General features: G+C 60.3%; 48 protein-coding genes (2 of these 48 only partly in view). 27 read left to right on the plus strand and 21 right to left on the minus strand.

What is annotated here, in order from left to right; translation table 11 throughout:
• Window positions 1-649 carry the 5' portion of a helix-turn-helix transcriptional regulator gene (locus ACSPX5_RS06445; RefSeq protein ID WP_439822006.1) on the minus strand. 152 nt of this gene lie to the left of the window's left edge, so only the first 649 of its 801 coding nucleotides appear in the window; its start codon is at window positions 647-649; the stop codon falls past the left edge of the window.
• 96 nt (window positions 650-745) lie between these two features.
• Between ACSPX5_RS06445 and ACSPX5_RS06450 the strand changes: the two genes are divergently transcribed.
• The 3 genes from ACSPX5_RS06450 (at window position 746) to ACSPX5_RS06460 (ending at window position 5,083) form a co-directional block, all read left to right on the plus strand.
• The gene (locus tag ACSPX5_RS06450; RefSeq protein ID WP_439821208.1) at window positions 746-1,702 is read left to right on the plus strand and encodes a threonine dehydratase; all 957 of its coding nucleotides are present in this window, start codon (window positions 746-748) and stop codon (window positions 1,700-1,702) included.
• 103 nt (window positions 1,703-1,805) lie between these two features.
• Window positions 1,806-3,350 carry a class I SAM-dependent methyltransferase gene (locus ACSPX5_RS06455; RefSeq protein WP_439821209.1) on the plus strand — a complete coding sequence of 515 codons (1,545 nt, stop codon included), beginning with the start codon at window positions 1,806-1,808 and terminating at the stop codon, window positions 3,348-3,350.
• 197 nt (window positions 3,351-3,547) lie between these two features.
• Complete coding sequence (locus ACSPX5_RS06460) at window positions 3,548-5,083, plus strand: sensor domain-containing diguanylate cyclase (RefSeq protein ID WP_439821210.1); 1,536 nt, start codon at window positions 3,548-3,550, stop codon at window positions 5,081-5,083.
• Between the two features lie 48 nt (window positions 5,084-5,131).
• Here ACSPX5_RS06460 and ACSPX5_RS06465 read toward each other — a convergent pair whose 3' ends face one another.
• Window positions 5,132-6,253, minus strand: a complete 1,122-nt coding sequence (locus tag ACSPX5_RS06465; RefSeq protein WP_439821211.1) for an alkene reductase — start codon at window positions 6,251-6,253, stop codon at window positions 5,132-5,134.
• A 106-nt stretch (window positions 6,254-6,359) separates the two neighbouring features.
• The gene (locus tag ACSPX5_RS06470) at window positions 6,360-7,037 is read right to left on the minus strand and encodes a type 1 glutamine amidotransferase domain-containing protein (protein WP_169429940.1); all 678 of its coding nucleotides are present in this window, start codon (window positions 7,035-7,037) and stop codon (window positions 6,360-6,362) included.
• A gap of 211 nt (window positions 7,038-7,248) precedes the next feature.
• Between ACSPX5_RS06470 and ACSPX5_RS06475 the strand changes: the two genes are divergently transcribed.
• Entirely contained in the window at window positions 7,249-7,833 is a 585-nt protein-coding gene (locus tag ACSPX5_RS06475; protein ID WP_439821212.1) for a TetR/AcrR family transcriptional regulator, read from the plus strand.
• A gap of 123 nt (window positions 7,834-7,956) precedes the next feature.
• Here the strand turns inward: ACSPX5_RS06475 and ACSPX5_RS06480 are convergent, their stop codons facing one another.
• Window positions 7,957-8,895: an AraC family transcriptional regulator N-terminal domain-containing protein gene (locus ACSPX5_RS06480; protein WP_439821213.1), complete on the minus strand. Its 939-nt coding sequence runs from the start codon at window positions 8,893-8,895 to the stop codon at window positions 7,957-7,959.
• Window positions 8,896-8,916: 21 nt separating this feature from the next.
• A complete protein-coding gene (locus ACSPX5_RS06485) occupies window positions 8,917-9,750 on the minus strand; it encodes an oxidoreductase (RefSeq protein WP_439821214.1) in 834 nt (277 codons plus the stop codon).
• 188 nt (window positions 9,751-9,938) lie between these two features.
• Here ACSPX5_RS06485 and tspO point away from each other — a divergent pair, with 188 nt between their 5' ends.
• The 3 genes from tspO (at window position 9,939) to ACSPX5_RS06500 (ending at window position 11,984) form a co-directional block, all read left to right on the plus strand.
• Window positions 9,939-10,382: a tryptophan-rich sensory protein TspO gene (gene tspO / locus ACSPX5_RS06490; RefSeq protein WP_169429944.1), complete on the plus strand. Its 444-nt coding sequence runs from the start codon at window positions 9,939-9,941 to the stop codon at window positions 10,380-10,382.
• A gap of 10 nt (window positions 10,383-10,392) precedes the next feature.
• Window positions 10,393-11,361 (plus strand): alpha/beta hydrolase, encoded by a 969-nt coding sequence (locus tag ACSPX5_RS06495; RefSeq protein WP_439821215.1) that lies wholly within the window; start codon window positions 10,393-10,395, stop codon window positions 11,359-11,361.
• Window positions 11,362-11,540: 179 nt separating this feature from the next.
• Entirely contained in the window at window positions 11,541-11,984 is a 444-nt protein-coding gene (locus tag ACSPX5_RS06500; protein WP_439821216.1) for a hypothetical protein, read from the plus strand.
• 125 nt (window positions 11,985-12,109) lie between these two features.
• Here the strand turns inward: ACSPX5_RS06500 and ACSPX5_RS06505 are convergent, their stop codons facing one another.
• Window positions 12,110-12,445: an FCD domain-containing protein gene (locus tag ACSPX5_RS06505; RefSeq protein ID WP_439821217.1), complete on the minus strand. Its 336-nt coding sequence runs from the start codon at window positions 12,443-12,445 to the stop codon at window positions 12,110-12,112.
• 52 nt (window positions 12,446-12,497) lie between these two features.
• Entirely contained in the window at window positions 12,498-15,329 is a 2,832-nt protein-coding gene (locus tag ACSPX5_RS06510; protein ID WP_323162216.1) for a TrlF family AAA-like ATPase, read from the minus strand.
• A gap of 496 nt (window positions 15,330-15,825) precedes the next feature.
• Between ACSPX5_RS06510 and ACSPX5_RS06515 the strand changes: the two genes are divergently transcribed.
• From ACSPX5_RS06515 to ACSPX5_RS06525, 3 genes are read left to right on the plus strand one after another with little or no spacing between them, the layout of a single operon-like run.
• Complete coding sequence (locus ACSPX5_RS06515; RefSeq protein ID WP_169429947.1) at window positions 15,826-16,419, plus strand: fasciclin domain-containing protein; 594 nt, start codon at window positions 15,826-15,828, stop codon at window positions 16,417-16,419.
• A gap of 55 nt (window positions 16,420-16,474) precedes the next feature.
• Window positions 16,475-17,110, plus strand: a complete 636-nt coding sequence (locus tag ACSPX5_RS06520) for a sigma-70 family RNA polymerase sigma factor (RefSeq protein WP_169429948.1) — start codon at window positions 16,475-16,477, stop codon at window positions 17,108-17,110.
• Window positions 17,107-17,781 carry an anti-sigma factor gene (locus ACSPX5_RS06525; RefSeq protein ID WP_169429949.1) on the plus strand — a complete coding sequence of 225 codons (675 nt, stop codon included), beginning with the start codon at window positions 17,107-17,109 and terminating at the stop codon, window positions 17,779-17,781. Before ACSPX5_RS06520 ends, ACSPX5_RS06525 begins: the two co-directional genes overlap by 4 nt.
• Window positions 17,782-17,916: 135 nt before the next feature.
• Here the strand turns inward: ACSPX5_RS06525 and ACSPX5_RS06530 are convergent, their stop codons facing one another.
• Window positions 17,917-18,555, minus strand: a complete 639-nt coding sequence (locus ACSPX5_RS06530) for a hypothetical protein (RefSeq protein WP_439821218.1) — start codon at window positions 18,553-18,555, stop codon at window positions 17,917-17,919.
• A 247-nt stretch (window positions 18,556-18,802) separates the two neighbouring features.
• On the opposite strand from ACSPX5_RS06530, the gene ACSPX5_RS06535 reads away from it, so the two are divergent.
• The 4 genes from ACSPX5_RS06535 to ACSPX5_RS06550 all read left to right on the plus strand — a co-directional run bounded on the left by ACSPX5_RS06535 (window position 18,803) and on the right by ACSPX5_RS06550 (window position 21,558).
• Window positions 18,803-19,156, plus strand: a complete 354-nt coding sequence (locus ACSPX5_RS06535) for a hypothetical protein (RefSeq protein WP_439821219.1) — start codon at window positions 18,803-18,805, stop codon at window positions 19,154-19,156.
• A gap of 260 nt (window positions 19,157-19,416) precedes the next feature.
• Window positions 19,417-19,626 carry a hypothetical protein gene (locus ACSPX5_RS06540; protein ID WP_439821220.1) on the plus strand — a complete coding sequence of 70 codons (210 nt, stop codon included), beginning with the start codon at window positions 19,417-19,419 and terminating at the stop codon, window positions 19,624-19,626.
• 151 nt (window positions 19,627-19,777) lie between these two features.
• Complete coding sequence (locus tag ACSPX5_RS06545) at window positions 19,778-20,344, plus strand: hypothetical protein (protein WP_439821221.1); 567 nt, start codon at window positions 19,778-19,780, stop codon at window positions 20,342-20,344.
• A 2-nt stretch (window positions 20,345-20,346) separates the two neighbouring features.
• The gene (locus ACSPX5_RS06550) at window positions 20,347-21,558 is read left to right on the plus strand and encodes a PD-(D/E)XK nuclease family protein (RefSeq protein ID WP_439821222.1); all 1,212 of its coding nucleotides are present in this window, start codon (window positions 20,347-20,349) and stop codon (window positions 21,556-21,558) included.
• Between the two features lie 18 nt (window positions 21,559-21,576).
• Here ACSPX5_RS06550 and ACSPX5_RS06555 read toward each other — a convergent pair whose 3' ends face one another.
• The gene (locus ACSPX5_RS06555; protein ID WP_323162123.1) at window positions 21,577-22,098 is read right to left on the minus strand and encodes a hypothetical protein; all 522 of its coding nucleotides are present in this window, start codon (window positions 22,096-22,098) and stop codon (window positions 21,577-21,579) included.
• Window positions 22,099-22,658: 560 nt separating this feature from the next.
• On the opposite strand from ACSPX5_RS06555, the gene ACSPX5_RS06560 reads away from it, so the two are divergent.
• Window positions 22,659-23,021: a DUF6124 family protein gene (locus ACSPX5_RS06560; protein ID WP_102621811.1), complete on the plus strand. Its 363-nt coding sequence runs from the start codon at window positions 22,659-22,661 to the stop codon at window positions 23,019-23,021.
• Window positions 23,022-23,216: 195 nt separating this feature from the next.
• Here ACSPX5_RS06560 and ACSPX5_RS06565 read toward each other — a convergent pair whose 3' ends face one another.
• The 4 genes from ACSPX5_RS06565 to ACSPX5_RS06580 all read right to left on the minus strand — a co-directional run bounded on the left by ACSPX5_RS06565 (window position 23,217) and on the right by ACSPX5_RS06580 (window position 28,447).
• Window positions 23,217-24,329 (minus strand): alkene reductase, encoded by a 1,113-nt coding sequence (locus tag ACSPX5_RS06565; protein ID WP_439821223.1) that lies wholly within the window; start codon window positions 24,327-24,329, stop codon window positions 23,217-23,219.
• A 148-nt stretch (window positions 24,330-24,477) separates the two neighbouring features.
• A complete protein-coding gene (locus ACSPX5_RS06570) occupies window positions 24,478-26,715 on the minus strand; it encodes a molybdopterin cofactor-binding domain-containing protein (protein WP_439821224.1) in 2,238 nt (745 codons plus the stop codon).
• Complete coding sequence (locus ACSPX5_RS06575) at window positions 26,712-27,185, minus strand: (2Fe-2S)-binding protein (RefSeq protein WP_169429958.1); 474 nt, start codon at window positions 27,183-27,185, stop codon at window positions 26,712-26,714. Before ACSPX5_RS06575 ends, ACSPX5_RS06570 begins: the two co-directional genes overlap by 4 nt.
• The gene (locus ACSPX5_RS06580) at window positions 27,182-28,447 is read right to left on the minus strand and encodes a cytochrome c (protein WP_439821225.1); all 1,266 of its coding nucleotides are present in this window, start codon (window positions 28,445-28,447) and stop codon (window positions 27,182-27,184) included. The genes ACSPX5_RS06575 and ACSPX5_RS06580 overlap by 4 nt, the downstream gene beginning before the upstream one ends.
• Window positions 28,448-28,757: 310 nt before the next feature.
• Between ACSPX5_RS06580 and ACSPX5_RS06585 the strand changes: the two genes are divergently transcribed.
• From ACSPX5_RS06585 to ACSPX5_RS06595, 3 genes are all read left to right on the plus strand, one after another.
• A complete protein-coding gene (locus ACSPX5_RS06585; RefSeq protein ID WP_439821226.1) occupies window positions 28,758-29,957 on the plus strand; it encodes an MFS transporter in 1,200 nt (399 codons plus the stop codon).
• Window positions 29,958-30,057: 100 nt separating this feature from the next.
• Window positions 30,058-30,981, plus strand: a complete 924-nt coding sequence (locus ACSPX5_RS06590; protein WP_207867532.1) for a LysR family transcriptional regulator — start codon at window positions 30,058-30,060, stop codon at window positions 30,979-30,981.
• Window positions 30,982-31,168: 187 nt separating this feature from the next.
• Complete coding sequence (locus ACSPX5_RS06595) at window positions 31,169-34,051, plus strand: winged helix-turn-helix domain-containing protein (RefSeq protein ID WP_207867535.1); 2,883 nt, start codon at window positions 31,169-31,171, stop codon at window positions 34,049-34,051.
• On the opposite strand, the gene ACSPX5_RS06600 is transcribed toward ACSPX5_RS06595, so the two are convergent.
• The 3 genes from ACSPX5_RS06600 to ACSPX5_RS06610 all read right to left on the minus strand — a co-directional run bounded on the left by ACSPX5_RS06600 (window position 34,038) and on the right by ACSPX5_RS06610 (window position 37,062).
• Window positions 34,038-34,652 carry a response regulator transcription factor gene (locus ACSPX5_RS06600; RefSeq protein WP_207867537.1) on the minus strand — a complete coding sequence of 205 codons (615 nt, stop codon included), beginning with the start codon at window positions 34,650-34,652 and terminating at the stop codon, window positions 34,038-34,040. The two genes, ACSPX5_RS06595 and ACSPX5_RS06600, sit on opposite strands and share 14 nt — an antisense overlap.
• Before the next feature lie 77 nt (window positions 34,653-34,729).
• A complete protein-coding gene (locus ACSPX5_RS06605) occupies window positions 34,730-35,101 on the minus strand; it encodes a response regulator (RefSeq protein ID WP_207867539.1) in 372 nt (123 codons plus the stop codon).
• Window positions 35,101-37,062, minus strand: coding sequence for a PAS domain-containing sensor histidine kinase (locus ACSPX5_RS06610; protein ID WP_243433480.1), 1,962 nt, complete (start codon window positions 37,060-37,062; stop codon window positions 35,101-35,103). Before ACSPX5_RS06610 ends, ACSPX5_RS06605 begins: the two co-directional genes overlap by 1 nt.
• A gap of 338 nt (window positions 37,063-37,400) precedes the next feature.
• Between ACSPX5_RS06610 and ACSPX5_RS06615 the strand changes: the two genes are divergently transcribed.
• The gene (locus tag ACSPX5_RS06615) at window positions 37,401-38,366 is read left to right on the plus strand and encodes a quinone oxidoreductase family protein (protein ID WP_207867542.1); all 966 of its coding nucleotides are present in this window, start codon (window positions 37,401-37,403) and stop codon (window positions 38,364-38,366) included.
• Here the strand turns inward: ACSPX5_RS06615 and ACSPX5_RS06620 are convergent.
• Window positions 38,353-39,582, minus strand: coding sequence for an MFS transporter (locus ACSPX5_RS06620; protein ID WP_439821227.1), 1,230 nt, complete (start codon window positions 39,580-39,582; stop codon window positions 38,353-38,355). The genes ACSPX5_RS06615 and ACSPX5_RS06620 overlap by 14 nt on opposite strands.
• A gap of 217 nt (window positions 39,583-39,799) precedes the next feature.
• Here ACSPX5_RS06620 and ACSPX5_RS06625 point away from each other — a divergent pair, with 217 nt between their 5' ends.
• From ACSPX5_RS06625 to ACSPX5_RS06640, 4 genes are all read left to right on the plus strand, one after another.
• Window positions 39,800-41,146, plus strand: a complete 1,347-nt coding sequence (locus tag ACSPX5_RS06625) for an epoxide hydrolase family protein (protein WP_207867546.1) — start codon at window positions 39,800-39,802, stop codon at window positions 41,144-41,146.
• A 71-nt stretch (window positions 41,147-41,217) separates the two neighbouring features.
• Complete coding sequence (locus ACSPX5_RS06630; protein WP_439821228.1) at window positions 41,218-42,261, plus strand: alpha/beta fold hydrolase; 1,044 nt, start codon at window positions 41,218-41,220, stop codon at window positions 42,259-42,261.
• Between the two features lie 24 nt (window positions 42,262-42,285).
• The gene (locus ACSPX5_RS06635; protein ID WP_207867550.1) at window positions 42,286-42,795 is read left to right on the plus strand and encodes a cytochrome P460 family protein; all 510 of its coding nucleotides are present in this window, start codon (window positions 42,286-42,288) and stop codon (window positions 42,793-42,795) included.
• A gap of 24 nt (window positions 42,796-42,819) precedes the next feature.
• Window positions 42,820-43,596, plus strand: a complete 777-nt coding sequence (locus ACSPX5_RS06640) for an alpha/beta fold hydrolase (protein WP_064382021.1) — start codon at window positions 42,820-42,822, stop codon at window positions 43,594-43,596.
• 46 nt (window positions 43,597-43,642) lie between these two features.
• Here the strand turns inward: ACSPX5_RS06640 and ACSPX5_RS06645 are convergent, their stop codons facing one another.
• Window positions 43,643-44,857: an MFS transporter gene (locus ACSPX5_RS06645; protein WP_207867553.1), complete on the minus strand. Its 1,215-nt coding sequence runs from the start codon at window positions 44,855-44,857 to the stop codon at window positions 43,643-43,645.
• Between the two features lie 134 nt (window positions 44,858-44,991).
• On the opposite strand from ACSPX5_RS06645, the gene ACSPX5_RS06650 reads away from it, so the two are divergent.
• From ACSPX5_RS06650 to ACSPX5_RS06660, 3 genes are all read left to right on the plus strand, one after another.
• The gene (locus ACSPX5_RS06650) at window positions 44,992-45,807 is read left to right on the plus strand and encodes an AraC family transcriptional regulator (protein WP_207867555.1); all 816 of its coding nucleotides are present in this window, start codon (window positions 44,992-44,994) and stop codon (window positions 45,805-45,807) included.
• A gap of 134 nt (window positions 45,808-45,941) precedes the next feature.
• Window positions 45,942-46,691, plus strand: a complete 750-nt coding sequence (locus ACSPX5_RS06655) for a creatininase family protein (protein WP_064595644.1) — start codon at window positions 45,942-45,944, stop codon at window positions 46,689-46,691.
• 66 nt (window positions 46,692-46,757) lie between these two features.
• Window positions 46,758-48,176, plus strand: coding sequence for an aldehyde dehydrogenase family protein (locus ACSPX5_RS06660; RefSeq protein ID WP_439821229.1), 1,419 nt, complete (start codon window positions 46,758-46,760; stop codon window positions 48,174-48,176).
• A gap of 57 nt (window positions 48,177-48,233) precedes the next feature.
• Here ACSPX5_RS06660 and ACSPX5_RS06665 read toward each other — a convergent pair whose 3' ends face one another.
• The 3 genes from ACSPX5_RS06665 to ACSPX5_RS06675 form a co-directional block, all read right to left on the minus strand.
• A complete protein-coding gene (locus ACSPX5_RS06665; RefSeq protein WP_207867561.1) occupies window positions 48,234-49,667 on the minus strand; it encodes a catalase in 1,434 nt (477 codons plus the stop codon).
• Window positions 49,668-49,803: 136 nt separating this feature from the next.
• On the minus strand, window positions 49,804-50,220 hold the full coding sequence (locus tag ACSPX5_RS06670) for an organic hydroperoxide resistance protein (protein ID WP_207867563.1): 417 nt from the start codon (window positions 50,218-50,220) through the stop codon (window positions 49,804-49,806).
• Between the two features lie 40 nt (window positions 50,221-50,260).
• On the minus strand, window positions 50,261-50,665 hold the full coding sequence (locus ACSPX5_RS06675; protein ID WP_439821230.1) for a hypothetical protein: 405 nt from the start codon (window positions 50,663-50,665) through the stop codon (window positions 50,261-50,263).
• 813 nt (window positions 50,666-51,478) lie between these two features.
• Here ACSPX5_RS06675 and ACSPX5_RS06680 point away from each other — a divergent pair.
• A protein-coding gene (locus tag ACSPX5_RS06680; protein WP_439821231.1) for an amino acid adenylation domain-containing protein crosses the window boundary here: on the plus strand, window positions 51,479-57,671 show its 5' portion. The gene runs 2,816 nt beyond the window's last position; only the first 6,193 of its 9,009 coding nucleotides appear in the window; the start codon lies at window positions 51,479-51,481; its stop codon lies off the right edge, out of view.

Consider the following 57,671-nt stretch of genomic DNA (forward strand, 5'->3'; position numbering starts at 1 on the left):
CAATCAGATAGCTATGAGGACTTTTACCAGTGGCCTGCTTGAAGGCGCGCATGAAATAGCCTTCGGACAGTTCAAGCATTTGCGCCATGGTGTGAATGCCGAGCGGACCGTCGAGGCCGGCGTCGATGAACTCGTCGAGCAGGCGCATTCGGCTGCCGGTCATCGAGCCTTGGGGCGACGGCGTGTCTTTGCCTTCGGCGCGCTCGGCCAAGGCGAGCGCCCAGGTTTCCCAGTCATCGTCCACTGAGGCCTTCAAAAAGGCGCGGCGCATTCGTGAGGCGAGGTGAATGGCCTGCGGGTCGATGCGATTGTTGAACGCCTGCTCGCCCGACAGCGTGGTGCCGTCGGTGCGGATGACCCGCAGGTATTCACCGCCCATGGGTGACTCGGACATCACATCACAGTCGACGGGGACGAACGCCAGACTATTGGGCATGGCATCGAAGGGGCGCACCCGGTCGCTGCCGATGGCGTGCACGCCGCGTTGGCTGTCGAAGGCAAAACCGATTGCCGACTGTGCCGCCACATAGCGGGTTGCGTAGGCGGCGCCGGGCAGCAATTCGATCGCCCACGGGCCAGCCTCGATACGACGGACCGGTTCCGGGGCGACGGGTGATGGTGGGCGGTTGCGAGGGCTCATGAACGCCATAGTAGTGAAGAGCCGACGCAAAAGTCAGGTCAGTTTTTTGAAAGCCGACTGGCAGGACACGTGCCTAGACTGGAGCAAAGCCCAAGGAGACGTTCCATGCACACCCTTACTCGCGAAGACATCGAACAGGCTGCCCGCCAGGTTTACCAGGTGATGCCGGCCACCGCCCAGTATCGCTGGCCGCTGCTGACCGAACGGCTGGGCTGCACGGTGTGGGTCAAGCACGAAAACCACACACCCACCGGCGCGTTCAAGGTGCGCGGCGGCATTACCTTCATGCACTGGCTGCGCCGCGAACACCCGAACGTCAAGGGCATCGTCTCGGCCACGCGCGGCAATCACGGGCAGAGCCTGGCACTGGCGGCCAGTGCCGTCGGATTGAGGGCGTTGATCGTGGTGCCGGAGGGCAATTCGCTGGAGAAGAACAACGCCATGCGCGGATTCGGTGGCGAGGTGGTCGAGTTCGGGCGCGATTTCGATGAGGCCCGTGAGGAAGCGGCGCGCCTGGCGCTGGAACATGGGCTCTACCTGGTACCGCCCTTTCACACCGAGCTGGTCAAAGGGGTAGCGACCTATGCGCTGGAACTGCTTAACGCGGCGCCGGATCTGCACACCCTCTACGTGCCGATCGGTTGCGGCTCGGGCATTTGTGGCGTGATCGCCGCTCGTGATGCACTGGGTCTGGATACCCAGGTCGTGGGGGTGGTCTCCACGGAAGCGGCAGCTGCCAAGTTGTCCTTCGAGGCGAAAACGATCTGCGAGACCGCCTCCGCCAATACCTTTGCCGACGGGCTGGCCGTGCGCAAGCCGATTGCCGAGGCGTTCGATGTCTACGGCGCCGGCGCAACAAGGATCGTCGCGGTCAGCGAGGACGAAATCGCCGAAGCCATGCGCGTGTATTACACCGACACCCACAACCTCGCAGAAGGCGCCGGCGCCGCGGCACTGGCGGCGTTGATGCAGGAGCGGGACAGGATGCAGGGCAAAAGGGTGGGGGTGATTTTGTCCGGGGGCAACATCGACCGTGCGGTGTATGCACGAGTGATCGGTTGATAGACGACGCTTGGCTGCGGGGTGTCGCTTTTCCGCTTGTGATTGGTCCTGGCTACCCCTTATAAGATCGACTTTCACTTTCGATATAAAAAGGGTGTCACGCATGAGCAATGCCTGGAACGAAGGTTATTTCACGGACGAAGGCTACACCTACGGCTATAGCCGCGAGATCAATCCGGTTTTCCAGCGCTATTGTTTGTTGCTGCGGGGTTTTGCCACGCTGGAGAATACCGACGGTTATCACTGCGAACTGGGTTTCGGTCAGGGTGTGTCGATCAACATTCACGCGGCGGGCAATCCGGGGAGCTACGTCGGCACCGATTTCCATCCGGGCCAGGCGGCCCATGCCATCGGGCTTGCGAAAGACTGGGGCAGCGATGCGCGGCTATATGACGACAGTTTCGAGCAACTGTTGGCCCGCCATGACCTGCCGCAGTTCGACAGCATCAGCCTGCACGGCATCTGGACCTGGGTCAGCCGTGACAATCACAAGCTGATCGTCGAGTTTGTCCGTCGTCACCTCAAGCCGGGCGGTCATGCGTACATCAGCTACAACTGCTTCCCGGGCTGGTCGCCGCTGGCGCCACTGCGTCAGTTGTTCAGTCTGCATGACCGTTTTGCTTCGCAAGCCTCGGCCCGGCCGGACCAGCGCATCGACGCCGCGCTGCAGTTCTCCGAAGCCTTGCTGGCCGCCAACCCCAACTACGCCAATTCGGCACCGAATCTGGATGCCAAGCTCCAGAGCATCAAGGGCCAGAATCGCCAGTACGTCGCCCATGAATACTTCAACCGCGACTGGAATTGCATGTACTTCACCGACGTGGTCGATGCCCTGGCTCCTGCCAAACTCGACTACGCCACGACGGCTGTGCCGCTGGACTCGGTAGACCTGCTTAACCTGAGCGCCGAAGGCATGGAATTTCTGGAAGGCATCGAGCATCCGGTCATGCGCGAGCAGGCGCGTGATTACTTCGTCAATCAGAACTTCCGTCGGGACCTTTACGTGCGCGGCGCCAACCGGTTGTCCGCCTTCGAACACCGCGAGCGCATGCTCAGTACCCGTTTCGTACTGTTGCAAATGGCAGACAGCGTCGCGGTCAGCGTCACCGGTCCGGCGGGCTCGGCCACGTTGCAGGCCGAGATTTACGGTCCGGTGCTGGACGCGCTCGCGGACGATGCCTATGTGCCGAAAACCCTGCGCCATTTGCTGGAGGCCTCGCCGTCGTTGAGTTATGGCGATGTGGAGCAGGCTCTTAACGTGTTGATCGGTATGGGCGCCGTGGCACCGTGCCAGAGCGAAGCGGCCGAGCAACAGGTGCAGGCACGCTGCACCACCCTCAATCTGCAACTGTGCAGACGCTCGCTGTTCGACCACAAGATTCAGGTGCTGGCCAGCCCGGTCACCGGCGGTGGCGTGACGGTCAGCCGTTTCCAGCAGTTGTTCCTGATTTCGATCAAGCAAGGCAAGACCCGTCCGGCCGACTGGGCACTGCTGGCGTGGGGCATCATCGGCGGTCAGGGAGAGGGCTTGCTCAAGGACGGCAAGGCGCTGACCACCGCTGAAGAAAACATTGCCGAACTGACCGAACAGGCCGAGGCGTTTGCCGAGCGTTCGCTGATCGTTCTCAAGGCGTTGAAAATCGTCTAGCGGCAAAAAAGTCTTGTTGGGTCCGGTTTTTCATCGAACCGGCCGATCAGCGAACAGTTCATCGAGGGCCTGACACGCCGTTGCTGCGCCTTCGATGGACTGCTTGTATCCTGCGCGGCCCTGTACATACGGTCGCTGTTGTTGCCGCGGTCCGACAACGGCCGTGACGGAAAACGGACTTTCCAAAAGGTAATGATGTGAAGCGTGATACCCACCTCGTGATGCTGTTGCTGTTTATCATCGGCTGCTCTCTGGCGTCGCTGACCATCTGGAAGGTGCTGGGCTCTCGGGAGCGCGCCCTGGACGAGGTGAACGTCCACGGGTTGAACCTGACTCAGGCGCTGGCAACCTATGCCGAAGGCATCGTCCGGCAAAGCTCGCTGCTCTTGCTCGGGCTCGTCGAGCGTCTGGAAACCGAGGGCAGCGGCCCTGCGCAGATCGAACGATTGAATGCGCTGGTCAACCGTCAGCTGCCGCTGATGCCGCAGCTCAGTGGCATCACCATCTACGATAGTCGCGGCCGCTGGCTGATGTCCTCCAACCGACCGATTCCGGCCGGGGTCAACAGCCGTGACCGGGGCTATTTCATTCATCACCGTGACGATCCCTCTCGCGAGCCCTTCATCGGCCCGCCCATCCGTAGCCGCTCGAATCAGGAGTGGGTGATTACCGTCAGCCGCCGCTTCAATGACGCGAGCGGAGAATTCGCCGGTGTGGTAGCGGTCACCCTGGGGGTCGAAAACTTTCTGCGACTGTTCGGCAAGCTCGACGTGGGGCAGGAAGGCGCCATCGGTCTGTCCTATACCGACGGAACGCTGCTGGTGCGCTATCCCTTCCGCGAACAGGACATGGGGCGCAATTTCTCCAAGTCGCCCATTTATGCGAAGTACCTGGTGGACCAATCGGTGGGCACCGCGTCCTACACTTCCAGCCTAGACGGGGTGGAGCGGCTCTACGCGTTTCGCAAGAGTGAGAAGCTGCCGCTGATCACCACGGTCGCGCTCGGCAAGCGCGAAGCATTGGCGGCGTGGCGACTGGAGGCGCTTCTGTCGATGGTGGTGGTCGCGTCGTTGCTGGGGCTCACTGGCGTGATCGGCTGGTTTCTCATTCTCGATATACGTCGGCGTACCCAAGTGGAAGGGGAGTTGCGGCTCACTCAACAGCAGTTGCTCGGTTCAAACCGGCAGCTGGAATTGTTGGCGATGAAGGATGCGCTGACGGGCCTGGCCAATCGCCGCTGTTTCGATGAAACATTGGCCATGGAAGCGCGCCGGGCGCAACGGGACGGGGCTTCGCTGGCCTTGCTGATGATCGATATCGACTACTTCAAGTTGTTCAACGATTCCCAGGGGCATGTTGCCGGCGACGCCTGCCTGCACCAGGTGGGGAAAGTACTTGAGGCATGTGTGCGGCGACCGTCGGATCTGGTGGCACGTTATGGCGGAGAAGAGTTGGCGATCATCCTGCCCGACACCGATGGCGAGGGAGCGACGGTCGTGGCGCAACTGATTCTGGAGCGACTGACGCAAGCGCACATTGCTCATCCGGCGAGCCCGTTCGGTCGGGTGACGGTCAGTATCGGCGTCACCGCGGCGACCGGTCCGCAACTGGGCGTGGCGCAAGCTCTGATCGAGATGGCAGATCAGGCGCTGTACCAGGCGAAGAGCATAGGGCGGAACCGGATGGCAAGGATAGTTCCCGGCGACAGCGCCCGTTCACCACAGCCAGTTTGAGCGGTGCTGAACGGGCGGGTGTTGCGTCTTACCGGTCGTGGCCAATCATCACGCGTACTCGGGGTAGTCCACATACCCTTCGGCATTGCCACCGTAGACCGTGGCCGGATTCAGTGAATTCAGCGGCCAGTCATTGGCGATGCGCGCAGGCAGGTCCGGGTTGGCCATGAACGCGCGACCGAAAGCCACGAAATCCGCCAGCCCGGAATCGAGCAACTGCGCACCGGATTCTGCGGTGTAGCGCCCGGCGTAAATGATCGCGCCGCTGAAGGTGTCGCGCACTGCCTGGCGGAACGTGAGTGGCATCGCCGGCGCATCGTCCCAGTCGGCTTCGGCGATGGACAGATAGGCAATGCCCACGTCCTGCAGCACCTTGATCGCTTCGATGTAAGTAGTGTGCGGATCTTCCTCGACCATGCCCAGGTAGGTGCGTGCTTCATCGGTGGTGGTGAACAGTGGGGCGAAACGCACACCGACTTTTTCTCGGCCGATGCACTCGGCAACCCCGGCCACCACTTCACGCAAAAAGCGCAGGCGATTGTGCAGCGAGCCGCCGTACTGGTCGGTGCGCAGATTACTGTGAGCCGAGATGAACTGGTTCACCAGATAGCCGTTGGCGCAGTGCAGTTCGATCCCGTCAAAACCTGCCTCCATGGCATTGCGCGCGGCCTGGATGTACAGCTGAACCAGTTCCTGCACTTCATCGGTGGTCAGTGCGCGAGGGGCGGACGGTGGCACCAGGGCGCCGGCGCCGGGCGCGGTTTCGATGAACACGCTGACCCGGTCAGTGGCCACCGCAGAGGCTGAAACCGGTGCGGCACCGTCGGGTTGCAGGGCTGTATGGGACACGCGCCCCACATGCCAGAGCTGGGCGAAGATCACGCCCTCTCTGGCATGGACGGCCTCGGTGACCTTGCGCCATCCGGCGATCTGCTCAGGGGTATGAATGCCCGGCGTCCAGGCGTAACCCTGGCCTCGCGGCTCGATCTGCGTACCTTCCGTCACCAGCAGACCGGCGCCCGCGCGTTGCTGGTAATACTCGGCCATCAACGCGTTGGCGATGTTGCCCGGTTGGGTGCTGCGCTGGCGGGTCAGGGGCGGCAGCACGATGCGGTTTTTCAGGGTGTGACGACCCAAAGTGCCGGGTTTGAAGAAACTGCTGTGATTCATGGATGTACCTTGATTGGGGGTTTATTAGACCAGTCGACTAGTTTTCGGGCCAAAAAAGACGCCGTGCAATACGCGCACGGCGTCCGGATTGATGACGGCTGAAAAGTCAGCCGAGCAGCTTCAACAGTTTTTCGGCGACAGCGGCGGAACTGGCCGGGTTCTGGCCGGTGACCAGTTTCCCGTCAGTCACTACGTGCACCTGCCAGTCGGCGACTTTGGAATAACGGGCGCCGAGGCGCTGGAACTCGTTTTCGACCAGGAACGGCACCACATCCGTCAGACCGACCGCTGCTTCTTCGGAATTGGTGAAACCGGTGACGTCACGGTCCTTGACCAAGGGTTTGCCCTCGGCGCCGAGCACATGCCGCAGTACACCCGGGGCGTGGCAGACGAAACCATGAGGTTTGTTGCTGCGGGCGAAGGCTTCGATCAGGGCGATGGAATGCTTGTCTTCGGCCAGATCCCAGAGCGGGCCATGGCCGCCTGGATAAAACACCGCATCGAAATCTTCGGCGCTGACATCGGCCAGGCGCCCGGTGTTCGCCAGCGCGTGTTGCGCCGCCGGATCCTTGCGGAATCGATCGGTTTCGGCGGTCTGGGCGTCGGGTTCGTCGCTTTTCGGATCAAGCGGTGGCTGGCCGCCAGCGGGCGAGACCAGCGTGATATCGGCGCCGGCGTCCTTGAAGGCGTAGTAGGGGGCGGCGAACTCTTCGAGCCAGAAGCCGGTTTTCTTGCCGGTGTTGCCGAGTTGATCGTGGGAAGTCAGAACCATCAAGATTTTCATAGAGCACCTTGGGTGGGACGGGTGTCGTGGCTGTGCGAGGGATTCGCACACGATCGACACCGGGGAAAAGGTTTGTCGGGGCGCAGCATAGTTTCCAATTAGACCAGTCGTCTAGTAATTTTTTATCCGCATGTTTTTCATGGACCGGTGTGGCAAACTCCCGTTCCTTCGAGTTAAACGACTGGTCTATTGCCTGGTAATCTGCGCCCCGATGAAACCGACCTACGATGACACCCGCCAACACCTGCTCGACACCGGCCACCGGATGATGGCCGAGAAGGGCTTCACCAGTGTCGGCCTGAACGAGATCCTGCAAACCGCCGGTGTGCCCAAGGGCTCGTTCTATCACTACTTCAAATCCAAAGAGCTGTACGGACAGGCGTTGCTCGAGGATTACTTCGTCTGTTACCTGGCCGACATGGAGCGACGCCTGACACTGCCCGGCCTGAGTGCCCGCGAGCGACTGATGGATTACTGGCAGGGCTGGCAGGATCGCTGCACGCTGGAAGGGCACGGTGACGAGTGTCTGGTGGTGAAGCTCAGTGCCGAGGTGGCCGATCTGTCCGAGGCCATGCGCCTGACCTTGCGCGATGGCGCCGAGCGCGTGGTGGCGCGCATCACCGTTTGCATCGAACAGGGCCAGGCCGATCTAAGCCTGCCCGACGGCGATGCCCGGCAACTGGCGGAAACCCTGTATCAGCTTTGGCTGGGGGCCAGCCTGTTGAACAAGTTGCAACGGACGGGGCAGTCGCTGGACACGGCGATGACGACCACCCGGCGATTGCTGGGCGTCTGAACGTTTTGCGTCGTGCCCCTTGCCGTGTCGAGCCGGTTGACCCATTTGCGGTTGCGAGCTGGAATCTGGAACGCTTGCGAAAGTATGCCGGCGCAAGGCTGGCGAGCGTGAAAAGCCTGCCAGCTAATGCGACGAAACATACTCCGAGGGCGCAGTCGGCGCAGGCAAGGCGTACGTCGCCTTCATCCACTCAATCTCCGCTTGCGGCGTTCTGCCAAAGAAGCGTTTGAACTCGCGACTGAATTGCGAGGCGCTTTCATAACCCACGTTGAACGCCGCTGCCGAAGCGGTCATGGCGTTGCGCAGCATCAGCAGTCGCGCCTGATGCAGACGTGTCGACTTCAGATATTGCATCGGAGAGGTATCCGTCACGCTGCGAAAGTGCAGGTGAAAGTTGGGCACGCTCATCCGCGCTTCGTGCGCAAGTTGCTCCACGTCCAGGCGCTCCTGGTAGCTGCTGTGGATCTTGCGGATCGCCCGAGTCACCTTGCCGAAATGACCCTGTCGATTGAGCGCGGCACGCATCGAGCCGCCTTGTTCGCCCGTCAGAATGCGGTAGTAGATTTCCCGCAGCAGCGATGGCCCCAGTATCTGCGCGTCCCTCGGAATACTCATCGCTTCGAGAAAACGCAACGTCGAAGCGCGGAGCTTGTCGTCCATCGGTGAGGCGTACATGCCTTTGGGCTGCGCGTCGTTGGGGCCGTGAAGGTCATCCACTTGCTGCATCAACTCGCTGGCCAAACGGAAGTCGAGGTGCATGTAGATCGCGAGCATCGGCTCGGCCTCGGTGGCATCGGTTTCCATGGTGAAGGGGATGGGCACGGACACCACCAGATAATGTTGGGCGTCGTAAACGTAGACGTCATCGCCCCGATAACCGCGTTTCTGGCCCTGACAGAGGATCACGATGCCCGGGTCGTACAGCACCGGTGTGCGGGTCAGTGGCCGGTTCGAACGCAGGAAACGCACGCCCTCAAGCGCACTGAGGTTATAACCCTCGACTGGTGCGAGGGTTTCCATGAGCTGCACCATGCGCGAGGTGTCTGCGTCGGCCTGCTTCATTGCGTTCTCTCTATTGGCCGCTCAGTGGTCGGTGGAGCGGGTCAAGGCTTCCCACTGATCGATCTCGTCGCTTGCGTGTTTGAGCTTTTCACGCACCAGGCGCAACGCGTCACTGCCCAGGAGCACGTGTGTCGGTGGGGTCGGACTGGCAATGATCTGCAACATCGCCTGGGCCGCTTTTTGCGGATCGCCGAGTTGCTTGCCGCTCTTTTCTTCACGCGCCTTGCGCACCGGATCGAAACTGGCGTCGTAGTCGGCAATGCTGCGCGGCGTGCGCTGCATCGAGCGACCGGCCCAGTCGGTTCGAAATGAACCCGGTGCGACGGCAGTCACGAAGATATTGAAGGGCTCCAGTTCTTTGCTCAGCGTATCGGAGATGCCTTCAAGCGCAAACTTGCTGCCGCAGTAGTAAGCGATTCCCGGCATCGTGATCGTGCCGCCCATCGAGGTGATATTGATGATGTGGCCCGCCCGCCGCTTGCGAAAGAAGGGCAGGAACGCCTTGATCACGGCAACGGCGCCGAACACGTTCACGTCGAACTGGCGGCGCATGTCTTCCAGCGGCGACTCTTCGAAGAGGCCTTCGTGACCGTAACCGGCATTGTTGATCAACACATCGACCGGGCCATGCGTCGCTTCAACCTGCGCGATGACTTCATCGATCCGGTCGAAGTCCGTGACATCCAGCATCACCCCGTAAGCGTTATCCACGGACAGCGCTTGAAAAGCGTGCAAGTCGGCTTCCTTGCGCACGGTGCCAATGACGCGGTGGCCGGCCGCGAGTGCTGCCTTGGCCAGCGCATGGCCGAAGCCGCTGCTGACGCCGGTAATGAAAAGGGTCTTGGTGGTGGTCATGACGGGCTCCGGTGAATGGGTTTCAGCCCATGGTATCCATCGAACAAGCGCCCACCTATGTCGGTTAGTCTTTGAGCATTGCCTATTCCTATCAGCGATGCGCGATAACGGCCGATGAACTTTTTACGTGGCTCCGGGCATCCAAGCAGGAACAGACCCAATGCGCTGATATCAGCCAAGGACAGACGATGACCTTTCTAATTTTCCTGTTGGCCTGCGGTGCGGCAGCGAGCACCGGGATGATTTTCCAACCGGGCCCATGGTACGAATCGCTGATCAAACCACGCTTCACACCGCCCAACTGGGTATTTCCCGTTGCCTGGACAACGATCTACCTTTTGCTCGCGTGGGTCGGCTATCGTCTGACCCTGACGCCCGGCAGCGAAACGGTACTCGCCTTGTGGGCAGCGCAAATTGCATTGAACACCCTGTGGACGCCGGTGTTCTTCGGCGCACATCGACTCTTCGCCGGCATGCTGATTATCACGCTGCTGTGGCTGGTGGTCGCCGCGATGGTGGTGTTGGCATTGCGCCTGGATGTGATTACCGGATTGATTCTGTTCCCTTATCTGGCATGGCTGTGTGTCGCGGCGGCGTTGAATTTTTCCATTCTGCGCAACAACCGCGAATAAAAAGGACGAAATGAAGACCTCAATGGACTGGCCCGCAGACGAAAACGAGCTGGCGCAATTGCGCGCATTCAACAGGAAACTCGCCCGTCTGCCGCGCTTTCGCATCCGCAATCGCATCACGCCGCGAGTGATTCAGTTGCTGTTGCGCCTCAGCCAATTGGGCGGCGCAAGAAAGTTGCTCAAGCACGGGCTCGAGGCCGAACGCAAAGTGGTGGGCGTCGACGGTGCATCAGTGCCGGTGCGGATCATTCGGCCAAAGACAAAGGCCAAAGGCGTAGTGCTGGATTTTCATGGCGGCGGCTGGGTCATCGGCAATGCGCAGATGAACGACCCTCTCAACATCGCCATGGTGAAAGCCTGCGACGTGGCCGTGGTCTCCGTCGATTATCGGCTTGTGGTCTCGACGCCGATCGAAGGCGTCATGCAGGACTGCCTCACGGCGGCTCGCTGGCTGCTGAGCGATGACTGCCGCGAGTTTGCGAACCTCCCCGTCATCGTCGTAGGCGAGTCGGCCGGCGGCCACCTCGCCGCCGCGACCCTGCTGCAACTCAAACAATGGCCGGACTTGTTCAAACGGGTGAGCGGGGCGCTGCTGTATTACGGCGTCTACGACCTGACCGGAACCCCCAGCGTACGCAACGCCGGGCCCGAGACCTTGCTGTTGGATGGGCCTGGCATGGTTGAAGCGCTGCAAATGCTTACGCCGGGATTGAGCGATGAAGAACGCCGGCAGGCGCCGTTGTCTCCGCTGTACGGCGACTTCACCGGGTTCCCGCCGGCGTTGATGTTTGCGGCGGAGCTGGATCCGCTCAGGGATGACACGCTTGAACTGGCTGAGCGTTGGGGCAGGGCGGCTGAGGTTGAAGTGCATTTGTTGCCGGAGACTGCGCATGGGGTGATTCATTTTCCGCTGGGGTTGGCGGGGAGGGTGCTTGGGTTTAGTCGGGAGTGGGTTGCGGGGCGGGTTGTTGAGGGGTGAGGCCGATTTCGGGCGCTCATAAATGTCCGCTATCGGCCAAAAGCGGACGTAACGGCATTTATGTAGTATCTGCTTCTCTTTCGAACTGTATGAGGTACCCGATGTCGAGCCGACACTCCCCATCCCCTGCAAGAGCTGTCCTAGACCTGCAAAACGCACGTTCACTTTTGGGAAAGCGGTTGGGTGCGCTGCTGCACGACCAGTACTATTTCAACGACGAGAAGGTTCTGGGAGACATAGGTTCTCTAGAGTGGCGTTTTGGCGAGCGAGAACTTCTATCCATGTATCTCTTGAGTGATGGCGCAAGAGTAGGCGCGGATTTTTTGCCTTCTGATACGCCGGTTTCCTTCGAAATAGAGCCGAACGTGACATGCTCCTGGAAAAGGGAAAACCTGCTTGCAGGTCTATCAGCAACCCACCTCGAGAACACAAAAACTTGCGAAGTTGAGGGAATTCTTGACTCTTTCAACGGGCAAGAGCCTTGGCTTGCTGGATTCAGAGTTACATTCGAGACCGGTGACTCATTGATCTTCCTTAACCAGGGCGACGATGCCGTAGTCTTGATTAATGCGCTACCGCCAGTAAACGTAGGCCTCAAAACTCGCTTCGTTACCTCAATTTAATCACAGCTATGAGTCGGATGCGGCCCTTCACGACAGGCAGAAATCGGCCAAAAGCGGACATCGGCAAGCTACCGCTGTCGGCCAGAACCAGCCATTCACCCGCTGCGCTCAAACTGAATGTCGCTCTACTTGCCGGACAATTGGCGGCGAGCCCGAATGCTGAGCCGACTTTCTTCAAGCACCTTCCGCAGCCGATCACGGCTTTTTGATAGGTGCAGCTGAATTAGCTGAACTAGCTGAACTAGCTGAACGGCGGTATCTACCTCTCCCAACTGAATAGCTGAAAGAATCTCTAGATGCTCTCGCCATCCCTGGCTACCGCCCTCGGTATCGAGCCACCGAACGCAGGCTAGCCGCTGTAACGCATCAGCCAAGTCGGCCCGTATGAAATCATTGCCAGCAAGCTCTGCCATACGTAAATGAAACGCTGTCGCGACATTTTGGTTATGCAAGTAGCGCAATTCTGCGTCTAACTAGCCAGGCCACACTTTACGTAGGCGCCCAAGACCCTAATCAGAACTCCCCTCCCAAACGCTGGTAGCGGCGCTCAAACGCCTCCGAGCCTCCTTCCATAACCTGGCAAACCTCTTGCCGCATGTCCTGCTCCTGTAGTGAGCCAGTCTGCTTCACATGACACTGGTTATTAAAATCCAGCACATGAATCAGCTCAGCATCTCCATTTACTACGATGTTGGGGTTATGAGTGACGATGATTAGCTGGCGGCGCTGCTTGTTAGAGCGAATCTGCTGAACGACCAGTCCATAGATAAGATGATTGTCCAGGTCATCCTCAGGCTGGTCGAGCACCAAAGGTTCACCTCCATGCGCTAGCAGAAAAGCCAGCATGGCAGCTGCACGCTGACCCGCAGAGGCCTGACTGATAGATTGGAAGTCCCGTCCGTTGCCTTTGCGACTATATTCAACCTGTAGCCCATCCTCAGGGAACCAGCACAGCAGGTGGTCCATGTATTCAGGTCGTCTGTCCGTTTCACTTTTCAAAAATTTATTGAACCAGCTCCCAAATTCTGGTTTTCCACGGCAGGCCTGGGATAATCGCGTCCTCAAAATTTTCAGCAACTCCTCGAAACTGGGCGTGTCGCCGAGCAACTCGTCTGCCACCATGAGATCTGCTATGAGCCCCTTAGGAGTCGAACCCTCCTGCTCCTGATACAAGTCATCCGCGTATTTGCCGTCTCCCACACCCAGCGCTTCGCGCAATGATCGCTCGATCCCCCGCGTATCGCGGCTATAGGGAACGAGCTCAATCCTTACGTAGAGGTTGTCATGTAGAGTGGCCTGGAGGAATTCGCTGCGTCGATGACTGATTGCCCGGCGTGCCACCTGGATTTGCTCCAGCTGTGACATTGCAGTGTTGCGCAGCGCAGCATGTTGCGACTTCAACGCGTTCAAGTTCCTCAACTCGGTATCCAGTCGCTGAGCTTCTTGAACCAAGCGGCCGTACTCGCTGGGATCGTTGACCCCCTGCTGCTGAAGACTCTCCTTTAGCTGGTGGTAGGCTTCTCTAGCAGTTGCGATTCGGGTAAACCAAGGCGATGACTCAAGGTCTGTTTTCAGCGCTTGCCCAAACATTGCCAACTCGGTAGCGGAAGCCTCGATGTCCTGTCTTACTTTTCCGATAACCGCGTTCAAGGCCTGAATGGAGGCCAGAGCCGGACTGTCATCATCGGCATCAAATAGTCCTCCTTGCAGGTCGTCAGGCTGCAAAGTGGCAGCGACATTTTTCAGTTCTGTAACAAGCTTGGTCACCGCCTGAAATTGGCGTTCAAGCTCCCGATTCTGTTGGCTGGTGCGTTGGTAGTTTTTCAACACAACCGTGTGATCGAGGCCTTCGAACCGTTCAAGTTTTCGCTTTATGTCTTGCTGTGCGAGCGTTAAGGATTCGAGAGCTGATAACTTCCCTTCCATTTCGCGCATTCTTGCCCGGGAAGCCAGAAATGCGCTTTTTGCGTCTTCAAATGCGTTTCTTTGCGGTCGCGTGTCAGCGGCATCATCGATCACTTTCAGCAAGGCCTGCTGACTATCGCCGGCCAAGGCAGCAATTTGCCCCTGACTAAATAGCCTCACAGGAAAGCGCTGCTCATTTATGACCTGGCTGTCAGAGGGCATGAAATCAGTAGATAGGATGTCCCATTCTTCCACAATGTTTTCGGTGTCATCCTTTCGCCAAGTAAGGCGATAGGGCGAGCCATTGCGAAGAACCTGCACACGGACCTCTGTGTCGTCGAGTAAGCCACCGTTGTCGTTTTTAGTCTTCGCGACAGCGTTGAATTTATTGAAGGTCTGTCCAGCCTCGGAAGCCTGCGACAGTTCCCTTTCCCTCCGATAAGCCAAGCGAAGGGCGTGCACGATGGTTGACTTTCCTGTTCCTCGACCTCCGATCAGCGCATTGAAATATGGATTGAGGGGGAGACATGCACTATTTTTTCCACGTCCCATGTAGCGTGCATTTCGAATTTCAATCGATTCGATGAAGTGATCGGGGGTAGTGAATGGTGCAAAGCCATCGCTTTGGTCGCTACGGCGTACTGAGACCTCTTGCCCGTCCAGTAGCGCGAGGCGCAGACCTTCCATGTTGGGTTTGGCCATTTTGATCCAGGTGAAGCGCGAGCCAGGAACCGCCGTCCCTTGGAAACTGTGGCAATCACTACCAACCACACTGGCGAAGAGAAGCTTCAGTTCTTCAAGCACTATAGGAGGTGAACTGCTTCCTGAAGTCCACTCCAGGGCCAAAATGCCCGGTTCCTCTAGAACTTGCTTGACGGTGTTCGTATCGAGCAAACATTTTCGGGTTCCCTGCTCAACCTGCAGTAGGCCCTTGTCACCCTCCACATGAGCCGGAATCGCTAATCCGCCCTCGGCAATGACATGCTCGATCACCTTAGCAGCGCCCTCACGTGTAACACCGTCGCTATCCCCACGCGTTCCCGCGTAATGCACTTTCGCCAGCAAATCACTGACGGTTTGGCTGGAGGCAGATGGGTCGAAAATGGCGAGCAAGTGGAACCCGCCCTGAACAGAAATCTCAACGCCAGGGAATAAATGGAGTTCGCGAAATCCCTCAGGTGGACTCCCGGCATTTGCTTCACGCTTCATGTCCGAGTAAGCGGCCTTTAGCCCATCCACCCATTCACCGCTGTTGTGATCGGTGACAGCCACACAGTCGATCTCAGCAGCCATGTACTTGAGCAACCATTTTTGCGGCGTCAACTCATCTGCGGTACCAATCGCCGCTTGCCAAGCATTCGTATCCTTTGATGCCGGGGTGTGAGTGTGAAAATCGAATTTCCACCAGCGGGCGCCAGCGTATGGCCAAGCCTGACTCATATTCTCTCCTTGTTGGCGATCCTAACCGCTTGTTACGCAATGGCACTCAGGTCCATTCACGGGTGGCACTGTGCCAACAGTATCGCCCAATGGCCAGATTCGGCTAGTGACCGAGGGGGGGGGGGAACTCTCGAAATGAGTGAGTGATGTAAATTTTGAATGGCCCCGAGTTTCATAGATGCTTTCGAGCCTCGGGAATACCAGTCTAGTCCCAGTGAGACTGTCCGCTTCTGGCCGAAAGCAGCCGGTCAAAACAGAGAGTGACGTCCGCTCTCGATCCACCCGTTTAACCTTCCAACAAAAAGGGGACTGATTTATTTCCAGATTTAGTCAGCCGGGGTTATAGCCACCTTGCCTAACGAGTGGTGGTCACTGGATCGCTCACTCGCAATTTCTGCGAAAAAAAGAGTGCTACTGCATCCAATCCGAACGCCGCCGCGTATATCAAGCACGGACAGAATCTCCTGGCCGATTTTCCTCACAAAGGATCATCACGATGAAACGCATTTCGATCAAAACGCAATTGATTGCGGGCCTTCTGACCTTGGCGGCAGGTAGCGGATTAGTGTTCAACGCTGCGCATGCTGCATCGATGAGTCACGACAGCGTCATGGTCGGCGGTCAAAGCATGTTGCCGAACAAGGACATCGTCGACAACGCAGTGAACTCGGCCGATCACACCACCCTGGTCGCCGCTGTGAAAGCTGCCGGTCTTGTCGACACCCTCAAGGGAAAAGGGCCCTTTACTGTGTTTGCACCGGTCAATTCAGCCTTTACTGCTTTGCCCGCAGGAACGGTCGATATGTTGCTCAAGCCAGAAAACAAGGCAACCCTCACCAAGATCCTTACTTACCACGTCGTGAGCGGCAAACTGGACATGGCCACCCTTGCCGAAAAGATCAAGGCCGGAGGTGGCAAGACCGAACTGACCACCGTCTCGGGCGGAAAACTGTGGGCAATGATGAATGGTCCGCACAACATCACCATCAAAGATGAGAAGGGCGACGTCGCCGACATCAGTACTTATGACGTATACCAGTCGAACGGTGTGATACAGGTCATCGACAAAGTCCTGATGCCGAAAAGTTGACCGGCGTCGCCGGTCGATTTCAGCATGACCGGCGAGTCTTCCGAGGAGCCCACCCGTGAATGGAACAACCGCGCGCCGTGGGCTAACCTCTGGCTGCAATCGACTTGTAGGACCTCACGACCCAATCGTTTGGAGAAAGGCTATTCCCATCGCCGACACTGACCAACTCAAACACCTTCTAGCCCAGTGTTCCCTGGGTGACCGACGCGCTTTTGAAGCGCTGTATCGTAGCGTGAGTCCGCGTCTGCATGGCGTGGCGCTGCGGTTCATGGGACGCCCAGATCTGGCTGAGGAGGTGCTACAGGAAAGTTTTGTGCGTATCTGGAACAATGCTTCACGCTACCAATCGCAACTGTCGGCGCCGATGACCTGGATGATCAATATCACGCGAAATCAGGCCATCGACCAATTGCGAAAGCGTCGCGAACGTCCGCTGAGTGATCTCGACGCGCAGATGCTGGTAGACGACAGCCCCTCGGCACATGAACAATTGAACAGCTCCCGTGAGACCACTTCATTGAATCGGTGCCTAGATGAGCTCGAAGGGATGCAACGTCAATCAATCACCATTGCTTATTTTGAAGGGCTTTCCTGTTCAGAGCTGGCCGAGCACCTGTCGGCACCGCTCGGGTCAGTAAAGTCTTGGATCCGCCGAGGCATGGAGCGGTTGCGCAGGTGCCTCGAGTCATGAACTACCAAACTCCAAGTCTTCGTCGCGCACTTGCCGCAGATTATGCCATTGGGTTAATGCCACCAGCTGCACGCCGGCGCTTTGAGCAGCTTTTACTGGAGGACTCGGAACTTCGCGCAGAACTTTCGCAATGGCGGGAAAGCCTTGCGAGCCTTACCCAGTCTCTGCCTGAATCACCTGTACCGGATCGTGTATGGCGCGGAGTTACGGCGCGTATAGATCCGCAAACAATGCAGTTGCCTGTGAAGCGACCATTCTGGAGCTGGCTCCGGGTGACGATTGCAACATGTTCACTGGTTGCAGCAGTAACACTGAGCGTTATCTATAACCGTGACGAAGTTCGCTACAGTGCAACGTTGCGTAGTGCCGACGCACAGTCGTGGATGAGCATTGAAGCGCACGAGAATTATCTAAAAATCAAACCCCTGGCTTTGGCGAAGATAGAAAAAAATCGTAGCTTGGAAATGTGGGTTATTCCTTCAGATGGAAAGCCTGTTTCGCTAGGGGTGATACCCCCAGGCGGAGACGGGGAGATCAAGTTGGGCAGTGCGCAGAAAGCGCTTATTGGTGAGTCCATCACGTTGGCCATCAGTCTTGAACCCGAGGGTGGATCGCCAACAGGACAGCCGACTGGTCCGGTGCTGTATCAGGGCGTACTTTCGGCTCTATGACTCAGGGCTGCAAACCGTTAATTTTCGTGAGTAAACGGCTCACTGATCGATCGTTCAGAATTCTGATTCAACGCAACGCGCTCATGAACATAAACGGCAGCTTTTGGCGGAAAGCTGACGCCCGAACAAAAACGATTACTCCCCACCAACCCGCTTCAGCCAATTCCAAAACGGATCGCCCGATTCCTGCGCATCCATACTTTCAGTATCGCGAACAAGCTCCGATGCTCTCACCGGAATGCTCACCCCAAGCGTTCGCTCTACATGGGCCCGTAACAGAAGCGGCGGAGGCGGGTAATCGTCGTCGCCGTATTCTTTTTCACGCACTTCTTCAGGCGTCAGTTGGAATTGCTCTGGCCAGCAGAGTTCGTCGTACCCGATAGCCAGCAGGCGCAATAGGTCCTGCACGTTGTCGGTTAAGACACAGAGCATGTCTGATCCGGACCCGGAACCTGGATGGACAATTCGTTGCTGCCCGTTGTCGTCTCGCCACAGTCCGGCCCACGAACCGTCGCCACCGGTTCTCAAGAATATCGTTAGTCGGTGATTCACTTCGGGATCGTCACTTCGGGTCCATAGCGCAGTAAGGGCAGGATCCGGGACATAGAAGGTTGTCGTGGCGATATCGCTGTTTTCAGGTTCCGGATGCAGGGTCATGTAGCGCATGCCATCGCGGCGTGTCCGGACACAGCCGTGTTCTTCCAATAGCTGAAGGGCTTGCTTCAGTAGCGGCGGCATCGGATTGCTGATGGGGAAGGCGGCGCAGATTTCCAAGAGCGGTTCACGCCACGAATACAAGTCCAGCTTGTGGGCCGCTACCCTGTCGACCGCCTATTGCCGATAGCTGAAATGTGATCTGTGTGCCACCCGTCTTGGCGATGCACGTGTGCGCTCAATCATGCCTGCTTGAATAGCCGATTGCTCAGCTGTATTGCCGCTTTGCAGGCAAGATGCCATCATTCGCCGAGCCCTGGAGCTTCATGCGATGCCCAGGATCTATATCGGCTGCATAAGGATGTATATGAACGTCGTGACTGTTAGAACAAAGGACGAACTGGCTACAGCTAGAAAGTCGGGTGTGGAGCAGATTGTTGTTCAGGGGGAACTCGCCGACAAGGTTAAGCGTGGAAAGAAGATTGCTTTTGCTAGTTCCATCACTCTCGCCGCTTTGGGAGCAGCGCTTGTTGCCACGCCAATGACCGGAGGCCTCTCATTTTTCGCCGCAGCCCCGGTCGCCGCGCTGACCGGGCTTGAAATCGCCGCCATTATTGCAGCTGCGTCGATTGGATTAGCACTCATAATTGCCTTGTTTAAGGACTATGAAGAGATTTCATATGAAAGCGGTAAGCTGGTGCTCAAAAAGAAATCATCATGAGTGTATTCATACCAAGCCCCATACTTTTTCTATGTAGTAAATGTAGCGATCTTTTGTACCGCTGGGGTTTGCGTTTCTAAAGTGCCGATCTATCCGAGTGAGGCAGGGTAGATGTATTTTTAATTGATCCTGCTCTCAGGGTTGTTGGTTTGTCAGGATCGTTACAATAAATGACCTTTGACATAAAACGGAGCAGGTCGCTTGAAGCGGACCTTTGCATCAGTGTGATTTAAAACGCGTTGCGTTGTGTGGGGTTGCATATGGTTATTGTCGTGATTGCTGCAATTGTTTTGGCTATCGTTGTTTTTAAGATGTTGCTCCCTCTTTTGGGGGAGATGATAGGTGTGGTAATTGGGGGAGTGTTATTACTTGGTGCAATTGCTCTGTGCGTGGCTTTCCCGCCGATAATTATTCTTTTCTTGTTTGTCGGAATTGTCATGGCTGGCAATAAGAAATCTAAGGGGGGATGAGTATCCATATTGGATGTGAGCAAGTTATCGTCTAACAGGAAAGGGTCGGATTTATTCTCGGTAAATAAATCCCGTCCCCATTTTTCTTGAGGGCGCCACGATGAGTACGCACTCTTGCGTGCCTCTTATGCTCAGACCTTGGGAGTGAACCTTGGAAAGACTTGAAGCAGCGTTGAAGCAACTGGAAAGTGCTCATTCAAAACTAACTGAACATGAGCCAATTACGGCACTTGCCCAACACTTGCGAGACACCCAGAAAACGCTCGATCTCGGTGAAGATGATGAGCTTCCTGTCCTGCCTGAAAAGCCTGGGATTTATTACTTCGAAGCGAAATTTAAGTTTTTTACAGGAGCGGAACTTGGCGAGTTTGGAGAGCGATGGGGAAAAATACGGGCCAAAGCGCATGATGGAAAAATCCCTCGTTATTACCCGAGTCGGATGAAACATCACTTAGCGGCGTTGGCAGCAGGCCAACCGATCCCATTCTATTTAGGAAAGCGAGAGTCGATAGCCGATCGAATCAAAAATCATGTCGAGTCGCTCCTGGAGTCCGAAACGTATGCACTTAAGCTTCGGGCAAGACCGCACTTAATTCGTGATGTGGAAATTACATACAGTTATCAGAGCTTCGAGGCGCCGCTGACATCTTACTTCGGGGTTGGGTTAATCGAGTCTGAACTACGAAAAATACTTAATCCTATTCTTGGGAAGCAGTGAGCATGGAGAAAGTGCAACTGTTTTTGGATCAGGCCGGCAGCCTGGTGAGGGAGACGAACGCCAAACTCGCAGCAAGCGGTGAGCTGTTCAACCTCTTCTCCATCACCCGAATTGAGCGGGCCGAGGTCAACACTCACTCGGCGATGATCGCGGAACTCTTGAGCCCCGAGGGTCGTCACGGTCAAGGTGTGTACTTCCTTGAACTGTTCCTGTCGACAATGGGTTTTGAACACGAATGCAGCCTCAGCGACGCTAGGGTGCATAAGGAGCAGATTTTCGCGGGGTACGGTCGTGTGGACTTGGTGATTCAACTGAGGGATCACCTTATTCTGATCGAAAACAAGATCGACGCCCTCGACGGCAACCAACAACTCAAGCGTTATAACGATATTGGCAAGGCCTCAGGCAAGCAGTGGCAGTTGTGGTATCTGACAAAGAAAGGCACGGAGGCGCACGAAAGCAGTCATTGCGGCGTGAGCTACCGTCGACTGTCGTACCAGGAGCACATCCTCGACTGGCTTGAGCGGTGCGTCAGCACCTCAAGCGCGACGCCGGCACTTCAGCATGCATTGATCCAGTACAAAAATCTGGTCCAGAAAATCACCGGGCGAGCCATGACCTATACCACACGAAATGCACTGATCGAGCTTCTCATTGCCGACGACAATTTGCAGGCTGCCGAGGCCATCGCCCAGGCACTGCCTCATGCGAAGGGGACAGTATTGTTCGGCTTCTTTGATGCGGTGCGACACGCATTGTCAGAACGTTGTACGCCCGTGTCATCGCCGATTGACTTTACCGGGCATGAAAGTAGCGAGGCGAATTGCCGCAAGTGGTTCCTGCCCAAGGCATCGAGGTTAAAGCACGTGGGGCAGTTTTTCGACATTGGTGTCGAGGGAATGCTGTTACGAATCGAGGTTGCTACTGATGCGCTGCATTATGGCGTAGTGCCGGTCAGTAGCGGGAAATTGGTGAGCGATGGAGGATTGTTGGCGCAAACGCCTCAATTGCCGTTGTACCTGATGTGGCGGAATTGGAATGCGTTCAAATGGTACTCATACCTTTACCTGGACAACGTTGCGAGCAAAATGGACTGTTTGTCTGATCCCAAGGCATTCGTCAAGGAGGTACTCCGCACTGTCGAGCTGATCAAATCTGAACTGTCTGGCCAGCCTGAGTTGCAGTGTGCAAGAGACAGTGCGACGCACTCATAAGCAATGCCAGTCAGTTGACTAGCCAATTTGTCGGTTGAAAGCAGGCAATGTACCGTGCCGTTTCATGTGGGCCGTCTGCAGATAGACCTCAATGAGGGATACCACCACCGGGTCAGAGATCGTAATCACTGCAATGCGTGCTTCACCGTCTTGAACGTGAAACACTGGATTTTCGTTGTTCGCAAACCCTTTGAACCGATGGTTGGGATAGGTTCTCCAACCGTCTTCTCGGATGCTTGGCGTCTTAACATGGTCCCAGACCCGATGGTGCAGGTTGTACCGGGTTGCCTTACCGATATAGAGGATTTGCCCTTCAGGGGTACCAAAAAAATACACGCCACTCTTGCATCCAACACCATCGCCGGTGACCAGCATTCCCGCGTTTGTGGGGTCCGACCAGTCGCCGATGGCGGGACTGGCGTCACCAAAGGCGAGTTCTATTGTGACCTTGTCGAATATCGCAGGCATGGCCTGGGCAAGATCATTTACCAGGGTGAATGCTTCTTTAAAGTCCACTTTTTCCCTCAGTTCGCTATCCATTCAGGCCAGCATTGGCATAGTTTTTCAGTGGCAGCATCGGATTGCTGATGGGGAAGGCCGCGCTGACTTCCTCGGTGAAGTTCATTTCTTTCTTGGTCAAGACGCGTATTGACGAAGGGTAAACGGGATGACGATAAACAGACCATCCCTCCCATGAGAACTTTCAAAAAACAAAGGGTGAGGGCCGCTCCTGATCCACCCGTTTAACCCTCCAAAAATCCCCGTTTAAAAGACACCATCCGTTACGCACTCAAGGCTACACAACCTTGCGCCATTGCCTACGACTACGCCAGAATCCGCCGGCTTGTGCGTCTAGGACGCGGGTTTTATCGTTCCATGGTCACTGAAAAACAGTGATCGGGTTTGGTAGCCCGAGTTAACTAGTCGCATAGCGCATCGTTCGCAGTCCTCTTCGGGTCTCTGCTTAATGGTGGCCATGCGCAGGGCACCTTCGGGTGCGCCGGGTTCCTAGTTACCGGTCTACCAACCCGCGTATTGGCCGCCACCCTTCGTTTGGTAGCGAGGGTGAAGGCTCCTTATCAATAATTAGGAGTTTCACCATGATCAAACCAACACCGAATCCACCAGAAACCGATCCAGTCTCACCCTACCAATTCCCCGATTCCCGAACCCTCAACGAAGCCGCCGAACGCGCCCTCGATCACTACCTCACTCCGCAACAACGCATCATGGGCAGTCACACCAAACACGACCCCATGTTCCTGGCCAACCCGGCCTACAACAGCGAATCCCTCCTGGCCAACGCCAGCGAATCCCTCGATTCCGCCAGCGAAATGCTCAGCAATTTCGCCGCGATCCTGGAACCCGGCCACCGAAAAACGGCGCTGGGCATCGCGCAAGTGGTGATGGTTGCTGGATTGGCGGTGAATCAGGCGTTGGATCATGTCGAGGTGAAGACGTAAGCGGCTGAGCGCTGTAGCTCATAAGCCGGAAAGAAAATGGCCGAGGTTGTCAGGTGTCACTGACGACCTCGGCCATATTTTTTTTCCTGCACCTCTCAACGTTCCCCACTGTCTGGCCTTGAAATGGGTTCACACCTGTTTCAGGGCCAGACACCCTTTATCGCTTTTTCGGTCCCCACAGGTTGGCCTGGGAAATCAGGAGTGAACCGGGTAATCCACATAGCCACGCTGGTCGCCACCGAAGAACGTGCTCGGGTCTGGGGTATTGAGCGACAACCCGTCGCGAATTCGCCTTGGCAGATCGGGGTTGGCCAGAAACGGTCGGCCGAACGCGATGATGTCCGCGCGGCCATCAATCAGGGCCTGTTCCGCGGTCTCGGGGTCGTAGCCTCCGGCGATCATCAGCACGCCGTGCCAGTCCGCACGCAGCTGACTGATGATGGCGTCCCAACGCGGATCGTAGTTTTCATCCTTGACGGTGCCTACGACGGCGGGCTCGACCAGATGCAGGTAGGCCAGTTTCCAGCGATTCAACGAACGCACGATATAGCCGAACGTCGCTTCAGGCGTTTCATCGCCCATGCCCATGAAGCGCCCCATCGGCGTCAGACGAACGCTCACGCGCTCTTCACCGATTTCGTCGACCACGGCGGCGACCACTTCCAGCAACAGGCGTGCACGATTTTCCAGGTTGCCACCGTACGAATCTTCGCGCTGGTTACTGTTGCTGTTGATGAATTGATCGAGCAGATAACCATTGCCCGCGTGAATTTCCACGCCATCCATCCCGGCGTTCAGCGCATTGCGCGCGGCTCGGCGGTAGTCGCTGATGATGTCGGCAATTTCCGACGTCTGCAGTGCGCGCGGCACCGGCACATCTCCCCAGATCCCGTTGCCATCCGCATCGACGATGAAGGTCTTGCCCGGTACGGGCAATGCACTCGGGGCCACCGGCAATGCGTTGTCGGGTTGAAAGCTGGGGTGGGATACGCGACCCACGTGCCAAAGCTGCATGAAGATCAACCCGCCAGCCTCGTGTATCTGGCGGCTGACTTCGCGCCAGGCGTGCACCTGTTCATCGCTATAGATTCCAGGCGTCCAGGCATAGCCCTGGCCCTGGCGGGAAATCTGCGTTGCTTCGGTGATGATCAACGCGGCACTTGCGCGTTGGCGGTAGTACTCGGCGTTCATGGCCGTCGGGATGTCGCCGGGTTGTCCGGCGCGTGAGCGGGTCAGCGGCGCCATCGCCACCCGATGGGGGAGTGTGTAGGGGCCCAGGGCGATAGGGCGGAACAGGTGCTGCGTCATGAGTGTTCTCCAGTCTTTGAAAGGCGTCGGCAGAGGGTGTCGGACGCTGGGTCTGGCACCGGATGGCCTTACGTTAAGCGGATGCTCTGCGCTTGATAATCCATGCGTGTCGCTACGCTGCATTGCGTGGAATGCAACGCTGCGACGTTCAGGACGGTTGTTCCGAGCGAGTCAGAGGAAGGTTCAACCAGCGCCGGCCGGTGGCGTTCGCCACGGCATTGCCGATGGCCGCCGCCATGGGGCCCTGGACGATTTCGGCAGCCCCCAGAAACGGTTGTCCGGGCTGGTCGAGCAGATGAACGTCGACCTTTTTCGGTACCTGCGTAAAGCGCAGGATCGGGTAGCCACTCCAGTCGTAGCTGCGTATGCCGCCGGCGTCATAGGCGACTTTTTCATACAGCGTCCAACTGGTGGACTGGACAATCCCGCCTTCGACCTGATTGCGCAGCCCGTCGGGATTGACGATCTGTCCCACGTCCACTGCCGTGACGACATGATCGATCTGCACTTCGCCGGTCTGCGGATGCACCCGAAGACGCACGGCGATGGCGCAATAGCCCATGATGTTTTTGTAGCGAGCGAATGCGAAGCCGAGGCCTGCGCCAGGCTCGCTGCTTTTTTGCGGCCAGTCGACAGCGTCGCGAACCTGCTCCACCACGGCCCGTGCCCGGGGATCCGTCAGGTGCGCAAGGCGCAAGGCAACCGGATCAATCCCGGCACTGGCGGCCAGCTCGTCCAGGCACGCTTCAATCGCGAAGATGTTGATGTGCGCGCCGAGCGAGCGCATGGCCGAGGTGCGAAACGGCATCTCGGTGACGAAATTCATGTTGATGCGCTTGGAGGCCAATGTGTACAGCGGCACCGCATTGCGATCCCCGTCGCCTTCAGGTTGTGCGATCGGCACCGACGGCGCGGACACGAAGGGGCGAGCCAGAAGTCGCGCCGGTAGCAATCGTCCGGCATTGACGATGCGTTCGTTGTGCGGTGTTGTCCACAGTTCATAATTCCAGTCCTGCAGTCTTGCGTGTGCATCGAGGTTGGCTTGCACTTCGGTGACCATCGCTGAACTGTAGGGCTCCCAGAGGTTCTCCTGTTCGCGCATCCATTGCACTCGCACCGGCGTGCCCGGCAGTTGCATCGCAATCAACGCTGCGTCGGCCGCCGCATCGTCTGCGCCGTTGTGGCCGTAGCAGCCGGAGCCTTCGGTATGGATACAACGAACGCGCTCTGGGGGTAATCGCACCATTTCGGCGATCCCGGCACGCAGGGGATACACGCCCTGAGTGTGGGTCCAGACGGTGAGGGTGCCGTCCTTGAACCAGGCCACGGCGCATGATGGGCCGATGGAGCCGTGCATCAGATACTGCTTGGTCACGCGTGCGCGATAGCTGTGGTCGGTCGTGCCCCGCGGCGTGCCCTCCTGGCTGATGGGGTAGCGGCGTGAGGGGAGGGTCTCCAGCAACCCATGGATGTCTTGCGCCTCGGGTATCGCCTGTCCGCCAGTCCAGCGCGCCGATTCGTAGCCGCTGCGCATGGCTTTGATGGCTTGCCACTCGTCACGCGCCACCACGGCCAGATAGTTGCCGTCGCGAATCACCTGCACCACACCGGGCAGCGTTTCGATCGATTGCGCGTCGAAGGTTTCCAGTGTGCAGCCTGGCCGAGGCGGGCGAATGACCCGGGCGTGCAGCATGCCCGGCAGACGTATGTCCTGAACAAACGCGGCGCCGCCGCTGACTTTGGCCGGAATATCCAGCCGCTGCAGCGAATGGCCGATCACCTTGAATGACGTCGCGGACACGCTCGGCGATTCGGCTTTGGCGTAGAGGTGCAGATCGACGTTTTTGACGGCATCGGCATAGGACATTGTTTGTCCGGTGGGGCCGTGAATGATGCCTTCCCGGGTCGTCAGCCGGGCAGGTGTTATCTCCCAGCTTCGCCCGGCCGACGCCAACAGCAGCTCTCGCACCTGTGCCGCCGCATTGAACAGCGCGGTTCCGCTGTCGAAAATGCTGTGGCTGCCGGCGGTATAGCCCTCGTTTGGCGTCAGTGCGGTGTCGGCGGTCAGCAGGTTGATCGCTGTCGGGGACACCTCCAGACGTTCAGCGGCAATTTGCAGCAAGGCTGTTTTGACGCCGGTGCCCAGTTCAACCTTGCCGGTGTAGACGGTGATGCCTTCAGGGCCGACGCGGATCCAGGCATCAAGCCAGGGGTTGGTACGCAGGCTGCCGGGGAGGTCAGGCGCCAGCACCACGGTGCCAAGCGTATCGACTTCGGTGTCCGCCCAGGCACGCCGCGTTGCGGGCAGCAGGGTAAACGCTACCAGCAAGGCGCCTCCACGCAAGAATGCGCGGCGACCGTGATCGACCTCTTTGATCCCTGTCATGGTGCGCTCCCGTTTTGCCCGGCCACCAGGCTGATCGCTTCGATAATCCGCAAGTGAGTGCCGCAGCGACACAGGTTGCCTGCCATGTGCTCGCGAATGGTCTCTTCGTCCGGGTGTGGGTTGCTTTCCAGCAATGCCTGCGCGCGCATCAACATGCCGGCAATGCAGTAACCGCACTGAGCCGCCTGTTTGTCGATAAAGGCTTGTTGCAAAGGGCCGGGATGTTCGGCGGTGCCGAGGCTTTCGACCGTTCTGACTTTTTTGCCATCAAGGCCCGCGCAGGGTGTCAGGCAGGAAAAAACGGGCTGGTCATCGACGATGACGGTGCAAGCGCCGCATTGCCCCAGACCGCACCCGTACTTGGCGCCGTTCAATCCCAGATGATTGCGCAGCGCGTAGAGCAGCGGCATGTCAGGTTCCAGCTCCAGAGTCTGGGCGGAGCCGTTGACGTTGAGTGTGAGGTGGGTCATTTCGTCTCCTGACGTAGCGCTTCGAGAGTGGCAGAAAGGTCTGTCCAGGGCTGGTCGGGTCTGGCTTGTCGACGCAGGTATGTCGCCAGGGCTATGAGTTGATCGTTGTCGAGGCTGGCGGCAAACGGCGGCATCACCGGTCCGGGCAAGCCCGGCGTTGCCGGGATGCCTTCGAGCACGGTTTTCAGGAAATTGCGCGGGTGTAACGCTTGCAGCGCTGACGTGCGTTCCAGTGACGGACGCCCGTCGATTTCGCGCATAGGTGCCGCGGCGGCATGGCAGCCGGCGCAGGCGCTGGCGAACAGCAGGGCGCCCGTGGACTGATCGGAGAGGCCTGCGTTCGCCGTTGCATCTTGCGTTTCGGTGATCGCTTTGTTTGCCGGCAGGCTCAGCAGATACTCGGCAATCGCCTGTGCATCATCGACCGGCAAGGCGGCCAGACCGAGGCTGACCGGGCGCATCGGGCCGGCCGCCGTGCCGTGTCCGTCCACCACTTCTGCCCGCAGATAGCTCACCAACTGATCGTTGCTCCACGCGTTTGCACGGTGAGCCATGCCGAGCAGCGACGGTGCTTCCCAGCCGTCCACGACACCGCCCGACAGGCTTTCACCGGACTTCTCGGCACCGATCAGGTTCAACGGAGAATGACAGCCTGCGCAGTGCCCGGGCCCTTCGACGAGATAACGCCCGCGATTCCATGCATCAGATTGCTGCGCCATTGGCGTCAGTGGTTTTGCATGCAAGAACAGCAGATTCCAGAACGACACCAGCGGGCGGATGTTCATCGGGAAATTCATGCGGTTTTCCCGCGGCGGCGAGTTCACGGCCGGGCCGCTCATCAAATAGGCATAGGCATCGGCGATGTCCTCTACGGTCATGCGCCGGTAGTGAACGTACGGAAAGGCCGGGTACAGGAAGTGGCCGTCGCGGGAGATTCCTTCACGCATCGCCCGCTCGAACGCCGGCAGCGACCATTGCCCGATGCCGGTCTGCGGATCGGGTGTGATGTTGGTGCTGTAGAGCGTGCCGAACGGCGTCACCAGGGGCAGTCCCCCCGCCAGGTGTTGGCCGCCGGGACGTGTATGGCACACCGCACAGTCACCGGCCTCGACCACTCGCGCACCGCGCTGCAGTTGCTCGGAACTGAATGTTCGCGGACGTTCGACGGGCTCGATCGCCGGGCGCCACATCAGTACGACGGCCCCGATTGCACCGAGTGAAGCGACGATTGCTGCGCTGATCCACAGAGGCTTGGATCTCAAGAACTGACCTTTCATGAGGACGTGACCTGCGAGAGACGCGGGGCGGGCATCAATGACGGATTCGAGACCATGAAGAGCTCCTTGGGCGACCGGGAAGGGCGCCGATGGGGAGCCCTGTGCCAGGTACCCAAGGGTAGAGAGGATGTCGGCGTTCGGGTATTGCCGGAGCACGCAACAGAGTATTGCGTCAACAGCAACGTGCCGTTCGTTGCGGATGACGCATCACTCAATTGCCCGAAGGATGGATTCTCGGCGGCGACCGGAGTCCTTAGCCTTGCCATCACTTTCGCAAATCAGATGAGGTGTCACCATGCTCACGGGTAACCCGGCCGCTGCAGCCAAGTCCGAACAATCCGCTTCTCTCTCCGGCCTGATGGTCGCCTTCCTTGCGTTTTGCTGCGGCGCGGTCGTGGCCAATCTCTATTACGCGCAACCCATTGTCGAACTGATCGCGCCGCAGATCGGCCTGTCCAGCGCCAATGCCAGCCTGATCGTTTCGCTCACGCAGTTGGGTTATGCGTTGGGACTGCTGTTGCTGGTGCCGCTGGCCGATCTCATGGAAAACCGACGTCTGGTGGTGGGATTCACTCTCGCAGCGAGCGCGACCCTGATGGGTGCCGGCCTCACGCATTCGCCATCGATGTTCCTCGTTCTGTCGTTGCTGATCGGTCTGACTTCGGTAGCGGTGCAGATTCTGGTGCCACTGGCCGCGCATCTGGCGCCTGAAGCAACCCGTGGCCGCGTGGTGGGTAACATCATGAGTGGCCTGTTGCTGGGCATTCTGCTGTCGCGTCCGCTGTCGAGTCTGCTGGTGGAAGTATTTGGCTGGCGCGGGGTGTTTTTCAGCGCGGCGGCACTGATGGCCTTCATCGCCCTGATCACTGCGATTGTGCTGCCGCGACGTGTTCCGTCACATCAGGCGACTTACGTGGCGTTGATCTGCTCGGTGTTTGCGCTGGCTCGTCGTTATCCGGTTCTGCGCCAGCGTTCCTTGTATCAGGGATTGTTGTTTGCCAGTTTCAGTCTGTTCTGGACCCTTGCGCCCATCGAGCTGATGCGTCACCACGGTTTCAGCCAGGTGCAGGTTGCGATTTTTGCTTTGGTCGGCGCCGTCGGTGCAGTCGCAGCGCCAATTGCCGGACGCCTGGCCGATGCCGGGCATACCCGCCGCGGGACACTCGTTGCACTGCTGCTGGCGCCGGTCTCCTTGCTGATTGCTGCATTGCCCGGCAGCGGTTACATCTGGCTGGTCGTCTGTGCGGTGCTGCTGGACTTCGCCGTGCAACTGAACATGGTGCTGGGCCAGCGAGAGGTGTACGCCATCGATCCGCACAGCCGTGCGCGCCTCAATGCGGTGTACATGACCAGCATTTTCGTGGGCGGGGCGTTGGGATCGCTGGTGGCGAGCCCTCTCTACGAGCATTTCGGCTGGCAGCTGTCTGCCGTCAGCGTGGCATTGCTGCCGGCGCTGGCTCTGGCGATGTTCCTGGGGCACAAGGCAAATGCCTGAGGCGCTCGAATCGCGGGGGGCGATGGGGCACGGTCATACAAGACGCCTGGCGTTTGGTGATGCACAATCAGCCCCGTTCCTTTTTGACCGGGTCGCGCTTATGGACAAGTTACTGGCATTGAAGATGTTTGTTGAAACCGTGCGGTGCGGCGGCTACTCCTCTGCGGCGCGCAAGCTCGGTATTTCGACTTCATCGGTGACTCGCCAGGTGGCGGGGCTGGAACACGAGCTGGGTGCCAGCCTTCTTAACCGCACGACACGCAACACCAGCGTGACCGTCGCCGGGCAAAACTATTTCGAGAAGGCTGTGGCCATTCTTGATGCCATCGACGAGGCAGACGCGATCGTCGCGGACCGTGGAAGCGAGGCGCAAGGGCGCTTGCGCATCAGCGTTCCGGTGGAGTTTGGTCGAAGGATCATCGCGCCCCATCTGGGCCGGTTGCTCGAGCGACATCCGGGACTGGAATTAAGCATTGCGTTGAGCGATCAGGTCAGCGACCTGCTGAGCGAACAGATTGATGTGTCGGTGCGTCTAGGGTCGTCAGTGGTCAGTGAAGACATCGTCAGCAAGCGGGTCGGCGCTTTCGAACGCTGGGTGGTGGCCAGTCCGGATTACCTGAGTCGTCACTCGGTGCCGTGTCATCCCCGTGACTTGCTCGAGCACGCCTGCCTGCGCTTCGATTACGCGGGTTCTCACCAGAACTGGACGTTCCAGGGTGATGAGGAAACCATCCAGCTCAATGTGCACGGTCGCCTGCAAAGCAACAATGCCGACATCCTGCGAGAAGCGGCAGTGGCGGGCGGCGGGGTGACATTGCTGGCCGACTGGCTGGTGCGCGACGATGTTGCGGCTGGCCGGCTGACACGGTTGTTGGCACGTTATGAAGTCAATCCCGGCAGTGCGAGCAGTTGCATCAACGTGTTGTATTTGCCCAATCACCGGGGTTCGAGCCGAATCAATGTGTTCATTGATTTTCTTGAGGAGATTCTTGACGTTGCCCGGCGAACTGACGGCGTTCAATAAACCGCTGCGAAGTGAGATCCTCATGGCTGGAAACGGGTGAAATCAAGGAGCGACATCCCGGCGCTACACGGGAACAAATGTCTGCGCCATGCTTGAACGATCGTGCAAAACTCCTATGATGCAAGGGCCTGCGCCTGCTGTCTGCAAGCGGCGCCGTCACCTTCGTTCCCAGGAGAGATCGATCTTCGTGGAGTCCTATCCAGACGCCTTGCACGAATCCCTCACGACCCAATTCGTTTTCGGTCCGTTCAGCGTCGTTCCAGGAAAAAGATTACTGACCAGAAACGGCGTTCCGGTGGAGATCGGCGGGCGGGCGCTGGATCTGTTGATCGCCTTGCTCGAGCAACCGGGGCGGGTGCTGTCCAAGTACGACCTGATCGACAAGGTGTGGCCCGACAGCGTGGTGGCCGAAGGCAGCCTGCGCTTTCATATGACCGGCCTGCGGCGGATTCTCGGGGACGGTGAGGAGCAGGCCCGTTACATCGCGACCCAGGTGGGCGTGGGGTATGCCTTCGTCGCACCGCTGGAGAAAAAAACCACCGCTATTCAACCGGCGTCCGTTGCGCTTAGAGCTGCCGAGGGCGTCTGCAGTCTGCCGCCCCGGGCCAAACTGATCGGCCGTGAGGCTGACCTGCAACTGGTCATCGACCATATGCAGCAACCGAAGCTGTTCACCATCGTCGGCCCCGGTGGCGTCGGCAAGACCAGCCTGGCCATCGAAGTGGCGCATCGCATTGCGGCCCAAGGCTTTGAGCGCGTCAGCTTCGTCGATCTGGCGCAAGTCGAAGACTGCGCTTTGGTACCGTCGGCACTGGCCAGATCGCTGGAAATCCCGGTGCAGGCGGAAGACCCGACGTTTGTCCTGCTCTCGCATTTGCGGGAGCAGCGGTTGATGCTGGTGATCGACAACTGCGAACACCTGATCGACGCGGTGTCGACCCTGCTGGAGCAGATCAGCGACACCGCGCCGGATGTCGGGGTTCTGGCCACCAGTCGCGAACCGCTACGGGTGCGTGGCGAATACGTGCACTGGCTCAATCCGCTGGAATTTCCCCGCGAGCGGCAACGCCTCTGCGTTGAGGAATTGCTGGCATTCCCGGCCATCAAGCTGTTTGTCGAACGCGCCTCGTCGAGCAATGCCGCGCTGCTGCTGGAAGCGGGCGGTGGGCAGATGATTGCGGACATTTGCCAACGGCTGGAAGGCATGGCGCTGCCGATCGAACTGGCGGCGATGCGGGTCGCCAGCCACGGATTGAAGGCCACCCACGCGCTGCTCGGCGAGCGCTTCTCGCTAGGCTGGTCAGGGCGCAGAACGGCCGTGCCACGCCATCAAACCCTGCGCGCCATGCTCGACTGGAGTTATGACCTGCTGTCGCCGCAAGAGCGCCTGGCGCTTGAGCGGTTTTCGGTGTTCGTCGGGCCGTTTTCCCAGGAAGCCGCCGCTCAGGTGGCGGCCGAATCGCAACACGAAAGCACCACGGCGGCCGCGATCCTCGATGATCTGGTGTGCAAGGGACTGGTCACGGTCGATCACAGCGACTCGACGGATTCGTATCGATTGCTGGAAATGACACGCGCCTACGCCCGGGAGAAATTGACGGTGCGGGGAGAGGCCGAGGTCAATGCGCTGGCGTTCCGGCACGCGGCGTTTTACATGGACCTGCTCAGCCATCTGGGGACTTCCCCCGACGCAATTTTCCGTCACTCGGCGCGTCTGGCCAGCCAGTTGGGCAACGTTCGCGGTGCGCTGGAATGGAGCTTCGGGCCCCATGGCGATCCGGGTCTGGCGTTGCCGCTGGCGGCCGCGAGTGCGCCGTTGTTCCTGCATTTTTCCTTGCTGGTCGAGTGCCGCAGCTGGTGCTCCCGGGCGGTGGAACTGCTGGAGCTCGGTTACTACGGCACGCCCACCGAAATGGAACTGCAAGCCGCGCTCGGCCTGGTGCTGATGTTCACCCGAGGCAACAGTGAAGCCGCCGAAAAGGCCTTGCTCCGGGCGCAGGACATCGCCGTCGCGCTGAACGACTACGGCTCGCAATTGAGGTTGCTGGGCCGCTTGCAGATCTTCTACGAGCGCATCGGTGATTTCCCTTCGTCCCTGGCCTGGGCGGAGCAGGCAGCCGTGGTCGGCAACATCCTCAACGAGCCCGCCGCCATCGCGATTGCTTCATCGCTGACGGGCATCTCCCACCATCTGCTGGGCGATCAGCGTCTGGCGCGCCAGGAGCTGGAACGCTCGCTGCGCAACAGCTTGCCGTCCCATCCCAGCAACACGATTTATTACGGCTTCGATCACCGCAATCGCACCGGGCTGGCACTGGCCCGTTCGCTGTGGTTGCAGGGTTTTGCCGATCAGGCCCGGCACTGGGCCGAACTGATAGAAGCCGAAGCGTCGGCGCTGCAGCATCCGGTCACCTACTGCATCGCCATGGTCTGGATCTTGTGCATTTATATCTGGACCGGTGATCTGGCGAAGGCAGCTGCCAGCCTTGAGCGGTTCAGCGCTGTCGCCGAAACCAACGCACTCGGTCCCTACATTGCCGCCTGCCAAGGGTTGCGCGCGGCGATCGCCATCCGCGCCGAGGAACCCGGCGAAGCGGTTGCCATGCTGGAAGAAAGTCTGGCGCGGTTGCGTGGCATGCGTTACGAACTGCTCACGACCTCATTCGAAATCGCACTGGCCGAAGGCCTGATTCTGGAGGGCGAACACCCAAAGGCACTGACTCTGGTCGACGGCACCATCGATCACTGCCGGCGAAGCGGTGATGCCTTTGCACTGCCGGAGTTGCTGCGAATCAAGGCCGGTATTCTCAAGGTCGTCCAGGCCGATGATGTTCAGGCCATGCTGGCCGTTCTTGAGCAATCCATTGCGCTGAGCCGCGAACAGGGCGCCTGGGCTTGGGAGTTGCGGTCATCGATGGATCTGGCCCGGTTCTGGCTTGAACAGGGTCAGCCGGATCAGGCCCGGACGTTGCTCGGTGCCTGCCGCGAGCAGGCTTCGGAAGGCTTCGACAGCCTCGATCTGCTTCGGCTGGAAAGCTTCTGGCAGAGTTTGCCCGTCACGCCGGTGTAATCAGGGCGGCCATTTTCACCAGGTCCGCCAGCGAGCGGGCCTTCATCTTGCGCATCACCTTGCCGCGATGGGCCTTGACGGTGATTTCGCTGATGTTGAGGTCAGCTGCAATCAGTTTGTTCAGCCGCCCACTGACCACCGAAGCCATGATCTCCTGCTCGCGCGGCGTCAGAGTCTTGTAGGCCTCGAGCAGTGAGCGCAGGTGCTTTTCTCCCTCCAGCGCCACACGACTGCTTTGCAGCGCATCGGCCATGGCGGTGAGGATCACATCGTCATTGAACGGCTTGGTCAGAAACTCCACCGCACCGGCTTTCAAGGCCCGCACCGTGCGCGGAATGTCTCCGTACCCGGTGATGAAAATGATCGGCATGTTGTAGCGCTCATCGGCCAGGACGGTCTGCAGGTCCAGACCGCTCAGGTCAGGCAGGTTGATGTCGAGCACCAGGCAACTGGGCACCAGCGCCCGGGGCGCGTCGAGAAAGTCCTGCGCGGACTCGAAAAGCCGTGGCTGCCATCCAGCGAAGCGGATCATCAGTTCCAGCGACTCGCGCACGGAAATATCGTCGTCGACAACGAATACGACGGGCGTGACATCACTCATCGGTAATGCTCCACGGGAAAGGGCCATTGCGTTGTTCGCGTTCAACATGTCGATTCCTTTTCTGTTCGGCTTCACGCTCAGTCCAGGGGCAGGGCGGCACTAAGTGCCTTGAGCAACTGGGCTTCGCTGAACGGTTTGAAAAGGCACTCCACCGCGCCGTTGTTCAACAGCTTCGCCTGTTCGCGAGCGTCCCCGTGAGCGGTGATGAAAATCACCGGGATGCAATAGCCGCGACGCAGCAGTTCCTTGTGCAGATCCGGCCCGGACATGCCCGGCATGGCCACATCGAGAATCAGGCAATGGGTCAGGTCGAGATAAGGCGACGCCAGAAACGCCTGCGCCGAGGCAAATGCCTGGACGGCAAAGCCGAACTCCTTGATCAGGTCAGGCAGTGATTCACGAACCGATTCGTCGTCATCGACCACCGATACGAGCAAATGCGTACCCATCAATCATTCTCCACGGTGCGATCGGCGAGGTCGCGGTTATCGGTTTGCGGCAAATCCGTCGAAAGCGGGATGGCAAAGGTAAACGTCGTACCCGGGCCGTCGTTGGCGCTGGCCCAGAGTTTCCCGTCGTGACGCTCGATGATCGAGCGACTGATGGACAGACCGACGCCCATGCCCGAGCTTTTGGTGGTGTAGAAAGCATTGAAGATGCGCTCGACGTCCTGCGGATCTACCCCGTTGCCGCTGTCCCTCACCGCCAGGTAAACGTTCTCGTCCGCCCCCAGGCCGGTGCTGACGATCAACTGCCGGGGCCGGCCGTGGATCGCACTCATGGCCTCGGCGGCATTCATGATCAGGTTGAGGATCACCTGCTGAAGCTGGACCCGGTCACCCCTGACCAGCGGCAGGGCTTCGGCAAATTGCGGATGCAGCACCACGCCGTTGCGTTGCAGCTCGCCCAGCAGCATGGCGATGACTTCCCGTGCCGCGTCATTGAGGTCGACGTTTTCAATGGTGATGCTTTTTTTCGAGAACAACGCTCGCAACCGGTTGATCACATCGGCGGCCCGATTGCCGTCGCGAATGGTGCGGCGCGCGGTTTCCCGGGCTCCGTCGACATTCGGCGGATCGGCTCCGAGCATCCGCAGGCAGGTGCTGGCATTGGTGATGATGCCGGCCAGCGGCTGATTGACCTCATGGGCAATGGACGCGGTGACCGCCCCCAGGCTTGCGACTCTGGCCAGATGCGTCAGTTCGGAACGGGCCTTGTTCAACACTTCTTCGGCGAGCCGGCGCTGGGTAATGTCCTGCAGGGCGGCGATGTATTCGACGCCGTCCGGCGCATGGGTGATCGAATGCGCCACCAGCCGCACGTATTTCACTGTGCCGTCGGGCATCAGCAGCCGATGTTCGTGTTCGAAGTCACGCCCCTTGCGGCGTTGTCGTTTGATCATTTCCCGATGGCTGGAGATATCGTCCGGGTGCACGCGACGATAGATCGCCTCGAAGCCGGGCGGGGTGTCCGGGTCCAGTTCAAGGATGCGGTAGACCTCGTCCGACCACGTGATCTCGTCTGTACTCACCCGCCAGGAAAACGTGCCGGTAGCACTCAGGCGTTGGGCCTTGGCCAGAAAGACTTCCGCCCGCTTGCGGTCTTCGATATCGGTGTTCTCACCATACCAGCGCTCGACCCGGCCTGTGTCATCGCGCTGGGGCACGGCGCGGATCAGAAACCAGCGGTAAATGCCGTCGAAGCGCTTCAGACGAGCCTCATACTCACCGGCGCTGCCCGATTGCAGAATGGCTTGCCAATAGACCGCCAGTCCCGGCGCGTCGTCCGGGTGGATGGATGCCGTCCAGCCATCACCGCAGGCTTGTTCGAGGGACATGCCGGTGTAGTCGCACCAGCGTCGATTGACGAAGCCGACGCTACCTTCCGGCGAGGCACTCCAGACAAAACCCGGAACGGCATCGATGATCCCGCGCAGACGCTCTTCCGACGCGCTGACTTCGGCGAGGGCGCTGGCGATCAAGGCCTTGTCCCGCCGGCGCTCATCGATATCGACCTGCAGCACGCACCAGCGCGTGATGGTGCCTTCGCTGTCTCTGATCGGCAGGCCGCGCACATGGAACCAGCGATAGACTCCGTCGGCGCGCCGAATGCGATGCTCGATCTCGTAGGGGGTGCCGGTACTGACCGAGTGCATCCAGGCGGCGATGACCGAGGGTAAGTCGTCCGGGTGTACGGTTTCGCCGGCTTGCCATTTTTTCAGTTCATGGAGCGGGGCACCGATGTAATCCATGATTTGCCGGTTGACCTGCTCCAGTTCACCGGAAGGCGTCATGAACGCGACCATGGCCGGGATGCTGTCGATGATCGAATCGACCTCCGGCGCTGGCATGAGCGCATCAACCGCGCGGTCTGGAGCGTCCTTGATGACGCGCTCCTGCTCGTTCGTCATACCGATTCTCATTGTTTGCAGTCACCGTCGAACAAAGATGCGCCTTCGCATGGCACTCGCCCATCATACTTTGGTGTCGCCCGTAGCGAATATCTGCCGCCATCGCACACTGCGATGGGCATCACAGTGCCGGTTTTGTAAGCCACTGTATCCAGGGCCTGTCGAGCCATACAAGCATGCAAAGCGCCCGGTTCGGGAAACCGCGCAGATACATTCGCCGCGCAGCCTTGCCCCTGGTTTCAACATCCTTCGATGTTGATTGAAGACAACGTGACGTCCGCGCTCCTGCCAGCAGAACGGCAGCAGGACAGGTCGTCCCTGTAACAGGGCAGAACATTATGAAAGCAGTCGTAATCCAGGCCTTTGGCGGGCCCGAAGTCTTGACGGTGCAAGACATTCAACTGGCAGAACCGGGGCCGGGACAGGTCCTGGTCAAGGTCATGGCGGCAGGTATCAACTTCATGGACACCGGTGTTCGACGGGGCCTCGGCGCCGCGTGGGAGCTGCCGCTGACGCTGGGTGCAGAAGGCGCCGGCATCGTCCAGGCCACTGGCCCGCAGGTGACAGAGTTCGCTGCCGGTGACCGCGTAGCCTGGCACTACGTGCCGGGCAGCTACGCCGAACAGGTGATCGCCCCGGTCAGTCAGTTGGTGCCGCTGCCGGACGATATCGACTTCGCCACGGCCGCCAGCCTGATGATGCAGGGCCTGACGGCCAGCAATCTGGTGGACAAGGTGCATGCGATCCAGCCGGGTGACGTGGCCTTCGTGCACGCGGCGGCAGGTGGCGTGGGGCTGATGCTGACCCAGTTGATCAAGTTGCGAGGTGGCAATGTCATTGGCCGGGTGTCCCACGCCGACAAAGTGGAGGCGGTGCTCGCGGCCGGGGCTGACTATGTGGTGATCGGGCGGGCGCAAAACATTGCCGGTCAGGTCATGCGCCTGACCGACGGGCAGCGGGTGAATGTGGTGTACGACGGCACCGGTGCGGAGGGGTTCGCCGACTCGCTGGAGCTGCTGGATTATTTCGGCACCCTGGCTTTGTACGGACCGTTCATGAATCCGACCCCGCCGATCGATATCTTCAGCGTGCCGCGCAGCATCAAGCTGACGTATCCCTCGGTCATGCACTACGTGCGTGATCGCGAGGTACTGCTGGAAAAATCCCGGCAACTGTTTGCGTGGGTCAGTGCCGGCAAGCTGAAAACCTTCATCGGCAATCGTTATTCACTGGACGAGGTGCAACAGGCCCATCGTGATATCGAGTCGCGCAATACGACGGGCAAGCTGATCATCGTCCCTTAGTGCTGCGCCAGATCAGCAGGGCCGCCAGGACCTGGCCACCGGCGAAGAAAGTGAACAGGTCTTGTGCGGTCCATCGGGCATCCAGCAGAAAACCGGCGACCACCGGCGAAATGATCGCCCCCAGACGCCCCATCGCCAGCACCACGCCGACGCCGGTCGTGCGAACCGAAGTGCAGAACGCCTGGGGGGCCAGGGCATACAGCGCGGCGACCGCACCATTGAGCATCAAGCCCAGCGTGACGGCGACGAGCGCGGCCACACCGGGTACGTGTGAGGCCGGCATCATCAGAGGCAGCAGGGCGGCGTTGAGCAGCAAAAAAACCGACAACAATCGCCGGCAGCCGAAACGATTGGCCGCCAGCCCCAGCAACAGCGCGCCGAGCATACCCCCAGACGCCAACAGAACTCCGATTTGCGCGCCTTGCCGATCGGTAAAGCCGTTGTGGACCAGCAGACTCGGGGTCCAGCTCATCACGAAGTAAAAGCAGAACATCAGCAGAAAGAGCGCCAGTGCCAGCGATGTGGTCTGTTGCCACTGACCGGGCGAAAACGGCCGGCTGGCGTTGTCAGGCGACGTTGAAGAGACAGGTGCGCGGTGTTCAAGTGCCAGAAATGAAGGCGACTCACGCAGCCAGAAGACCCCGACCAACGCCGCCGCCAGCGTAATGCAGCCACCGGACAGAAAGACATACCGCCAGCCCATGACATCATTGAGGACATGCGCCAGCACACCGCCCAGACTGGCACCCATGGCAAAGGCGAGAGATTGCAGGGCGATGGCCAGGTTGCGCCGCAGCGGGCTGGCGTGTTCGAACGTCATCACGTTTGCGCCTACCAGCACCGCCCCCGTGCCGATGCCGGTCAACAAACGCAGGAACATCAGCACGTGATGATTCGGGCTCCAGAACGACAGCAACATGCTCAGGCCACTGAGCAGCAGGCCGGCGAGCAATAGCGGTCTGCGCCCGAAGCGGTCGGCCCTGGGCGCAGCCAGCAGCGAACCGAGCGCCATCCCGATCAGACTTGCGCTCAGCAACAAGCCCAGTTGCGCGCCGTTCAATGCCCACTGTGTCGAAACCCGGCTGGCGGTGAAAGCCATGGCCATCACGTCCAGCCCATCGATCACGTTGAACAGCATGCACAGCCCGATCACCCACCACTGTGAGGTGTTTGATGGTGTGCCGCTCAGGTGTTCGAGCGCCGATTCCCCACGCATCCGCAATCCTTGTTCCGGTCTGTCATTCAAATGGGCCTTTTCCCCCGCCGCATTCTGCCCGTTAACCGTTGCTGAATTCGAGCGCGATTTTGCGCGCCTGGCCAACGCGTCATACCAAGGTATCGACCGACACCATCGTGTAATCGCCCCGCTGGCAGCGCGGTGGTCTGATCCGATTGGCGATGCCTTTCGAATAATGACTACAAGGAGATCCATCATGGTTGCGGTTACGTGCGGTTTCACATGGCGCCATTGCCTGGCGTCAGCCATCAGAAGAGGGGCCCTGGGCCTTGCCGTGCTGGCAGGCAGCAGCGGCGCCTGGGCCACCAGCCCGATAACCGATCAGTCGCAGACCATTCGTCCGTACCACGTTCATGTGGATGAAGAGAAATTGTCTGATCTGCGCAAACGCATTGCCGACACCCGTTGGCCGGACAAGGAAACGGTCGGCGACGTGTCCCAGGGAGTGCAACTGGCGCAGGTCCAGGCGTTGGTGAAGTATTGGGGCGATGGCTACGACTGGCGCAAGGCCGAAGCCAAGCTCAATGCCTTGCCGGAGTTCGTGACCACCATCGACGGCGTCGACATTCAGTTCATCCACGTGCGCTCACGCAACCCCAACGCGATGCCGCTGATCCTGACTCACGGCTGGCCGGGTTCGCAGTTCGAATTCCTCAAGACCATCGGCCCGCTGACCGATCCCGTGGCCTATGGCGGCAAGGTCGAGGACTCGTTCGATGTGGTGATTCCGTCGATTCCCGGCCATGGTTTTTCCGGCAAACCGACCGAGCTCGGCTGGGGCCCTGACCGAGTGGCGAAGGCCTGGGATGTGTTGATGAAACGTCTGGGCTACAGCCATTACGTGTCTCAGGGTGGCGATCACGGTTCGGTGATTTCCGATGCACTGGGTCGCCTGGCGCCGCCCGGTTTGCTGGGCATCCACCTGAACATGCCGGCTACCGTGCCGCCGGAACTGGTCAAGCCGATCAACAGCGGCGACCCGGCGCCAGCGGGACTGACCGCGCCGGAGGTGACGGCCTTCAATTCGCTCAGCCAGTTCTTCGGCCGCAACGCCGCCTATGGCGCAATGATGGTGACCCGGCCGCAGACCATCGGCTATCTGCTGGCGGATTCGCCCGCCGGTACAGCAGCGTGGATGTACGAAAAATTCGCCGCGTGGACCGACAGCGACGGTCAGCCCGAGAAAGTCCTGAGCCGCGATGAAATGCTGGATGACATCAGTCTGTACTGGCTGACCGACAGCGGGGCGTCGTCCTCCCGTTTCTACTGGGAGAACAACAACAATAACTTCAGCGCCGCCGCGCAGAAGACCGCTGACATCAAGGTTCCGGTGGCGATCACCGTGTTCCCGCACGAGATCTATCGTGCGCCGAAAGTCTGGTCGCAGCGTGCCTATCCATCGCTGGCCTACTTCAGCGAAGTCAGCAAGGGCGGTCACTTCGCGGCATGGGAGCAACCGCAACTGTTCAGCGAAGAACTGCGCGAAGCCTTCCGGCCACTGCGTGCGGCTGCCCAGAAAACCGCGGCTCAGGCAGCGCGCTAACCCTTCAACCCGCAAGCCCTTCAACACCAAGCCCGGAACCGTCGCCCGGCGGTTCACGAGGGAGACTCGGCATGACTGACTCTAACGCTGTAACCCAATCCCGGCGCGTGCTCACCGTTTCGATGCTGGCGCTTGCGCTGGGCATTGCCTCGGTGCACGCCAACGCCGCCGAAGTGCCCACCGGCAAGATCGACGCCATTACCGCCGGCACCAATGTTTCGTTCGGCGCGCTGAAACACGTCAAGGCCGGACTGCTGGACGTGTCCTATGCCGAAGTCGGTCCCGCCGACGGTCCGGTGGTCATCCTGTTGCACGGCTGGCCTTACGACATCCACAGCTACACCGATGTGGCGCCGGCGCTGGCGCAGAAGGGCTATCGGGTGCTGATTCCCTACGCGCGCGGCTATGGCGACACACGTTTCCTGTCTGCCAAAACCGTGCGCAACGGCCAGCCGGCGGCGCTGGCCAAAGATCTGATCGACTTCATGGACGCCCTGAAGATCAAACAGGCCGTGCTTGGCGGCTATGACTGGGGCGCGCGTACCGCCGACATCGTTGCAGCGCTCTGGCCCGAGCGGGTGAAGGCGCTGGTGGCGGTGAGCGGTTACCTGATCGGCAGCCAGGAAGCGGGCAAGACGCCGCTGGCGCCGGCGGCGGAGTTGCAGTGGTGGTATCAGTTCTACTTTGCGACCGAGCGTGGCCGTCTGGGCTACGAAAAGAACACCCACGACTTCGCCAAACTGATCTGGCAGCTGGCCTCGCCGAAGTGGACCTTCGACGACGCGACTTACGAGCGCAGCGCCGTCGCGTTGCAGAATCCGGATCACGTCGCGGTGTCGATCTTCAACTACCGCTGGCGCCTGGGGCTGATCAAAGGGGAAGCGCAATACGATCCGCTGGAGAAAAAACTCGCGGCATTCCCCTCGATCAGCGTGCCGACCATCACTATGGAGGGCGACGCCAATGGTGCGCCGCACCCACCGGCCGAGGCCTACGCCAAACGCTTTACCGGCAAGTACGAGTACCGACTGATCAGCGGCGGCATCGGCCATAACCTGCCGCAAGAAGCGCCGCAAGCGTTCGCCCAGGCGGTGATCGATGCCGATCATCTCTGATTGCCGGCCGAAGGGGATCCGACCATGAAACTCAACCATTGGGCCGTGTTGCCAGCGGCCATTGCGCTCGCGGCACTGGCGGCTACCGGTGTCGCATTGGGCGAGGCCGATGACGGCGAAGCCTCGCCGATCTACGGCGTGAAGCTTCCGAAAAACTATCGGCAGTGGGCGCTGATTGCCCCGGCCCAGGAAGCCGCGCCGCTGGATGAACTGCGCGCGGTGCTGGGCAACGACCGGGCGGTCAAGGCTTACCAGAGCGCAACGCTGCCGTTTCCCGACGGCACGGTGCTGGTGAAGCTGGCGTGGAAACACGTGCAGTCGCCGGAGTTCGAGCCCGCCTCGATTCCGGGGGCGGCCACCACCGTTCAGGTGATGGTCAAGGACTCGCGCAAATACGCCTCGACCGGTGGCTGGGGATTCGGCCGGTTCATCAACGGCAAACCCGCCGACGAAGCCCAGCACCAGACCTGCTTTGCCTGCCATCAGGCGCGGGTGCAGAACCACGATTTTGTCTTCACTCGATACGCTCCCTGAATCCGTCATACGAGGAACATCCAGATGAAAAAAACACTGATTGCACTGAGCATCGCTGCGGGCCTGTGCCTGGGCGCCAATGCCTTCGCCCAAACCGCCAAACCCACGGTGGTGCTGGTGCACGGCGCGTTTGCCGACGCGTCGAGCTGGAACGGCGTGGCGAAAATTCTCGAGAAGGATGGCTACACGGTGATTGCCGCCGCCAATCCGCTGCGCGGCGTCAAGAGCGATGGCGCAGCGGTATCGGCATTGTTGAGCAGCATTCAGTCGCCGGTGGTGCTGGTCGGTCACTCCTATGGCGGCAACGTCATCAGTGATGCGGCCAACGATCATGCCAATGTCAAAGCGCTGGTCTACGTCAGCGCCTTTGCCCCTGAGGCCGGTGAAACCGTCGCCGGGCTGGCCGGCAAGTTTCCCGGCAGCACCCTCGGGCCAACGCTGGCGCCACCCGTTGCGCTGGCCGACGGCGGCAAGGACTTGTACATCCAGCAGAGCAAGTTCCACGATCAGTTCGCCGCCGACGTCCCGGCTGCACAAGCGGCGCTGATGGCCGCGACCCAGCGCCCGGTCACCGAAGCTGCACTGAACGAGCAGGCCGGAACGCCTGCCTGGAAGCACATTCCGTCGTGGTACATCTACGGCGACAAGGACAAGAACATCCCGCCCCAGGCGATGGCGTTCATGGCCAAGCGTGCAGATGCCAAGGCAGTTGAAGTGGTGAAGGGCGCCTCGCACGTGGTAATGGTGTCGAACCCGGCCCCGGTGGCCCGGCTGATTGAAAAAGCCGCGGCCGCCAACTGAAAACCTGCGACGTGCCGCAGCGCGTCGCAGGTCTGTCACCTCCCGCTCAGGCAACGGACACCTGCGGCGATGGTGCCGGTACCAGTCTGAGCAGGGGGGTGATGCCGAGCATCAACAGCAGTACCGCGAACAGTAAGATGTACGCCGGGCCATAGTGTCCGGCGTATTCGCGCAGGGCACCGAACAGCAGCGGCCCCAGCGCGGCAATCAGGTAGCCGATGAACAACATGAACACCGTCCACAACCCGGCCTGCTCACTGGTGCTGGCGTGATCCAGCGGCAAGGTCATGGCCACGGTGAAGCCCATGCCCAGCCCGATGGCCGCGAGCACCACGTACAGCATCGGCCAATACGCCGGCAGGAACGCCATGCCGCCCACCCCCAGCAGGGCCAGCAACGCCGACACCCCCAGCAGACCGCGCCGGTCGTGGGCCCTGCCCGGAATCAGTCCCGCCCCCACGCTGGCCACGGCGAACACCGCCGTAAAAATACCCAGCAGGACGCCCGGGGAAACACTCGACGTGGCCGCTTCCACCGAGGCAGGCGCCATCCAGGCGAAGAGGGCGTAGACCACGAATTGACCGGCACCGAAGTTCAATGCGATCAACCACGCCTGCGGATTGCCCCAGGGCAGACGTTTGCTCGGGTTCGACGGCGATTTCACTGCGGGCACCGGTATCGCAAAGCGCCGTGCCATCCACACCCAACTGGCGATGGCGGTGAGGCATGGCACGCTCCAGAACCCGGCGCTGACCCGCCAGTCCTGCGCCCGCTCGGCAATCGGCGCGCTGAGCACCGCCGCGAGGGTCGCGCCCAGACTCAGGCCGCCGGCGTAGATGCCCATGAACAACGCCGGCCGTTGTGCAAAGTGGGTCTTGATCCACGCGCCGGTCATCGCGCCGGCAACCGCAATGCCGATGCTGGCGAAGAACGTACTGCCAAGCAGAAAAAATGCATTCGGCGAAATCGCCCGCAGCAAGGTCGAGGCACCCAGCAGCGTCAGTGCAACCACTACACTGCGATCGATCCCGAAGCGCCTGGCCAGGCTCGGAACCACCAGCGCGAACACGCCCATGCACACGTCAGGAATCGAGGTCAGCAGCGCCGCCTGGGTGTAGCTCAACTGGAAGTGCTGCTGGATCAACAGCAGAATCGGTCCCACCGAAATGATCGGCGGCCGCAGGGCGATGGACAGGATCAGCAGGCCGATCACCGCCGTGACGCTCTGCTGGTGGCCGGAGAGATTGCGGGTGATTGCCATGGGGAAGGCCTCATTGATGAACAATGAGCGCAAGGCTAACAATGGGCCGGCCATGGCAAATGCCAGGGTTTGTCGCCAAAGTGACAATCGCAGCTTTACCACGATCAAGGTCTGTTTTCAGGAGCTTCCATCCGATGAAACGAGAGGTGCGCAAGGTCATTGCCAGGCGTGAGTCCGCACCGCGCAGCGAACGTTATCCCGACTATCAGGATGTGCCGCGGATGATGACCGTGCTGGTGCGCGATCAGGCCACCGGCGAGTACAACGAACCGCACGTGCATCGGCACGGGCAGTTGTTGTATGCCTCGAGCGGCGTAATGCGAGTGGCCACCGAGCGCGGGTTGTGGATCCTTCCACCGAAGCGGGCCCTGTGGATTCCGCCCGGGGTGATCCACGACCAGTTGATGCTCAGCGCGGTCAAGATGCGCTCGATCTACATCGAACCGCAGGTCTGCGCAGGGCTGGGCGATCACTGCAAAGTGCTGGAGATCCCCGGATTGCTGCGCGAGTTGATTCTGGCCCTGGCCGAGCAGCCGATCGAATACCCGCAGGAAGGTCGCAACGAGCACATCGTGGCCCTGATACTCAGTGAGCTGCAGGCGGCCCGGACGCTGCCGATCGAAGTGCCGTGGCCGGTCGACAGGCGACTGGTCACGGTGTGCGAGGCGATTCTGCAGGACCCCGGACAAGACCATTCGATCAGCTTTTGGGCAGACCGGGTCGGTGCCAGTTCGCGCACGCTGATACGCCTGTTCGTCAATGAAACCGGCCTGAATTTCCGCCACTGGCTGCAACAGGTGCGGCTGGCGACCGCCATCGATCGGCTCGACAAAGGGCTATCCGTCGGGGTGATTGCCCGGGATCTGGGCTACGCCAGCCAAAGCGCCTTCAGTGCGATGTTCAGACGGGTGATGGGCGAATCGCCCCGTGAATTTCTCGTCCGCGATTAGGGCGTTCGGGTGATTCCGATACCTTCGTATTCTGTCGTCGAAGGGAGGCGGGTGGTATCAATGACGCTGCTGTTGCAGGTGCACTGAACACCCACCCTCGTTCCGAGAGGAACCTTCGAAGAGTGAGAATCCTGATGCTTTTATACCTATCGACCTGGTCCGAAATCGCCCAATTCCTCGAACGCAGCCGCACCATCGTCATCCCGATCGGTTCCAACGAACAGCACGGGCCGACCGGCCTGTTGGGCACCGACTGGATGTGCCCGGAGATCATCGCCCATGAAGCGCAGAAAAACGCCGACATCCTGATTGCCCCGACCTTCAACATCGGCATGGCGCAGCATCACCTCGGTTTCCCCGGCACCATCTCGCTCAGGCCCTCGACCTTCATCGCCGCCATCGCCGACTGGACCCGTTCGCTGGCCGCCCACGGCTTTGAAAAGATCTTTTTCCTCAACGGCCACGGCGGCAACATCGCTTCCATTGAAGCGGCGTTTTCGGAGCTGTACGCCGAAGCGAGTTTCGCCCGACGCAAAGCCGGGTTCGCCCTGAAGCTGTGCAACTGGTGGGATCTGGAAGGGGTCAACGAGCTGGCACGCGAGCAGTTCCCGACCGGCCACGGCATTCATGCCACGCCTTCTGAAATCGCCGTGACCCAATGGGCTTACCCCGATTCCATCAAGTCGGCGGACTACTCACCGCAGATCGCCAACTGGGGGCCGATCCGTGAAGCGGCGGATTTCCGTGCCCGTCACCCGGACGGCCGCATGGGCTCTGACCCGGCTCAGGCTTCGCCGGAAAAGGGCCGGCAATTGGTGGAAATGGCCGCTCGCGGTCTGGTGCAGGAGGTGCAAGCCTTCAGCCGCGAATCCTTACCTGACTGAACCCTCGCCCTGATCAACGCCCGGATTTTCCGGGCGTTGCTGTTTCAACCCTTGGGGAAAATCGCCATGTGGACTATCAAGCACAGCTACATCGATGGTGCGTTCGTACCCGTTCAGGGCCGCGAATCCATCGAATGCATCAACCCGGCGACGGAGACCGTCATCGGAACGGTCACCCTGGCCAATCGCGACGATGCCAGGCAAGCCATCGCCGCCGCCCGGCGTGCGCAAGTCACGATGGGCCGCACCTCGAAAGCCGAGCGCATCGACATGCTCAGGCGCCTTCAGGCGGCGGTGCTTGAGAGCACCGAAGACATTCGTGACACCGCCATTGAAGAATACGGCGCACCGTTGGCCCGTGCGCAATGGGTCAGCCAGTACGCGTCGCAGTCCTTTGCCAACACAGCGCAAGTGCTGGAGAACTATGAGCTGGCGCGGCCCGTGGGCCGTGCAAGGGTGGTCATGGAGCCGGTTGGGGTGTCGGCGTTGTTCGCGCCCTGGAACAGCACCGCCGGTACGGTGTGCAGCAAACTGGCGGCCGCCATTGCCGGCGGCTGCGCCTCGGTCATCAAACCGAGTGAACTCAGCCCGTTGCAGACCCAGGTCCTCGCGCTCGCCTTGCACCGTGCGGATCTGCCCAAGGGGGTGATCAATATTGTCCTGGGCCGTGGGAGTGATGTGGGCGACGAGATCAGCACCAGCCCGCACGTCGCGAAGGTCTCGTTTACCGGCTCCACCGCCACCGGAAAACTCATCGCCCGTGCCGGCATCGAGACGATGAAACGGGTGAGCCTGTCGCTCACCGGCAAGTCGGCGTCCATCGTGCTCGACGACGCGGATCTCGAAGCGGCCATCCCCATGGCACTGAATGCCGCCTTCATGAACAACGGTCAGGCCTGCGTTGCCGGCACGCGGCTGCTGGTACCGCGCGGATGCTTGCCGCAGGTGGTCGAGCAGGTGAAAAACCTGGTCGACGCGACCGTGGTCGGCAACCCCCGGGACCCGGCGACCGCCATCGGCCCGTTGGTCAACCAGGCGCAGTTTGATCGCGTGCAGGGCTTTATCCGGCGCGGGCTGGAGCAGGGCGCGCGATTGATTGTCGGCGGGGAGGGTCGGCCTGCCGGCCTGAGCCAAGGCTATTTTGTGAAACCTACGGTGTTTGCCGACGTCAGCAATGACACGGACATCGCCCGGGAAGAGATTTTCGGCCCGGTGCTGTCGATCATCGCTTATGACGATGAAGAAGACGCCATCCGCCTGGCCAATGCCAGCGTCTACGGTTTGCAGGCCTATGTGTTCACCCGCGAGGTCGAACGTGGCCGACGCATGGCGGCGTGCCTGGAGGCCGGTTCGGTGTTGATCAACCGGATCGCCCCGGAGCTGCTGGCACCGTTTGGCGGTGTCAAGCAGTCGGGGATCGGCAGGGAATTCGGGCTGTCAGGACTGGAAGCGTTTCTTGAAGCGAAAAGCATCGTAGAGGACTGACCTCGGCAGCAGGGCAAACAGGATCATTCCTGCTTGCCCTACTTACGTCATTGCGGATCAGCCCAGCGCTTCGATGGCCTGCGCAACGCCTGCACCGTACGCCGGATCGGCCCGGGTGCAGTTATCGATGTGGCGTTGCCGGGTCTGGGCACTGGCGCCATGAATCGAGCGCGCCGTGTTCTCGAACAAGACCTGTTGCTGGGCGGGGGACATGGCCCGAAACAGCGCGCCCGGTTGCGAGAAATAGTCGTCGTCCTCGCGGTGATTCCAGTGCCCGGCGCTGCCTTTGAGGGCCAGCGGTGGTTCGCTGAAATCCGGTTGCTCGGCCCACTCGCCATAGCTGTTGGGCTCGTAGCCGAGGGTGCTGCCCGCGTTGGCATCGGTGCGCATCTGGCCGTCCCGGTGATAGCTGTTGACCGGGCAGCGCGGCGCATTCACCGGAATCTGATGGTGATTGACGCCGACGCGATAACGCTGTGCATCGCCGTAGGAGAACAGGCGAGCCTGAAGCATTTTGTCCGGTGAGAAGCTGATGCCGGGCACCACGTTGGCCGGGTTGAAGGCCGCCTGTTCGACGTCGGCGAAGTAGTTGTCGGGGTTGCGGTTGAGCTCAAGCACGCCGACTTCGATCAGCGGGAAATCCGCGTGGGGCCAGACTTTGGTCAGGTCGAACGGGTTGATCGAGTAGGTTTCGGCATCCAGTTCCGGCATGACCTGCACGTAAAGCTTCCATTGCGGGAAGTGGCCTTCCTCGATGGCGTTGTACAGATCGCGCTGGGCGCTTTCGCGGTCATCGCCGATCAGGGTCGCGGCCTGTTGGTCGGTCAGGTTCTCGATGCCTTGTTGAGTTTTCCAGGTGAACTTCACCCAAAAACGCTCGTTCGCCGGGCTGATGAAGCTGAAGGTGTGGCTGCCGAAGCCGTGCATGTGGCGATAGGTGCGCGGCAGGCCGCGGTCGCTCATGACGATCGTGACCTGGTGCAGCGCCTCGGGCAGCAGCGTCCAGAAATCCCAGTTGTTGCGGGCGCTGCGCATGTTGGTGCGCGGGTCGCGTTTGACCGCATGGTTGAGGTCGGGAAATTTCAAAGGATCGCGCAGAAAGAACACTGGCGTGTTGTTGCCCACCAGGTCCCAGTTGCCTTGCTCGGTATAGAACTTGATGGCGAATCCACGGATGTCACGCTCGGCATCCGCCGCGCCACGCTCACCGGCCACGGTCGAGAAGCGGACGAACACTTCGGTGGTCTTGCCCACGCTGGAAAACAGTCTGGCTTTGGTGAAACGGGTGATGTCGTGGGTCACGGTGAAGGTGCCGAACGCACCCGAACCCTTGGCGTGCATCCGCCGCTCGGGGATGACCTCCCGATCGAAGTGCGCCAGTTTTTCCAGCAACCATACGTCCTGCAACAGCATCGGGCCTCTTGGGCCGGCGGTCTGTACGTTGTTGTTATCAACCACGGGCGCGCCCGCGGCAGTCGTCAGCTTGTTCATGCGCAACTCCTGGCTTTTGTCGGTTTCCCGCCATCACATCAAAAGCCCCGGGCGCGATCTATTGCACCATGGTGTCGCCGGATAGTACGAAGGTGTGGTTGGAAGACGGTGCGTTTTGGTGTCGGCGGGGGACAGATCAGGCGAGGGTGATGCTGACCTTGATGTTGTTGCGCGTGGCCTTGGAGTAGGGGCAGTTCTGGTGCGCCGCGTCGATCAGTTGTTGCGCCACTTGCGGTTCGATCTGCGGCAGTGACACCGCCAGTTTCGCTTGCAAGAAGAACCCTTGCTCGCCGTGGACCAGGTCGATTTGAGCATCGACCCCGGCCATGGCCGGAAAGACGATCTTGCGCGCATTGCAGGCGTGGCGCAGTGAGCCGAGGAAACAGGCTGACCAGCACACGGCAAACAATTGCTCGGGGTTGGTTCCGATGCCGGGCGCACCCGGTGGAGAAAGCTTGAGATCCAGTCGGCCATCGTCACTGCGTCCTGTGCCCTCGCGACCTCCCGTGGTGCAGGTGTGCGCGGAGTAGAGGGTTTTTTCGATATCGATCATGGGCATTCCCTGAAGAGCATTTCACAGCGTGGAGGGCGGTTCATGTGGCCCGTGTGGGTTCATGACATTCGCGTGCAGGCGCACCCGCCAGCGCGTCGGCCGTGGCCATGGCGTCAGCATCGCGATGGCCCAGGTTGTCGAGCAGGGTCGAGCGGGCGATCTCGATCAGCCAGGCGCGAAACGGAAAGCTCGGGTCATGGGTGGCCTGTTCCTGATAGAGCGCCCTGAAGGCTTGCTGAACGAGGCTGCCGGTGTCTTCGAGACGGATCCGCCCGGCCTGCACCTGACCTTCGTAGAAGGCGACGAGTAACGGTGTCACCGTCGCGAACAGCTGTTGCGCCTCACCCCGGCCATGCCTGACGGCCCCCGCGACCAAGGCATACAGTTCGTCGTTGCCGAGCCGGTCAGCCTCGCACAGGCAATTGTGGCGATAACCTTCAGCCATGATCGGATCCCTCGCAAAACCATCGTTCGACTGAGCGCGGCTGCCGAAAAGATTTGCAGGTGGCCCGGCGTTCAGCGGTGAGATTCAAGCCTGCCTTCACACCCGATTGACTGCCAGTTATGCGTTGTTAGCGCTTGTTAGCGCTTGAAGCCTGCCGCGTTTCGCACGCTGACTTTTGCTTTGCCGAGTCTTGATTCTGCGCGGGTTTTCAACAATCGGCGCTTGCCAGGAGCGGCGGCTGGATTCCCGGCATTTATGACACCTCTGTCCCTTTGCCATCGTCACAACCATGTAGGAAACGTCCGATATTTATTTCGCAAAATTCCTACATTTTGTTTGCCTCCCTAACAAAAAACGTGGTTATTATCCGCCGGCGCTTCGGGTCACAAACCCGGCGCCAGAAGATTGCCGTGTGCCCACAGGCCCGGCAGTCGCAGCCGATCGGGACCACCCTGGCGCTGTCATCCACCGCGCAGGTTGTTCCTCGTCGTTGACCCTCAAATGGAAGTCGAGGTTTCAATTGATCACGCGGTTTGCAATCGACGATGCAATGGACAGGGCGACGGATGTCGTCAACGATTCTGTCATCTCCCCAGCTGCCTGCGCGGACCGCGCCGCGGTGTTCTTCGCCAGCCTTTCTCCCCCCGGTTTCCTGTGTGTGCCGGTGTGCAACGCAAGTCTGCACGCGCGTGCCGCGCCATCTTCCTGAATTCGAATGACCGAACCGGTACCTGATACCGGGGCCTGACTGGCAGGGTGCGTGCTGTCCCTGCCTGATCACAAAAACAATGTAGTCATGGACGGTAGCCTCCGATGCTCGACAACACTTCCTTGCGTGGGACGAATCCCGCGCAGCCCGACGTTTCATCCTCGATTCCGTTCGACACCGATCTGTGTGTGCACGGTCTGTTTGAAGCACAGGTGCTGCGCAACCCCGAGGCCATTGCCGTACGTTGGCAGGAAGAGGCGCTCAATTACCGCGATCTCAACACCCGCGCCAACCGCTTGGCCCATCACCTGCGCAGCCTCGGCGTCGGGCCGGACGTGCGGGTCGGGCTGTGTCTTGAGCATTCGCTGGAGATGCTGGTCGGTGTGCTCGCGGTGCTCAAGGCCGGTGGCGCCTATGTGCCGCTGGACCCGGCGTATCCGCAGGCCCGGCTGGCGCACATGCTGTCCGACAGCGCGCCGCCGGTGGTGCTGACCCATGGTCAGGCGCGGCAGGTTTTGTTGGCTGCGCTTGAACAATCGACCACGGCGCCGACGGTGCTCGATCTGGGCGATTCAACGCATTGGGCTTCACAGTCACCGGACAATCCCGAACCTTGCGCAACACACCTGACACCCCGTCACCTGGCCTACGTGATCTACACCTCGGGTTCGACCGGCACCCCGAAAGGCGTGATGGTCGAGCATCGCGGGCTGATCGCGGTGAGCGCTGCCTGGGCAGAACTTTATGCTTTGGGCGAGCCGGTCAATCACCTGCAAATGGCCGGGTTTTCCTTCGACGTGTTCAGCGCCGACCTGATTCGTGCGCTGGGGTTTGGCGGCACGCTGGTGCTGTGCCCCCGGGACACTTTGATGGACCCACCGGCCCTGTATCGCCTGATGCGGGAAGCTCAGATAGGCTTTGCCGACTTCGTCCCGGCGTTGCTCAATCCCTTGCTGGCCTGGGTCGAAGAGACCGGCCATGACTTGTCGTTCCTGCGCACCGTGGTCTGCGGCTCGGACATCTGGACCGCCCACAGCGCACGGCAATTGCGCAGGCTCTGTGGTGAGCGGGTGCAGATCGTCCAGGCCTATGGTGTGACCGAAGCGAGCATCGACAGCACCTGTTTTGAACTCACCGAAAGCAACCGGATCGATGCGGTGTTGCCCATTGGCCGGGCACTGCCCAACACCCGGATTTACCTGCTCGACGAGCAAGGCGAGCCCGTTGCCGAAGGTGTCGCGGGCGAGTTGTACATCGGTGGCGTCGGGGTGGCGCGGGGATATCTGAACCTGCCGCAACTCACTGCCGAACGCTTCATCGACAACCCGTTCGTGGCGGGGGAGCGCTTGTATCGAACCGGGGATCTGGCGCGTTACCGGGCCGACGGCCAACTGGAGTTCCTCGGCCGCAACGACTCCCAGGCCAAGTTGCGCGGGCTGCGTCTGGAACTGGGGGAAATCGAAACCCGGCTGGCGGACATAGCGGGCGTGCGTGAAAGCGCGGTGCTGCTGCGTCAGGACGGCCTCGGTGGACCTCGACTGGTCGCGTATTACTGCGAAAAACCAGGCGCGACTTTGAGCCCGCGCGCACTGCGAGAACAACTGCAAACCAGCCTGCCGGATTACATGGTGCCGACGGCATTTGTGCGTCTGGATGCGCTGCCGCTGACCCCCAACGGCAAGGTCGATCGCCCGAATCTGCCTGCTCCGAATGTCGAGGCATTCGATCAGCAGCAATACCAGGCGCCACAGGGCCCGCTGGAAACCGCGCTCGCCGCGATCTGGGCCGACGTGCTCGGCGTCGAGCGGGTCGGGCGTCAGGATCAGTTCTTCGCCCTCGGCGGTCACTCGCTGCTGGTGATGCGCGTGCTGGCGCAGGTTCGCCATACGCTGAAGCTTGAAGTCGCGCCTTCGACGCTGTTCGCCGCGCCGGTGCTGGCAGCGTTCGCCGAACGGCTGCAAGCCAGTCAGGCGGCGGCTCGTCCAGCCATCACAACCCTTGAACGCTCGGGCGCGCAAACGTTGTCGTCTGCTCAGCAGCGCCTGTGGTTTCTGGCGCAAATGGAGGGTGGCAACGCGGCGTATCACATGCCGTTGAACCTGCGTTTGCGCGGTTCGCTGGACGTGGCGGCGCTAGAACGCAGCTTCAATCAACTGGTGGCACGCCATGCAGCGCTGCGCACCACGTTCATCGCCGTTGAAGGGGAAGGGCGTCAACGGGTTTCGCCGCCGGCGCACAGCATCCGGCTGACGGTGACTGACGTGCAGGGGCACGATGCTCAAGAGCGTCTCACTCGATTGATCGACGAAGAGGGCGCCAGACCGTTCGACCTGAGCCGCGGCCCGTTGATGCGCGTCAGTCTGGTGCGGCTGGCGGCGGATGACCATGTCTTGCTGCTGACCCAGCATCACATCATCTCCGATGGCTGGTCGATGGGCGTGCTGACCCGGGAACTGGGGCAGCTGTACGAAGCGGCGTTGCTGGATCGCGACGATCCGCTACCGCCATTGCCCGTGCAGTACGTGGATTACGCCGTGTGGCAGAAACAATGGCTGTCCGGCGACGTGCTGGAGCAGCAAAGCCGTTACTGGCGCGAAACCCTGATGGGCGCGCCGGTGCTGCTGGAATTGCCGACCGATCACAAGCGTCCACCCGTGCAGGATTACCTCGGCGGTTTTGTCCCGCTGGTCTTCGACGCCGCCCTGACCGCACGCCTGAAAGCCTTGGGCATGCAGCAAGGCACCACGCTGTTCATGAATCTGCTGGCCGGTTTTTCGCTGCTGCTGTCGCGCCTGTCGGGGCAAAGTGACGTGGTGATCGGCGTGCCATCGGCTAACCGTCCGCAGCAGGAACTGGAAGGGCTGATCGGTTTCTTCGTCAACACCCTCGCGCTGCGCATGACTCAGTCGGGTACGCCTTCGGTGGCGCAATGGCTGCAACAGGCGCGGCGAGTGGCGCTGGAGGCTCAGGAGCATCAGGACCTGCCGTTCGAGCAAGTGGTGGAATTGCTCAATCCGCCGCGCAGTCTGTCCCACAGTCCGCTGTTTCAAGTGTTGTTTGCCTGGGAGCAGGATCAGGATTCCGACCTGCTGCTGAGCGGGCTCGACGTTACGCCGGTCGAGAGCAGCCATCACGTGGCCAAGTTCGATCTGCAACTGGCGCTCAGTGAGCGCGACGGGCAGATCGTCGGTGGTCTGGAATACGCCTCGGGCCTGTTCGAACGCGGTACCGTCGAGCAGTTCGGCGAGTACCTGCGCCGGGTGCTGGCGCAGATGGTCGAGGACAGCGAGCAGTCGCTGGCCGGGATCAAGCTGCTGAGTGCCGAGCAACACCAACAGATCGTTCATGACTGGAACCGTACTGCCCGGGATACCGCGTCACTGCCCGGTTGCGTGGCGCGCTTTGAAACCCTCGCCCGGCAAAATCCAGACGCCGTGGCGCTGCTCGCGGACCGTGAGCAAATGAGTTACGGCGAACTGAACCGTGCTGCCAACCGCCTCGCGCATTACCTGATCGAGCAAGGCGTCGGCCCCGAGCATCGCGTCGGTTTGTGCCTGGAGCGTTCGCCGCAAATGGTCATCGGCCTGTTGGCGATTCTCAAGGCCGGCGCGGCGTACGTGCCGTTCGACCCGGCTTACCCGAGTGAACGCCTGGCGTTCATGTTCAGCGATGCCGCGCCGACCATGCTGCTGACCCAGTCGAGCCTGTTGGCCGGGCTGCCCGCCAACGAGGCGAAAATCTGCTGCCTGGACACTGACGCAGCGCAATGGGCGCAACACCCAACGGATGATCCGCAGGTCACGGTGAGCCCGGAAAACCTCGGCTACGTGCTCTACACCTCCGGCTCCACCGGACGACCCAAAGGCGTGGCCCACAACCGTCGTGCGCTGGATAACCTGATTGCCTGGCAACTCGATCAATCGACGACACCACTGCGCGTGCTGCAATTCGCCTCGCTGAACTTCGACGTCTCGTTCCAGGAAATCTGCAGCACCCTCTGCCAGGGCGGCAGCCTGTTGCTGATGACCGAAGACAGCCGCAAGGACCTCGCCGCGCTGCGCCCGACCCTGGTGGCCGAAGGCGTGCAGCGGGCATTCCTGCCGTTTGCGGTGTTGCAGCAACTCGCCGGCCTGACCGATGCCGATGCGCCGATGCCGGCCGGTGGTTGCGAGATCATCACCGCCGGTGAAGCCCTGCAAGTCAACGATGAGCTGCGCGGGTTTGTCCGTGGGCTCGGCGGCGCGCAGTTGCACAACCAGTACGGGCCGACCGAAACCCATGTGGTCAGCCAGTTCAGCCTTGACTGCAACGAGGTCGATTCCTGGCCGGACGCGCCGCCCATCGGCCGTCCCATCGCCAACGCGCGGCTCTACGTGCTGGACGAGCATTTGAATCCGGTGCCGGTCGGCGTGGCGGGCGAGTTGTACATCGCCGGCGCCTGTCTGGCCCGGGGGTACCTGAACCGCCCGGACCTGACCGCCGAATGCTTCCTGCCGGACCCGTTCAGTGCCGAGCCGGGCGCGCGGATGTACCGCAGCGGCGACCTCGCGAAATTCCAGGCCGACGGCAACGTGCAGTACCTGGGACGCATCGACCAACAGGTCAAACTGCGCGGTTTCCGCATCGAACTCGGCGAGATCGACAGCCTGTTGCATCAACAACCCGGCGTGCAGGAAGCCGCCGTGCTGCTGCGTGAAGACGTGGTCGGGGACAAGCGCCTGGTGGCCTATGTGGTCGGCTCCGCGACCAGCGAATCCCTGCGTGCCGAACTGCAACGCCAGTTACCCGAACACATGATCCCGAGCGCCTGGGTCCGGCTCTCGCAATTGCCGCTGACCCGCAACGGCAAGCTCGATCGCCAGGCGCTGCCGGCGCCGGAACGCAGCGCCGGGGCGACTTACGAGGCGCCGCGCAACGACACCGAACGGCAAATGGCCGAGATCTGGGCCGAAGTGCTCAAGTGCGAGCGGGTCGGCATTCACGACAACTTCTTCGACCTCGGCGGCCACTCGCTGCTGGCTACACGGATGATCTACGCGATCAACCAGCGAATGGGAGCGCAGTTGTCCCTGAGCAGCCTGTTCCAGACGCCGGTGTTGCTGGATCTGGCAGCGCAGGTGTTGCGTGATGATCAAAGTGTTGAACCGGCGTTCATCCAGATCGAGCCGGATCGCGGCAATCGGCATGAACCATTCCCCCTGACCGATATCCAGCAAGCCTACTGGTTTGGTCGCGAGGCCACGGTCAGCCTCGGCGGCGTCAGCGCCCACGGCTATGAAGAACTGCGCATTCCCGGGTTCGACGCCGAACGCTTCGAGCAGGCGTTGAACCGCATGATCCTGCGCCACGACATGCTGCGCGTGGTGTTCCTCAGCGACGGCACCCAACAGGTGCTGGCGCAGGTGCCGACCTATCGCATGCCCCGCAGCGACCTGCGCGGGTTGCCCGCCGAAGAGGCGCAACGCACCCTTGAGGCAACCCGCGAACGCCAGTCCCATCAGGTGCTGGACGCCAGTCGCTGGCCGCTGTTCGAGTTCAGCCTGTCGTTGCTAGATGACGGCATCACTCATTTGCACATCAGTCTCGATGCGCTGATTGTCGACGCTGCGAGCACGCAGATTCTCGCCCGCGAACTGATGGCGTTCTACGCCGATCCGACCCTGGAGTTGGCGGAACCGGGCCTGACTTTCCGCGACTACGTGCTGGCCGAACAGCAACTGCGCAACGGCCGCCGCTACGAGCAGGCGCTGGGTTACTGGCGCGAACGAGTGACTACTCTGGCCCCGGCGCCGGATCTTCCGCTGGTGCGCCAACCCGAAAGCATCACCAACCCGCACTTCACCCGTCGCGACCGCGACATGTCGGCGGCGCAGTGGGCGCAACTCAAAGCCGTGGCCAAACAGTTTGCGGTGACGCCGTCGGTGATGCTGCTGACCGCGTTCAGTGAAGTGCTGGCGCTGTGGAGCCGCACGCCGCGCTTCACCCTGAGCCTGCCGCTGTTCAACCGCATGCCGTTGCACCCGGATGTCGACGAAATCATCGGCGACTTCACCTCGCTGGTACTGCTGGAAGTCGGCATCGACGGTTCACAGAGCTTCACCGACAAGGCCCGAGCGGTGCAGGCGCAACTGTGGCGTGACATCGACCATTCGGTGGTCAGCGGGGTACGGGTACTGCGCGAATTGTCCCAGGCCCGGGGCGTGCAGCAGACGGCGATGCCGATCGTGTTCAACAGCACGCTGTCGGAAGCGGCGCCGGAACTGGCCGAATTCAACCTGGCCGACGCGTTGAACGCCC

Source organism: Pseudomonas sp. HLG18 (assembly GCF_051903985.1).
Lineage (GTDB): Bacteria > Pseudomonadota > Gammaproteobacteria > Pseudomonadales > Pseudomonadaceae > Aquipseudomonas > Aquipseudomonas fluorescens_BT.

Excerpts from the sequence above, each read along its gene's own strand:
- ACSPX5_RS06450 (WP_439821208.1), top strand. The coding sequence starts at position 746 with ATGCACACCCTTACTCGCGAAGACATCGAACAGGCTGCCCGCCAGGTT.
- ACSPX5_RS06455 (WP_439821209.1), top strand. The coding sequence starts at position 1,806 with ATGAGCAATGCCTGGAACGAAGGTTATTTCACGGACGAAGGCTACACC.
- ACSPX5_RS06465 (WP_439821211.1), bottom strand. The coding sequence starts at position 6,253 with ATGAATCACAGCAGTTTCTTCAAACCCGGCACTTTGGGTCGTCACACC.
- ACSPX5_RS06470 (WP_169429940.1), bottom strand. The coding sequence starts at position 7,037 with ATGAAAATCTTGATGGTTCTGACTTCCCACGATCAACTCGGCAACACC.
- ACSPX5_RS06475 (WP_439821212.1), top strand. The coding sequence starts at position 7,249 with ATGAAACCGACCTACGATGACACCCGCCAACACCTGCTCGACACCGGC.
- ACSPX5_RS06480 (WP_439821213.1), bottom strand. The coding sequence starts at position 8,895 with ATGAAGCAGGCCGACGCAGACACCTCGCGCATGGTGCAGCTCATGGAA.
- ACSPX5_RS06485 (WP_439821214.1), bottom strand. The coding sequence starts at position 9,750 with ATGACCACCACCAAGACCCTTTTCATTACCGGCGTCAGCAGCGGCTTC.
- tspO (WP_169429944.1), top strand. The coding sequence starts at position 9,939 with ATGACCTTTCTAATTTTCCTGTTGGCCTGCGGTGCGGCAGCGAGCACC.
- ACSPX5_RS06495 (WP_439821215.1), top strand. The coding sequence starts at position 10,393 with ATGAAGACCTCAATGGACTGGCCCGCAGACGAAAACGAGCTGGCGCAA.
- ACSPX5_RS06510 (WP_323162216.1), bottom strand. The coding sequence starts at position 15,329 with ATGAGTCAGGCTTGGCCATACGCTGGCGCCCGCTGGTGGAAATTCGAT.
- ACSPX5_RS06515 (WP_169429947.1), top strand. The coding sequence starts at position 15,826 with ATGAAACGCATTTCGATCAAAACGCAATTGATTGCGGGCCTTCTGACC.
- ACSPX5_RS06525 (WP_169429949.1), top strand. The coding sequence starts at position 17,107 with ATGAACTACCAAACTCCAAGTCTTCGTCGCGCACTTGCCGCAGATTAT.
- ACSPX5_RS06535 (WP_439821219.1), top strand. The coding sequence starts at position 18,803 with ATGAACGTCGTGACTGTTAGAACAAAGGACGAACTGGCTACAGCTAGA.
- ACSPX5_RS06540 (WP_439821220.1), top strand. The coding sequence starts at position 19,417 with ATGGTTATTGTCGTGATTGCTGCAATTGTTTTGGCTATCGTTGTTTTT.
- ACSPX5_RS06550 (WP_439821222.1), top strand. The coding sequence starts at position 20,347 with ATGGAGAAAGTGCAACTGTTTTTGGATCAGGCCGGCAGCCTGGTGAGG.
- ACSPX5_RS06555 (WP_323162123.1), bottom strand. The coding sequence starts at position 22,098 with ATGGATAGCGAACTGAGGGAAAAAGTGGACTTTAAAGAAGCATTCACC.
- ACSPX5_RS06560 (WP_102621811.1), top strand. The coding sequence starts at position 22,659 with ATGATCAAACCAACACCGAATCCACCAGAAACCGATCCAGTCTCACCC.
- ACSPX5_RS06565 (WP_439821223.1), bottom strand. The coding sequence starts at position 24,329 with ATGACGCAGCACCTGTTCCGCCCTATCGCCCTGGGCCCCTACACACTC.
- ACSPX5_RS06570 (WP_439821224.1), bottom strand. The coding sequence starts at position 26,715 with ATGACAGGGATCAAAGAGGTCGATCACGGTCGCCGCGCATTCTTGCGT.
- ACSPX5_RS06575 (WP_169429958.1), bottom strand. The coding sequence starts at position 27,185 with ATGACCCACCTCACACTCAACGTCAACGGCTCCGCCCAGACTCTGGAG.
- ACSPX5_RS06585 (WP_439821226.1), top strand. The coding sequence starts at position 28,758 with ATGCTCACGGGTAACCCGGCCGCTGCAGCCAAGTCCGAACAATCCGCT.
- ACSPX5_RS06590 (WP_207867532.1), top strand. The coding sequence starts at position 30,058 with ATGGACAAGTTACTGGCATTGAAGATGTTTGTTGAAACCGTGCGGTGC.
- ACSPX5_RS06600 (WP_207867537.1), bottom strand. The coding sequence starts at position 34,652 with ATGAGTGATGTCACGCCCGTCGTATTCGTTGTCGACGACGATATTTCC.
- ACSPX5_RS06605 (WP_207867539.1), bottom strand. The coding sequence starts at position 35,101 with ATGGGTACGCATTTGCTCGTATCGGTGGTCGATGACGACGAATCGGTT.
- ACSPX5_RS06610 (WP_243433480.1), bottom strand. The coding sequence starts at position 37,062 with ATGACGAACGAGCAGGAGCGCGTCATCAAGGACGCTCCAGACCGCGCG.
- ACSPX5_RS06615 (WP_207867542.1), top strand. The coding sequence starts at position 37,401 with ATGAAAGCAGTCGTAATCCAGGCCTTTGGCGGGCCCGAAGTCTTGACG.
- ACSPX5_RS06620 (WP_439821227.1), bottom strand. The coding sequence starts at position 39,582 with ATGCGTGGGGAATCGGCGCTCGAACACCTGAGCGGCACACCATCAAAC.
- ACSPX5_RS06625 (WP_207867546.1), top strand. The coding sequence starts at position 39,800 with ATGGTTGCGGTTACGTGCGGTTTCACATGGCGCCATTGCCTGGCGTCA.
- ACSPX5_RS06630 (WP_439821228.1), top strand. The coding sequence starts at position 41,218 with ATGACTGACTCTAACGCTGTAACCCAATCCCGGCGCGTGCTCACCGTT.
- ACSPX5_RS06635 (WP_207867550.1), top strand. The coding sequence starts at position 42,286 with ATGAAACTCAACCATTGGGCCGTGTTGCCAGCGGCCATTGCGCTCGCG.
- ACSPX5_RS06640 (WP_064382021.1), top strand. The coding sequence starts at position 42,820 with ATGAAAAAAACACTGATTGCACTGAGCATCGCTGCGGGCCTGTGCCTG.
- ACSPX5_RS06645 (WP_207867553.1), bottom strand. The coding sequence starts at position 44,857 with ATGGCAATCACCCGCAATCTCTCCGGCCACCAGCAGAGCGTCACGGCG.
- ACSPX5_RS06650 (WP_207867555.1), top strand. The coding sequence starts at position 44,992 with ATGAAACGAGAGGTGCGCAAGGTCATTGCCAGGCGTGAGTCCGCACCG.
- ACSPX5_RS06655 (WP_064595644.1), top strand. The coding sequence starts at position 45,942 with ATGCTTTTATACCTATCGACCTGGTCCGAAATCGCCCAATTCCTCGAA.
- ACSPX5_RS06660 (WP_439821229.1), top strand. The coding sequence starts at position 46,758 with ATGTGGACTATCAAGCACAGCTACATCGATGGTGCGTTCGTACCCGTT.
- ACSPX5_RS06665 (WP_207867561.1), bottom strand. The coding sequence starts at position 49,667 with ATGAACAAGCTGACGACTGCCGCGGGCGCGCCCGTGGTTGATAACAAC.
- ACSPX5_RS06670 (WP_207867563.1), bottom strand. The coding sequence starts at position 50,220 with ATGATCGATATCGAAAAAACCCTCTACTCCGCGCACACCTGCACCACG.
- ACSPX5_RS06675 (WP_439821230.1), bottom strand. The coding sequence starts at position 50,665 with ATGGCTGAAGGTTATCGCCACAATTGCCTGTGCGAGGCTGACCGGCTC.